The following is a 56516-nucleotide window of genomic DNA, read 5'->3' on the forward strand; positions in this document are numbered from 1 at the left end:
GGCACTCGACCTCGAGGCCGGCCTTGAACTGATAGCCACGCTGGTCGAGCGTCGCCAATGCCGACCGATAGAGATTGCGCGTGGCGAACGGCACCGGCGCGCCATTCGCGAAGTACAGATCACACAGCACCCAGCCCGTGCCGGGCGCCCAGGGCAGCACGTGAAAGGTGGTGGGATCGGCGACCATCAGTGCATCGCTGCCGCCCTGCATCTCGGCCATGCCGAAGCCGCCGCCGGCGGTGAACACCGGAAACACGGTGCGATGCGAGGTATCCTTGGCAAGCAAGGTCGTCGTGATCGAGCAGCCGTCCTCGAGCGAGGACAGCGCCGCATCGACGGTGAGCGTCTTGCCGCGCAGGATGCCATGCTGGTCCGGGAACGAGAAGCGGATGGTGGTGAGGCCGTGCTCCTCGGCGAGGCGGCGCATGCGCACTGCGGCCTCGGCCTGCTCCACGGTCCACAACTGATGCTTGTCGACGAAACTCAACGATGGCTCCTCGAATCGTAGGACGGGCAAAGGCGCGTTCGCGGCGCGGCCTCCGCCGTTGCGCCAGTGGACGCTGCGAACACGACGCGCCCACCGCCGCGACGGTGCACGTGAATGGTGGGCACGCCGTCGGACGGCACGCTGCGCCGTTCCGCCGGCCTTGGCCACCGTACGGCAACTCGGAGCAAAGTAGCTACTCCGCCGCGCTCAGATGCGGGGCCAGCCGAATGATATCCGCCGGCACCGGCGGGGCCCAGGGGGCGTTGCGGCGGCGGCGGACGTCGACTTCCATCCAGTAGGTCTCCCAGCCGCGCGTCGGCCCGATGCCGTCCATCGTCGCCGGGCCCTGCACGCTGCGGGCCTCCGCGGCATCGAGGAACAGCATCGGCAGCTCGCCGCGCGCGATCGTCTCGATCTGCTCGCGCAGCAGACGGCGGTATTGGATGATGGCCTTGTCGGATTGCCCGAGATGCTCGCGGGTGCGGTCCTGGATCCGGCCCATCGACTCCACCGCCCACTGGTCGTGCACGTTGATGTCGTTGCCCATCCCGGTGTAGGTCGCGGTCGCCTGCTCCTGAGGATCGAAGCCGTAGTCGTTGCTCTTGTTCTTGCGCGAGCGATAGTCCGGCAGCTCATAGAGCTCGAGCCGCTGCGCCCGCATCTTCGCCCGGTCGACCGGCGCGCCATAGCTGGTGAAGATCGCGTACCAGTAGCAGGTCTCGTCATCGACCGGCACGTGCCACTGCGTGATCGTCATCTCCGTGCTCATCGGAATCACGAAGGCATGCGGGAACAGCTGATTGGTGACCCGCACATGGGTGCGCTCGGCATCGATCTCGCGCAGCGCGATGATGCGCAGGCCGTATTCGGTGCGCTCGACATTGATGATCGGACGATCATATTCGCGCAGCACCTTGGTCATCGGCAGCTCGCTGTCGGCGGAGGCGCCGCGGAACTGCTTGCCATAGGCGGTCGACGTATCCTCGTCCTCGAAGAAGCGGTGCAGGAACGAGGCATGCGCGGGATCGATGCCGACCTCCAGCGCCTGCAGCCAGTTGCATTCGATCAGGCCCTTGAAGGCGAAGGTGTAGGCGTCGGGCGCGGTGAAGCAGTCGAGGTCCGGGAACGCCGGGGCTGCGCCATCGCCGAGCCAGGCCCAGAGGATGCCGCCCTTCTCGACCACGGGATAAGCGCGCTGCTTGACGTTCTTGCACAGCGGCGAGCCGGCCGGTTCGGCCGGCGTCTCCAGGCAATTGCCGTCGGCGTCGAACAGCCAGCCATGGAAGGCGCAACGCAACCCGCCGTTCTCCAGCCGTCCGAAGGCGAGATCTGCGCCGCGATGCGGGCAATCGCGATCAAGTAGTCCATAGCGGCCCTGCGCATCCTTGAAGAGCACGAAGTCCTGACCGAGCAGCTTCACCGCGCGCACCGGCCGCTCGCCCGCGAGCTCATCGACCAGCGCGGCCGGCTGCCAGTACATCCTCATTAGTTTACCGGCGGGCGCGCCGGGTCCGACGCGCGTGATCAGGTCGTTTTGCTCCTGGCTCATCATGATGGCCGTCTCTCCTGTTCCGTCGCAAGTCGGGCGTTGAGCGTCACGCGATCATCTAATAATGTTCGCTAGACGAACACATGTTCGCCCAGATTAGATTCGCTTTAAGTGGGGAGAAGCGCAAGTGAAAAAGCTACAACCGAAGCCGAGGGGCCAACGGACTGCAACTTCACTGCGGCCGAAAACAACAACAGCGGATCATGTCAGGCCGATGCCGAAACTGAAGCGCACTGATGAGGAGAAGAAGCAGGCTCGGGGCGACGGTCCCGAGTTCGTGGAAGCGCTCGATCGCGGCCTGCGGGTGATACAAGCCTTCAGCCGCGAGGGCCGCCCGATGACGCTGAGCAAGGCCGCGGAACTCACCGGCCTCGCCCGCGCCACGGTGCGACGGATTCTGCTGACCCTGAAGGCCTCCGGCTTCGTCCATGGCGACGACCGGCTGTTCTCGCTGACGCCGCGCGTGCTGCTGCTGGCCTCCAGCTATCTCGCCTCCAACCAGATCAACAGCGTGATGCAGCCGTTGATGGACAACACGGCCAGCGAGGCGCGCGAGGTCTGTTCGCTCGCCGTCCTCGACGGCGAGATGGTTGTCTTCATCGCGCGCGCGACGTCGGCGCGGATGTTCTCGACCGGGCTCGAAATCGGCTATCGGCTGCCGGCGTTCTGCACGTCGGTCGGCCGCGTGTTGCTGAGCCGGATGCCGGACGATCAGTTGCGCCAGGCCGTCGAGCGCATGACGCTGACCGAGATGACGCCGCAGACGATCACCGACAAGGAAGCATTGCTCGCGTCGATCATCGCCGTCCGCGACGACGGTTACTCGCTCGTCGACGGTGAGGCGGAGCTGGGTTTCCGCTCGATTTCAGTGCCGATTCGCCGTTATGACGGCGGCATCATCGCCGCCGTCAACATCGGCGGCCACGTCGATCGCATCGGCGTCGACGAGATGAAGGAGCGCTTCCTGCCGCTGCTGAAGAAGCTCGCAGCCACGGCGCAGCCACTGCTCGTCTGATCGTCGGGGAGAGGCCTCAGCCGCTGGCGCGCTGGCTCTCGCTCGCGCATCAGGTCACGCCACCGCAACCTTCGCATCGAACTCGCGGCCACGAGCGCCGCTGCTCCATCCGGCAGCGACATCGCCGAGAGGCATCGTCGCGCCGCTGATCGAGCACGTCGTCCCGCCCCTCGCTGCATCGCGGATCGGCGCACTCGCCGTTCTCGTGAGAGTCGGACTTCGCGCGACAATCGTTCCGATGTCATCACCGACAGCGCGGTGCTACCAACTCATCGCCGCAGCAGCACGAGAGAGCCGGCCATCGCCGGCCACGTGAAGTTACCGGCCGCGCGAACTAATCGTTGTGGTCGCAGGCCTTGCGACGCCGCGGCCCACGCCCATTACGTGATATTATCGTGACGCCCGACCCTGTTTGCCACGATTGACGATCCATCCAGGTATCATCGCGCTGCATGCGATGGTGGCATGATCCGGAACGGAAGTAGTTGGATCCCCGCCTCGCGCGCGAATTGCGGACGACGCCACCAGATTGCCGCGAATGGCGCCGCAATCACGAAAGCCAGAGGCGCCGCGGCCCAAGCGGCGTCGCGTGCGACCCGATCACTGCGGCCGTTCGCCGTCGCGAAGAGGCGCAGGATGAGCCAGGGCAAGGCTGAGGACGAGGTCGTCGCCCTGGGCGGCGGGCGCGAAGCGGAGCACATCGTTGGACATCGGCCGCCTCACGCGCGTAAATGGCATGCCGGGTGGAAAACACCCGGACCAGGTGAACGCCGTTTCCGGGGGAAGACCCATGACTGATGCGCTGCCGCTCGTGCTGGTGCCTGGACTGATCTCGTCGCCCCGCATCTATGCGCCTGTCATCCCGGCGCTGTGGCGGCTCGGGCCGGTGATGGTGGCCAACCACGTCCGCGATGACAGCATGGCCGCGATCGCGCGCCGCATCCTGGCCGAGGCGCCGCCGCGCTTCGCGCTCGCGGGACATTCGATGGGCGGCTACATCGCTTTCGAGATCATGCGCCAGGCGCCGGAGCGCGTGGGCCGGCTGGCGCTGATCAACACCCAGGCGAGGCCCGACACGCCGGAGGCGAGCGCCCGCCGCCGCACCATGATCACCCGCGCCAAGGAGGGCGACTATCACGGCGTGGTCGACGAGCTGTTCTCAGGCTTCGTGCATCCGTCGCGACAGGATGATCCGCGGCTGCGCCAGCTCGTGCACGACATGGCCGAGGAGGTCGGCGTCATCGGCTTCATCCGGCAGCTGACGGCCATCATGTCGCGTCCGGACTCGCGGCCGACATTGACCGCGATCCGCTGCCCGACCCTGGTGCTGACCGGCGACACCGACAACACCATTCCGAACAGCCTGTCGAAGGAGATGGCCGACGGCATCGACGGCAGCTGGCTGGTCGTGCTGGAGAATTGCGGTCACCTGCCGCAGCCCGAGCAGCCGGAGGAGACCGCGCAGGCGCTGATGGAGTGGTTGAGGGGGTGAGATCGCCAATGAGCCATATGAGACTCCGCACGCTGGCCGGTGGCAACTCACCGGAATGCAGCGTATATTGCGACAATGCTGGATAACGCCAAAATCGCCAAGATCGCCCGCGAGGTCGCCACTGCGAATCTGAGCAGCTCCGCCGCGGTAACAGACGTCACGACGGCATCCTATGCGGACTCCGAAGGCCGTGACGCGCTGCGGATCACCATCGTATTGAGCCCCATCCAAGGGACCAACATCGAGGGAGAAGCAGTACTGGATACGCTGGTCCAGATCCAAGAGCAGCTCCAGGCCGCAGGCGAGGACCGTTTTCCGCTGATCGAATACGAGGCGGAGAACGAGGCCGTTGGCGATACTTAATCCGGAGCATCTGTTTCAGCAGGCTGAGCAGTTGATCGTTCCGCCTGCGGCGGGGCCACCACGGCAGGTGAACATCCGTCGCGCAATTTCGGCTGCGTACTATGGATTGTTTCATGCAACGCTCATCGCCGCTGCAGATCAATTCGTTGGCAAGACGAAACAAGGGACACCTTCATACGCCCTCGTCTATAGAGCCGTGGATCATCGAGACCTCCGATTGCTATGCGAGGAGATCAAAAAGTCGAAGCTCTCCGCCAAATATCTCCCGTTTGCGCCCTCTGGAGGCTTTGGAGCAAACCTTCAAGCGTTCGCATTCGCTGTCCTGGAGCTGCAAGAGAAGCGCCATGAAGCCGACTATAATCCGATGATCCGCGTCAAAACCCTGGATGCGCAGCTCGCCATCAGAATGGCGAGAGCTGCATTGGCGAGCTTCGAAGCCGCTCGCGTCCAAAACCAGGAAACTTTCCTGACATTGTTGACGTTGTTGCTATTCCCGCCCCGCTGAGCCAGGACGGAAAGCCAACTACGCTTCGCTGACTCTTCCCTTCCCCACCCTCAACCCGTCCACGAACACATCGAGCAGCCGCAGCACGCTCTGCTGCCAGCCGGTCTGGTCGTGCATGTAGCACATGCCGATCAGCGCACGCAGGACGTCGTCGGCGCTGATGTCGCTGCGAATCTCGCCGGCCTCGACGGCCCGCGACAGCAGCGCGCCGATCGAGCGGGTGAGATGGCCGTGCGAATAGGCGGCGAGCTCGGAGTTCGCGTTCATGACGATCGCCAGTGCGGCCATCATGCCCTTCTTGGTGGCGACGAACTGCACCGTCGAGCGCAGCCAGCGCCGCAGCGCCTCGACCGGCGACGGCTCGCTCTTCAGCGCCTCGGCGAGCTCCGAGAGCTGCTCGACCTCGCGCCGGTACACCGCCTCGAACAGGTCCTCGCGGGTGGGGAAATGGCGATAGAGCGTGCCGATGCCGACGCCAGCCTGGCGCGCCACCGCTTCCAGGCTGGCTTCGGCGCCGCCGGCGCTGAACACCGCCTTGGCGGCCTCCAGCACGCGCTCGCGATTTCGCTGCGCATCGGCGCGCGGCTTGCGCGGCCGCTCTTGTGGTTTCGTCTCCATCTCACCAGCTCTTGATGTCGGACCGTTCATGTCCCCTTGCTAAACGGAGGAACCCTCCGTATAAATAGACCTGCCACCCGGGACAGCCAACCTTGCTGAGCTGTCGTCCCGCGGTCGCTGGATCTGGACGGACCACCGCCCGTAAGGCGGTGCCCGCTGCGATCCGATTAGGCCATCGCTTCGATCGGAACAACGCATGAATTGGACTGTCAGACTCACCGTCAACGGTGAGCCGCGAACGCTTGCGCTCGACGACCCCAGGGTCACCCTGCTCGACCTGCTGCGCGAGCGCCTCCACCTCACCGGCACCAAGAAGGGCTGCGACCGCGGCCAGTGCGGCGCCTGCACCGTCCTGGTCGACGGCCGCCGCATCAACTCCTGCCTGACGCTGGCCGTCAGCCTCGACGGCGCCGCGATCACCACCATCGAAGGACTTGCTCAAGGCGACCAGCTGCACCCGGTGCAGGCGGCGTTCATCGATCATGACGCCCTGCAATGCGGCTTCTGCACGCCGGGCCAGATCATGAGCGCGGTCGGGCTCATCAATGAAGGCCAGGCCGGCGACGACCCGGACCGCGTCCGGGAAGGCATGAGCGGCAATCTGTGCCGCTGCAGCGCCTATGTCGGCATCGTCGAGGCCGTGCTCGACGCGCAGGCGACGCTTGCTGACAAGACGGAGCGCGCGGCATGAACCGGTTCGACTACGTGAAGCCGTCGACGGTCGCGGAGGCGGTCGCAGCGGCCAGCGCGCCCGGCGCGGCCTATCTCGCTTCGGGCACCAACCTGCTCGATCTGATGAAGGGCAATGTCGTCCGGCCGGCGCGGCTGGTCGACATCTCGCAGATCAAGGAGCTGACGCGGATCGAGACGCTCGGCAATGGCGACGTCCGGATCGGCGCGCTGGTGCGCAATGCGGACCTCGCCCATGACGCAAGCTTCGCGCGCGATTTTCCGGCCGTCGCGGAAGCGCTGCTGTCCGGCGCCTCGGCACAGCTGCGCAACGCCGCCACCGTCGGCGGCAATCTGCTGCAGCGGACGCGGTGCGCCTATTTCTACGATCCGGCCTCGGCCTGCAACAAGCGCACGCCTGGCGCCGGCTGCGACGCCCGCGGCGGCGACAACCACCAGCACGCTGTGCTGGGCTGGAGCGAGGCCTGCATCGCCACCAATCCCTCGGACTTCTGCGTGCCGCTGGCGGCGTTCGATGCCGTGGTTGAGATCGAAGGCAAAGCGGGCCGGCGCGAGGTCGCGCTGGAGGCGCTGCATCTGTTGCCCGGCAGCACGCCGGAGAAGGAGACCGTGCTCGCGTCGGGCGACATGATCGTCGCGATCCGGCTGCCGGCGGCTGCACGCGCCTTCGCCAGGCATGCGCGTTATCTGAAGGTCCGCGAGCGCAATTCCTACGCGTTCGCGATCGTCTCGGCGGCAGCCGGTCTCGTGATCGAGAACGGCAGCATCAAGCAGGCGCGCCTGGCGCTCGGCGGCGTCGCTGCCAAGCCATGGCGGCCCCATGAAGCCGAAGCGCTGCTCGCAGGACAGCCCGCGGATGCACACCTGTTCGAACGCGCCGCCGAGGCGGCGCTGCACGACGCAAAGCCCTCCGGCGACAACGCCTACAAGATCCCGCTCGCGCGCAGCCTGATCGTGCGCGCGCTGCAAGCCGCGAGCCAAGGCACGCCGTCGCGCATGCCGGCGCTGCCGGCCTCTCCCTTCTCCTCCGTTCCAGGAGTGCTTCATGACGCCTGAGCTCAATCTCTCCCGCGATCCCGCCCATATCAGACACGGCTCCAACATCGGCCAGTCGCTGTCGCGCGTCGATGGCCGCGCCAAGGTCACCGGCACGGCACGCTACGCCGCCGACAACAATCCGCCCGGCCTGCTCTATGCCGTGCTCGCCGTCTCCAGCATCGCGCGCGGCCGCGTCGTCGCGCTCGACGTCGAAGCCGCCAAGGCGCATCCCGGCGTGGTCGAGGTGATGACCTCCGCCAACCGGCCGCCGCTGCACGCCGATCCCGACGGCAAGCCTAATCCGTTCGCGTTCCGCTTCGAGGCGCTGCAGAACGATCGCGTGCGCTACGCCAACCAGCCGATCGCGCTCGTCGTCGCCGAGAGCCTGGAAGCAGCGACCGAAGGCGCCGCTCTGCTGTCCCCGCGCTACGAAGTCGAGCAGGCCCGCATCGGGCTCGACGCCAGCGACGCCTACGTGCCGCCTGTGGTCGGCATGGGATTTCCTGCCGAGAGCTACCATGGCGATGTCGAGGCCGCGCTGGCGGGCAGCGACAGGCAGATCACCGCGACCTATGAGACCCCGGCGCACTATCACAACGCGATGGAGCCGCATGCGATCGTCGCCGAATGGCAGGGCGATCGCCTCGTCATCGACACGCCGACCCAGGGCCTCGTGATGATGCGCGGGCGCCTCGCCGAGCTGTTCGGCATCGCGCCGGAGAGCATCCTGATCCGCAGCCCCTATCTCGGCGGCGGCTTCGGCGGCAAGGGCCTCATCGCGGGACCGCAGATCCTCGGCATCCTCGCCGCGAAGCTGACCGGACGTCCGGTGAAGCTCGTGGTGCGCCGCGAGCAGCTCTACGGTCCGTTCGGCCATCGCTCGCCGACCCGGCAGACGTTGCAGCTCGGCGCAAGCGGCGCGGGACAATTGTCGGCGATCCATCATCACGCGCGGATTGCGACCTCGAGCTTCGAGGATTTCTACGAGGCGGCGGCGCATGTCACGCACACGCTGTATACCGCGCCGGCGATCGCGACCACCTATGACGCGGTGCGCATGGACACCGGCACGCCGCTGTTCGTGCGCGCGCCCGGCATCGCGCCGGGCTCGATCGCGCTGGAAAGCGCGGTCGACGAGATGGCCGAGGCCTGCGGCCTCGATCCGCTCGCCTTCCGGGTCAAGAACTACGCCGAGGTCGAGCCGGCCATCGGCAAGCCGTTCTCGTCCAAGGCGCTGCGCGAGTGCTACACGCAAGGTGCGGAGCGTTTCGGCTGGTGGGAGCGGCCGCTGAAGCCGCGCACGATGCGCGACAAGGACGGCTTCCTGGTCGGCTGGGGCATGGGCACGGCGACGTTCCATGCGCTGATGTTCGCAGGCCAGGCGCGCGCGGTGATCCGGCGCGATGGCAGCGGCGTGGTGGAGAGCGGCGCGCACGACATGGGCCAGGGCGCGTGGACCGCGTTCGCACAGATCGCCGCGGATTCTCTCGCGCTCGATCTCGACCAGGTCACGTTCAAGGCCGGAACGTCGGATCTGCCGGATGCCGGCATCGCCGGCGGCTCGGCCCACACGGCGACCGTGGGCACCGCGATCCACAATGCGGGAGCCGCGGTCATCGCGAAGCTTGCCGGGCTTGCGACGGCGGATGAGCGCTCGCCACTGTTCGGCGCCGGCAATGCCGGCGTGATCGCTCGCAACGGGCGGCTGCTGCGGCGCGACGATGACAGCCGCGGCGAGAGCTATGCCGACATCCTGGCCCGCGCCGGTCTCGCCGAGATCGAGGGCTCCGGCTCAGGCGTGCCCGATCCCGCCGCCAACGAGCAGTACGCGATGAGCTCGCATGGCGCCGTCTTCGCCGAGGTCAAGGTCGATCCCGATCTCGGCCAGGTCAGGGTGACGCGGATGGTCGGCGCGTTTGCGGCCGGGAGGATCATCAATCCGAAGCTGGTGAACAGCCAGCTCATCGGCGGCATGATCTGGGGCATCTCGCTGGCGCTGCACGAGGAGGCCGTCACCGACCGGCGCAGCGGCCGCATCATGAACGCCAATCTCGGCGAGTATCATGTGCCGGTGAATGCCGACGTCCCGGCGATCGAGGCGTTCACGGTCGAGGAGCACGATCCGTTCGTCAACCCGCTCGGCATCAAGGGCGTCGGCGAGATCGGCATCACCGGCTCCGCCGGGGCGGTGGCCAACGCAGTGGCGCATGCGACCGGCATTCGGATCAGGCGCTTCCCAGTGCGGATCAGCGATCTGGTCTCGCGCCAATGACGATGGCGCGTTGAGGACCGGCACGAAGCCTCCGTTCTCTTGGCCGAGAGCGGAGGCAAGCGACGGCGCTCCGTCTACGCCGCCTGCCGTGCGAAGGTCCGCCTGAACCACGCCAGAAACGCCTCGCGATTCTGGCCGGGGTCGAACTCGACATGCAGCGCGTCCTTGTCACGGGCGCGGACCCGATATTGCACGCGGCCGTCGAAGCCACTGAACTCCATGACGCCGCGATCGCCGATGCCCGGCTCGGGATCGAACCTGATCCAGGCGCCGCCTTCGGAAATATCCACCAGATCGGCCTTCACCACGCCCTTGCGATCGTCGACGACCTTGATCGCCAGGCTCGACTTCAACCGCGGCGACTGACGGCGATCGGCTTCGGCGGTCGCCGTCCTGACGGCCTTCACCAGCGTGGCACGGAGCGAGGTCAGGCCCGTTGCCACGGAGCCGATGGCGTTGCGCACCTCGGCGGCCCGATCGTTGACCATGCCGGCGTCCCTGCCGACATTGCCGATCTTGGACGACACATCGCGCGCCGCGCTCGCCGACGACCGGACCGAGCGGCTGATCTCCTGGGTCGCCGCGTGCTGCTCCTCCATCGCCGCGGCGATCGAGGCTGCGACCTCGTCGATCTCGGAAATCTGGCTGCCGATGCCTTCGACGACGTCGACGGTCGCCTGCGTGGTGGTCTGCACCTCGCCGATCAGGCGCGAAATCTCCTCGGTCGATTTGGCGGTCTGATCCGACAGCGATTTGACCTCGGCCGCAACCACGGCAAAGCCGCGGCCGGCGTCGCCGGCGCGCGCCGCCTCGATGGTGGCATTGAGCGCCAAAAGGTTGGTCTGCTCGGCGATGCCGCCGATCAGGTTGGAGACCTCGGCGATCTTGTCCACGGCCGCGGACAAGGAGAGCATCGTGTTCTTCGCCTTCTCGCGCTCCGTCACCGCCGATTTGGTGATCGTGCTGGCGCGCGCCACCTGGCTCGAGATCTCGCGGATCGCCGAGCTCAGTTGCTCGGCTGCCGACGAGACCGTCTGGGCATTGGAGAGCGACTGCTCCGAGGCTGCGGCCACCGATTGCGCATCGGTCGACAGCTCCTCGGCCAGTTCCGAGAGGCCTGCGGCGACGGCCTCGACCTGGCGCGATGCGCCGGCCGCAGCTTCGACGGACGTCTCGGTCTCGCGCTCGATCACGTCGGCCATGTCGAGCATGGCGCGCTTCTTATGCTCCTCGGCGGCCAAACGGTCGCGCTCCTGCTTGTCGCGCAGGCTCGCATTCTCCAGCGCGTTGGTCTTAAAGATGCTCAGCGCGCCCGCCATCGCGCCGATCTCGTCGCCGCGTTCCGAATAGGAAATGTCGGCCGATAGATCGCCCTCGGCGATCCGCCGCATCAGGCCGGTCATGCGCGACAGCGGACGGACGACGCCGATCACCAGCCCGGACATGCCGGCGACGACCAGAGCCAGAACGATGCCGGACACGGTCCACACGACGATGGAGATGCTGCGATCCTGGGTCGCCGCCGTGGCCTCCATGTCCGCATTCAGCTTGTTCGCCTTGTCGACGAGCGTATCGATCACCGCGCGGTGGGCGGCGTAGGCTTCGGCCAGCCGGGCATAGGCGGCATCGGCCTTCGCCATGTCGCCGGAGCGCAGCGCCGGGATCAACTCGGCTTCCAGGGCCTGCCAGAATTTCTGGACCTCACCGTCCGATCGTTCGACCAGCAGCGACTTCAGATCAGGCTGCAGCGCCGAGCCGATCCAGAACGTCTTGCGATCCTCATAGTCCTTCTTCAGTTGCGCCAGCTTCTTGACATGCGTGTCGAGATCCTTCGGCGTCCGGAGTGCGAGGGTCGCCTCGAGATAGGCCTCGAGGACATATTCAGGCGGCGGCAGGATGTCCGCCACCAGATCATTGCCGAGCTTGATCTTGTCGTAGAGGGGCCCGCCGACCTTGAGCTCGCGCAGCGCATAGGCGCTGGTCAGCACGACCGCACCGAAGCCGAGTGCGAGCACAAGGCCAAAAGCCGCAATGAACGTGGAAATGGAGAGACGCATCTTCATGTCGGCGGCACATTTCGCTGGAGGGTGGACTGCACCCGCCGTCGCCCCGCCGGAGCCCTCTCCGCTCGCTTGCATGGAGCTGGTCCGTCCGGAACGACCGGCATCGAGTCGTCAATTTGATCAGCGTGCACAACCTTTTCTCAGGGAAGGTAAATTTCCGCCCCCGTAGAAATGCGGTCCGGCCCGACTCGATCGGGGGACGCAGGCGCTCCGCCCACTATGACCTGGCGCAAGGCGGCGGGAGGCAGATCTGCGAACATGCGCGCATCGCCGCTCAGGAGCTACCATGTCGAAACCCATCCCGGACAAGGCCGAGATCGCGCTCGAATATCCCGACAAGTTCTATGCCGGCACGTTCGAGCATTCCTCGCGGTTCGAAGCCCATCTCGAATCATCTGGCCTGGCATTGACCCTGGAGCGCCCCGGCCCCGAGGACGTCCGCAAGTCGATCCATATGCATCTGAACTTTGGACTGCTCGCCGCGATCCTTCACGAGCTCGCCGCCGGCATCGCTTCGATGCCCAAGGACGACATCGTTCATCGCGAGCAGCTGCGCGACGCAGTCGCGGCCCTGCATCGAGCTCTTAACGCGCCTTAACCGGTTGTGCCGCGGCGGCACAAAGGGGCCCGGCGTTAACTCCCGGTTCAGCCTTCGTTAGTGCATTGCTAACTACGCCAGAACCTTTGCCCGCAGAAGGTCGGGTTGGAGGCCAGTGTGCTGCGCGAGTGACAGCATTTTATTCGAAAGCAATCTATCTCCGATCCATCGACGGCGCGCGCTGCGCGAGCCTTGTTAGTTGAGTATCGGAGACCCCGCCATGAAGAAGATCCTGTTCGCAACCGTTGCAGTCGCCGCGCTGGCCTCGGCCCAGTCCGCTGTCGCCGCCGATCTCGGCGCCCGGACCTATCCCTACGCCACCAAGGCGCCGCCGGCCTATGCCGCTCCGATCTACAACTGGACCGGCTTCTATCTCGGCGCCCATCTCGGCGGCGCGTTCTCCAGCGACAACAACTTCTCCGGCCTCGCCACCGGCAACAACTCCAACGGCCGCTTCCTGGGCGGCGTGCAGGTCGGCGCCGACTGGCAGTTCGCACCGACCTGGGTGATCGGCGCCGAGGGCCAGTACAGCTGGCTGAGCGGCAGCGTCGGCGCCGCCTTCCCCGGCGGCCTCGTCTACACCAACAGCCAGCGCGGCCTCGGCTCGATCACCGGCCGCTTCGGCTACACCTGGGGTCCGGGCCTGCTCTACGTGAAGGGCGGCTACGCCTATTCCGACAACAACGAGAAGGTGACGTTCGCCGGCACGCCAGTCGGCTTCGCAACCAACGGCGACCACCGCAACGGCTGGACCGTCGGCGCCGGCCTCGAATACATGTTCGCGCCCAACTGGTCGGCCAAGGCCGAGTATCAGTACTACAATTTCGGCAGCGCCACCTTCACGGCGCCCGCCGCGCTGGTCCCGACCGGCAGCTTCACCACCGACGACCACACCTTCAAGGCTGGCGTGAACTACCGCTTCAACTGGGGCGCTCCGCTCGCGGCCCGCTACTGATCCGCAGGCGTCAAATAACAACAAACGACGGGAAGGCCGGCAGCGATGCCGGCCTTTTCTGTCATAGGTTATCGAAAGCGCGGCCCAACAATCCTTTCCGTCCTGTTAAATGCCGCACGGTGAAATGCGAAAATGCGAGAAAACTCAGCACTGCCCGAGTAGTTTCCCGGATTTGTTAACCGCCCGCCGCGATACTGCCTGCAAGCAACAGCTCCAAGTAGTGCATATCGGGGGACACCAGAGATGGCGATTCGGTTCAGCTTCAGCAGGGTGCTCGGAGTCCTGCGACCTGGATGGGGCGTCCGCGGCAGCCTGTTCGCAGCCTTCGCAGTGATCGCCGGCATGGCGATCGCGATCAGCGTCGCTGCGGGACTGATGCTGCGACACGTCGGCGGCACCATGGTCGAGCTCTCGGACCGCGAGATTCCGCGCCTCACGTCGAGCCTGCAATTGCTGGCGCAGAGCTCCGGCCTGGCCAGCCTCGGCCCGGCGCTGCTGCAGTCCCAGAGCGAGGACGCGCTCAACGATCGCCTGAAGAAGATGCAGGAGATCCAGAAGACCACGCAGGAGCGCCTGAGCGAGATCAGCGCGCTCGGCGCCGCGAAAAGCGTGGTGGCGCCGCTCGCCGAAACCATCAAGAACATCAACGAGGCCAATCAGAGCCTGGTGTCGGCCGCACGCGAGCGTCTCGAAGTCGCGGCCCTGCACAACAAGCAGTATGACGCGCTGCGCAAGGCGCAGGCGGACTTCACTGCCGCCGCCAACGAGCCGATGCTGGATGCCCAGACGCAGCTCAACGCCGTGCTCGGCGCAGCCGAGGTGTCGGCAGACGACGCAACGGCGGCCGCACGGTTCGTCGAGCAGCTCGGCAACGTGATCGCGTCCGGCAACCTGCTGGTGGCGCAGATGGCTGCCGCGCTCTCGGCCAACGACAGCGACACGCTGGAGACGATCGAGCGGCAGTTCAAGGAGGCGCTGGCGCAGCTCAAATCCAATCTCGAATTGCTGCCGACCGGCCGCAGCACCAAGGCAATCCACGATGCCGCGCTGAAGCTCGCCGCACTCGGCGAGGGCAAGGCCCGCGTGTTCAAGACGCGCGAGAAGGAGCTCGACGCCAACGATTACGGGCAGACCGTGCTGGAGGAGACGCGAAAGCTCAATGTCGGTCTCGACATCAGCGTGCAGCAGCTCGTCGAAGGCGTGCGCAAGTCGACCGAAAGCGCCACCAGCACGGCGGGCCGTGACATCGAGCTCGCGACGCTCGGCATGGCCGGTGCCGGCGCAGCCACGCTGCTCGGCTCGGTGCTGTTCGTCTGGCTCTATGTCGGCGGCAACATCCTGCGCCGGATCAAGCGGCTGCAGCAGGCGATGCAGACGCTGTCGAGCGGCGATCTCGACACCGAGATTGCGGCCTCGAAGCAGCGCGACGAGATCGGCGCGATGGTCGACACCCTGCAGGTGTTCCGCGACAACATGGTCCGTGCCCGTACCCTGGCCGCCGAGCAGGACCGCGAGAATGCCGCCAAGGCCGAGCGCGCCGCGCGCATGGAGGCCCAGATCGCCACGTTCGAGGCGACGGTGCGCAGCGCCCTCGGCACGCTGCAGAACTCCGCCACGGCCATGCAGGCGACCGCGCAGAGCATGTCGCAGACCGCCGACCAGTCCAACTCGCTGGTCAATGCGGTCGCGGCGGCTGCCGAGGAGACCTCGGTCAACGTCCAGACCGTGTCGGCCGGCACCGAGCAGTTGTCGTCGTCGATCGCGGAGATCAGCCGCCAGGTCGTGACCTCGGCCCAGATCGCCAAGAAGGCGGTCGAGGAAGCCGGCGCCACCGACTCGACGATGCAGGGACTCGCCGACAATGCGAGCCGCGTCAGCGTCGTCGTCGACCTGATCCAGGCGATCGCCTCGCAGACCAACCTGCTCGCGCTCAACGCCACGATCGAGGCGGCGCGCGCGGGCGAGGCCGGCCGCGGCTTCGCGGTGGTCGCGCAGGAGGTGAAGAGCCTGGCGAGCCAGACCGCCAAGGCCACCGACGAGATCCGCACCCAGATCGCAGGCATGCAGCAGGTCGCCTCGTCGGCCGTGTCGGCGATCCGCAACATCGGCGAGACCATCGCCGAGATCGACAACGTCACCACCGCGATCGCCGCCGCCGTGGAGCAGCAGGGCACCGCGACGCACGAGATCGCCCGCAACATCCAGCAGGCGGCCTCCGGCACCACCGAGGTCTCCAACAACATCACCGGCGTCTCCAGCGCCTCGGCCCAGGCCGGCACCTCCGCCAACGAGGTGCTCAGCGCCTCGGAGGCGCTACGCCGCGAGGCCGACACCTTGCGCGCCGAGGTCGATTCGTTCCTGACCAACATCCGGGCGGCGTAGTTGCTACTCGCCGGTCATTCCGGGTTCGAGGCCTGCGGCCTCGCCCCGGAATGATGGGGGCGTGGCGAAGCAGAAGGCGTCGAGGCAGGTCATGCTGGCGCGACCCGAAGCACCTTCCGTACCCCGGAATGCCGTCCAGCCATGTGTTTTTCGGCTGGCGCTCGCCCGCAGCGGCCGTTAATCGATGAGGCATGACGAAGACAGACACCGTTCACTCCTCCGCCGAAGCCCTGCGCTATCCCTGGGAGCAGCATCCCGGTGAGGACCAGGTCGTCGAGGTCGCGCCCGGCGTGCTGTGGCTGCGCCTGAAGCTGCCGTTCCGCCTCAACCATGTGAACATCTATCTGCTCGCCGATGGCGACGGCTGGGTCGCGGTGGACTCAGGCTTCGGCAATGAGGAGTCGATCGCCGCCTGGACGCGGCTGCTCGATGGCCCGCTCAAACACGTCAAGATCAGCCGGCTGATCGTGACGCATTCGCATCCCGACCATGTCGGGCTCGCCGGCTGGATCGTCGAGCGCTTCAACTGCCCGCTGGTGATGTCGCAGGTCGAGTACCTGCAGTCGGTCTATCACCAGAACCGCGGCACCGAGGAGCGCCGCGATGCCCAGCGGCTGTTCTTCCGCCGCCACGGCATGGACGAGACCCTGACCGACAAGCTGCTCGGCCGCGGCCAGGAATATCTGCAGCGCGTCTCGGTGCTGCCGGCCTCCTACCGCCGCGTCTCCCATGGCGACGAGATCCAGATCGGCAGCCGGCGCTTCAAGGTCATCACCGGCGGCGGCCACGCGCTCGACCAGGTCATGCTGTATTGTGCCGCCGACAAGCTGTTCCTGTCCGCCGACCAGGTGCTGAGCAAGATCTCGCCCAATGTCAGCGTCTGGGCGGTCGAGCCGGACCAGAACTCGCTCGGCGAATATCTGGCGTCGCTGGCGAGCCTCACCACCACCCTGCCCTATGACGTGCTGGTGCTGCCGGGCCATGGCGTGCCGTTCTACGGGCTGAAGACCCGCATCAAGCAGCTCGCCGACCACCACGAGGAGCGCTGCCGGATGATCGCGGACGCCTGCCGCGACGAGCCGAAGACCTCGGCGCAGCTCGTGCCGGTCGTGTTCCACAAGCACGTGCTCGACCCGCACCAGATGGGCTTTGCCGCCGGCGAGCTGATCGCCCACGTCAACTACATGCTGGTCGAGGGCCGGCTGACCAGCCAGGACGTCGACGCCGTGCTGCATTATCGCACCACCTGAGGCTGCGAAGCCGTGCCGCCGCCGCGTCGCCGCAATCCGGGCGCCGTTCGGCCGAGATCACTCCTCCCTTGGACAAATCGCCCAATTCCCGCCGTGGGATTCCGGCTCGACAGCCGCTCTGGAAACGCTCTAAGAAGACCTCACGCCACGCATGCCGCGAGGTCTTCACTTCAGATGCTGCACTGCAGCGCGCCAGTTCGGGTTTCGTGATGGACTACAGCCAGTACTTCAGTGCCGCCCTCGGTCGCCTGCATGATGAGCGTCGCTACCGTGTCTTCGCCGATCTCGAACGCATCGCCGGCCGGTTCCCGCATGCGACCTGGCACTCGCCGAGCGGACCACGCAATGTCGTGATCTGGTGCTCCAACGACTATCTCGGCATGGGCCAGCACCCGAAGGTGGTCGGCGCGATGGTCGAGACCGCGACCCGCGTCGGGACCGGCGCCGGCGGCACCCGCAACATCGCCGGAACCCATCATCCCCTGGTGCAGCTCGAGGCCGAGCTCGCCGACCTCCACGGCAAGGAAGCGGCGCTGCTGTTCACCTCCGGTTATGTCTCCAACCAGACCGGCATCGCCACGCTCGCCAAGCTGATCCCCGACTGCCTGATCCTGTCGGACGCGCTGAACCACAATTCGATGATCGAGGGCGTGCGCCAGTCCGGCTGCGAGCGCCAGATCTGGCGCCACAACGACCTCGGCCATCTCGAAGAGCTCCTGATCGCGGCCGGCCCGAACCGGCCGAAGCTGATCGCCTGCGAGAGCCTGTATTCGATGGACGGCGACGTCGCGCCGCTGGCGGCGATCTGCGATCTCGCCGAGCGCTACAACGCGATGACCTATGTCGACGAGGTGCATGCGGTCGGCATGTACGGCCCGCGCGGCGGCGGCATCGCCGAGCGCGACGGCGTCATGCACCGCATCGACATCCTCGAAGGCACCCTCGCCAAGGCGTTCGGCTGCCTCGGCGGCTACATCGCCGCGAAGGGCGAGATCATCGACGCCGTGCGCTCCTACGCGCCGGGCTTCATCTTCACGACCGCGCTGCCGCCGCCGATCTGCTCGGCCGCCACGGCTGCGATCAAGCACCTGAAATCGTCGAGCTGGGAGCGCGAACGCCACCAGGACCGCGCCGCTCGGGTGACGGCGATCCTCAACGCCGCCGGCCTGCCGGTGATGACCAACGACACCCACATCGTGCCGCTGTTCGTCGGCGATCCCGAGAAGTGCAAGCAGGCCTCCGACCTGCTGCTGGAAGAGCACGGCATCTACATCCAGCCGATCAACTACCCGACCGTCGCCAAGGGCGCCGAGCGCCTGCGCATCACGCCCTCGCCCTATCACGACGACGGCCTGATCGACCGCCTCGCCGAGGCCCTGCTGCAGGTCTGGGAACGGCTGGGCCTTTCGCTGCACAAGAAGGCGATGGCGGCGGAGTAGCCCTTCGTAGCCCGGGTGAGCGCAGCGACACCCGGGTTCGCCTCGGCAGCTCATAGGACCCCGGATATCGCTCCGCTCATCCGGGCTACGCGCGCCCGCGGCTGAGCTGGCTACGCGATCACCTCACGCGCCACTGCGCTCCCCTCCCCCTTGCGGGGAGGGGTCGGGGGTGGGGGTCCACGAGTCCCGCTCTCCATGAGACAGCCTGAGCTCTCTAAAGGAGCGAAGAGTCCAGCTGCTGACGATAAGGCCGAGGCGCGCGTCTAATTCAATTCAGTGCCTGACCGACCGGGTTGATCCCTGACATTTTGGACCGGGCTGATCCCTGACACTATTCGATCACTGCTGTGTTGTCTCCGCCGTTTCCTGCGCGACGCGGAGCCGCGCACGCGGCGGAGCAAAGCGCAGGAAACGGCGGTCGCGGTCGATCAGCCCGAGGTCTCGGCCCCAGAAGCGGACGATGTGGCCGCCGGTATCGTGCTTGGCGAGGCCGATGAGTTCGCCGGCGAGCGCTTCGCCAACGAAGACGTGCTCGCCTTGCCATTTGATGTCCCCGGTGGGACGCACGCGGCGGACCTCGTGATCGGCGTCGTACCAGGGATCATCGAGACGGTCTGGCATGAAGCGCACCGGCCTGCGCCAGAGCTTGACGGGGGCCACCTGGTCGAGCGCCTCGTGCGGCCGCTCCTCGTTGAAGTGGCGGCGAAAGGCGTCGAAGCGTCGCTGCTGCTCGGCGGCCGTGTCTGCCGGTGGCTTCGACGTCTCGGCCTTCAGCGTGCGGTGCATGCGCTCGTGCCGGCCGTTGTCCTGCGGGCTCGCTGGTGGGATGTAGCGTGGCTCGATGCCGAGCTTGAGCCACCACACCGAGAGCGCCGAAAGGCCGCCAGCTCCCGTCGATCCGAACGGTACTCCATTGTCGGAGCGGATCGCGTCGGGAAGGCCGATATCCTTGAAAACGCGCTCCAGAGCGCCCTTCACGCCAGCCCAGGTCGGATCGACAATGCGCACCTCGATGAGATAGCGGCTCGCCGCATCGGTGATGGTGAGCGGATCGCAGCGCGTGCCATCGCCAGTGCGGAACCAGCCTTTGAAGTCGATCGCCCACTCGTCATTGGGGCCCTCCGCCGGCGTGATCAGCTCGCCTTGCGCGATCGCCCGACGTCGGCGTGGCCGCGCTTCGACCAGGCCTTCACGCTTCAGGAGGTCGCCGATCGTCGAGGCCGCCGGCCAGTCGACCTCCGTTCGCTCGCGCGCGAGCCAGGCCTTGATCTTCTTGGGGCCAAAATGCGGAAACCGTCGTCGTGTTGCGATGATGCGCCGTGCCAGCCGGTCCGCTGTGGCGTGCGGGCAGTTCTGCACGGCGTGGCTCTTCTCCTCGAACCACTGCGGATCCCCGCTCGCGCGGCGGCGCTCCCAAACGTAGAACGTCTCCCGGCTGATGCCGTGCCGCGCGCACAGCTCCGTCACCGAAAAAGCTCCCGTGTCGTACTCCCGAAACAACCCGATACGCTGCTCCACAGGACTGCTCTCCCTGAAAGGCATCGACCGATCCTCCTTCGAATCGGACGAAGCTTGCCTGTCAGGAATCAACCCGGTCTGAATTGTCAGGACTCAGCCCGGTTCATACCTGGCCCCCCCCACCCCCACCCCCTCCCCGCAAGGGGGAGGGGCGCTGACCGGCCACGAGACACGGGCTCAGATCGTCACGACTCCACCGATCCGTCTGGATATGGAACGGACCGCCGCCGTCGAAGCGATACATCGCGCCGCCCTTAACGACGCCTCCTCGTTCCCTACGTCCTCCGCCACATCCCTATCGCCCCGCCTCTCGCAAAGCGCTAAGTTCGCAGCCAATTCACGGGGCGCAGCGATCGAGGAGTTCGCGAAGGCCATGCTGCATGACTGGGGCGTGATCGCAGCCGCGTTCGGCTACATCGGCTTCCTGTTCCTGGTCGCCAGCCGCGGCAACCGGGCCGGAGAGCGGCGGCCGGCGGAAAGCCGTGGCCGGCTGGCTGGGCTGATCTACCCGCTGTCGCTGGCGATCTACTGCACCTCCTGGACCTTCTTCGGCTCGGTCGGCTTCGCCTCGCGCACCAGCGTCGACTTCCTCGCGATCTATCTCGGGCCGATCCTGATGGTCGGCGCCTGCACGCCGCTGCTGCGCCGGGTGATCCAGCTCGCCAAGTCGCAGAACATCACGTCCGTGGCCGACCTGATCGGCGCCCGCTACGGCAAGAGCCAGGCGGTCGCAGCAACGGTGGCGCTGATCGCGATCATCGGCTCGGTGCCCTATATCGCGCTGCAGCTCAAGGCCGTCGCCTCCTCGCTGCAGACCATCCTGATCGACGACCGCGCCTTCGCCCACATCCCGATCGTCGGCGACATGGCGCTGATGGTCACGCTCGCGATGGCCGTCTTCGCGGTGCTGTTCGGCACGCGACAGACCGACGCCACCGAGCATCAGCATGGCCTGATGCTGGCGGTCGCGACCGAGTCGATCATCAAGCTCGTCGCCTTCATCGCCGCCGGCGCCTTCGTCACCTTCTGGATGTTCTCGCCGGTCGAGCTGATCGAGCGCGCGATGAAATCGCCGGAGGCCGAGCGCGCGCTGGAATATGTGCCGGGCATCGGCAATTTCCTCACCATGACCCTGCTGTCGTTCTGCGCCGCGATGCTGCTGCCGCGCCAGTTCCATGTCAGCGTGGTCGAGAACGCCGACGACGCCGAGGTGTCGCGCGCGCGCTGGCTGTTCCCGCTCTATCTCGTCGCGATCAATCTGTTCGTGATTCCGATCGCGCTCGCCGGCCTCGTCACCTTCCCGTTCGGCGCCGTCGACAGCGACATGTATGTGCTGGCGTTGCCGATCGAGGCCAATTCGCAATGGCTGTCGATCCTCGTCTTCGTCGGCGGATTGTCGGCGGCGACCGCGATGGTGATCGTCGAATGCGTGGCGCTGTCGATCATGGTGTGCAACGACATCGTCGTGCCGCTGGTGCTGCAGCGTCAGGAGCAGCGCGAGATCGGCCGCGACTTCGCGGGCTTCCTGCTCGGCACCCGCCGCATCGCGATCTTCGCCATCATGGTGATGGCCTATTTCTACTACCGCGCGCTCGGCAACACCCAGCTCGCCGCGATCGGTCTGCTGTCGTTCGCCGCCATCGCCCAGCTCGCGCCGAGCTTCTTCGGCGGTCTGTTCTGGCGGCGCGCGACCGCGCGCGGCGCCATGGGCGGCATGCTGGTCGGCTTCGCCGTCTGGCTCTACACGCTCTTCATCCCGAGCTTCCTGGACACCTCGACCGCGGGCATCCTGTTTCTCCAGCACGGCCCGTTCGGGCTGGAGGCACTCAGGCCGCAGGCGCTGCTCGGCACCGATCTGCCGCCGCTGCTGCATGGCGTGCTGTGGAGCCTGTCGCTCAATCTCTTGACCTACATCGTGCTGTCGCTGGCGCGGCAGCCGTCGTCGATCGAGCTCTTGCAGGCCGACATCTTCGTACCGGCCGAGCTGACGCCGAGTGCGCCGAGCTTCCGGCGCTGGCGCTCGACCGTGACGGTGCAGGACATCCAGAGCACGGTCGGCCAATATCTCGGTCCCGACCGCGCCCGCGCCTCGTTCGAGGCGTTTGCCGCCCAGCGCAACCTCCCGCTCGATCCGGCCGCGCCGGCCGATTTCGAGCTGCTGCGCCATGCCGAGCACCTGATCGCCTCCTCGATTGGCGCGGCGTCGTCGCGCCTCGTGATGTCGCTGCTGTTGCGCAAGCGCACGGTGTCGGCCAAGGCCGCGCTCAAGCTACTCGACGATTCCCATGCCGCGCTGCATTTCAACCGCGAGATCCTGCAGACCGCGCTCAACCACGTGCGCCAGGGCATCGCGGTGTTCGACGCCGACCTGCAACTGATCTGCTCCAACGGCCAGTTCGTCGACCTGCTCGGGCTGCCGCCGGATCTGGTGCAGATCGGCAGCCCGTTGAAGGAAATCCTCGAATTCATGGGCACGATCGGCGCGCCGACCTATGAGGACAGCGAGGCGCTGCTGGCGCGCCGACTCGCAGCCTACACCACCGAGGGCGAGCCTTATCTGGAACGCCTCGCCGATCGCCACATGGTGATCGAGGTCCGCACCAACCGCATGCCGGATGGCGGCCTCGTCATCACCTTTACCGACGTGACGCCCTCCTTCGAGGCCGCCGAAGCGCTGGAGCGCGCCAATGCGACCTTGGAGAAGCGCGTGCGCGACCGCACCGAGGAGCTGACAAGGCTGAACTCGGAGCTCGCGCTGGCCAAGAGCGCCGCCGAGGACGCCAACATCTCCAAGACGCGCTTCCTCGCCGCCGCCAGCCACGACATTCTGCAGCCGCTGAACGCGGCGCGGCTCTACGTGACGAGCCTGGTCGAGCGGCAGACGGCGGGCGAGGATTCGCGCCTGGTCGAGAACATCGACGACTCGCTCGAGGCGATCGAGGAGATTCTCGGCGCGTTGCTGGACATCTCCCGGCTCGACGCCGGCGCGATGACGCCCTCGATCTCGAGCTTCAAGATGGCCGACCTGATGCGCTCGCTGGAGATCGAGTTCGCGCCGGCCGCGCGCGCCAAGGGTCTGGAGCTGGTGTTCGTGCCGTCGTCGCTGCCGGTCGAATCCGACCGCCTGCTGCTGCGCCGGCTGCTGCAGAACTTCATCTCCAACGCCATCAAGTACACGCCCAAGGGCCGCGTGCTGGTCGGCTGCCGCCGCCACGGGCAGTCGCTGCAGATCGGCGTCTACGACACCGGCGTCGGCATCCCCCCGGTCAAGCGTGGCGAGATCTTCAAGGAATTCCACCGCCTCGAGCAGGGCGCGCGGATCGCGCGCGGCCTCGGCTTGGGGCTGTCGATCGTCGAGCGCATCGCGCGTGTGCTCAATCACGGCATTGCGCTGGACTCGCGGCCCGGCCGCGGCTCGGTGTTCTCAGTGACGGTGCCGATCGCCAAGGCGATCAACCACACCGCCGCCGTCACCACCGCGACCCCGCTGGCAACGACGCCGATCGCGGGCGCCCTGATCGTCTGCATCGAGAACGATCCCGCGATCCTCGACGGCATGAAGACCCTGCTGACGGCGTGGGACGCCGAGGTGATCGCCGTCCCCGATCCGGAGTCCGCGGTGGAGGCGATCGCGGCACGCGACGGCGCCGTCACCGGCCTGCTCGTCGACTATCACCTCGACCGCGGCAACGGCATCGCCGCCATCCGCGACATCCGCCGCCGCTTCAATGATGCGCTGCCCGCGATCCTGATCACCGCCGACCGCAGCCCCCACGTCCGCGCCGCCGCCCGCGACGACAACATCGCCGTGCTCAACAAGCCGCTGAAGCCGGCGTCGCTGCGGGCGCTGCTCGGCCAGTGGCGGATCCAGCAGATGGTGGCGGCGGAGTAGCGTGCGGGACCATGGTCGCGCGTGGCAGCTGCTCGGAGTTTCTGCGCGACCAGCTGGCGGCGGACTTTTGGATCAACCTGCAGAAGATGTAAGAATTGCGGTTGGCGCAGCAGGAGGTTGGCGACCTCATCAGAGAGCTGCCGACTCGTGCAGGGCTTCGGACGCAGCCCGATTAGGTGAGATTTCGATCGGCGAACACCCCGAGGCTCGTCTCCTCGGCGGCGTCAGCGAGCCAGCCGACCAGAACCTTCGTGTTGCGATCTCCAATGAGTTCCGGGCTCCAACGTGCAATGTGAACCTTAGTCGAGAGCACGTCCGGAGCGGCTGCAAGTGCAGGAACGAGACGCCCGTCGCTGATCGCATCGGCGACGAGCAGGGAGCGTCCAATGGCAACGCCGGCTCCTTCCACGGCGGCCGTTAGACAAAGACCCATGTCTCCCAACACGAGACCGCGCGGCTCGGCGCGCTTGATCTCGAGCTTCTGGAACCAGTAGGACCAACTCCACTCACCCGGGGTATGCCGCTTCTGGATCAATGGAAGGTCGAGCAGCGCCGCGGGGTCCGACAGCGGCCTCGCCTGCGGCAGCAACGACGGCGCACAGACCGGAAAGACACGCTCGCGAAACAGTGGTGCTTGCACCGACGTGGCGCGGGACTCGGTGAGTGTGGTCCACAAGATCCGCACGTCCAGCGGCGGCTCGCCATCAGCCTCGGACTCGACGGGCACGAAATCGATCTCGATGTCCGGATGGAGCGCGCGAAAGGCTCTCAGCCGGCGAACCAGCCACCACGCGGCCAACGACGAGCCGGCCCCCAAGCGCAGCGTCTGCCGGCCAGGTCGACGACGCAGACTGGTCCCGAGGCCCGCGATCCCATCCAGCAGGCCTGCAAGCTCGCCCTGCAATCTCGCGCCGTCCTCGCTCAGTTCGATCCCGGGATTCAGTCGCCTTAAGAGTTGCACGCCGAAAAACTCTTCCAGACGGCGGACCTGATGACTGATCGCACTCTGTGTCACGCCCAGTTCGTCGGCGGCGCGCGTAAAGGAGCGATGGCGAGCGACCGCATCGAACGCAATCAGCGGGCGGAAGGGCGGCAGGCGTCGGGTCATCGGGCTCGTTCTCCAGGAGCATGATATCGATTCATGCCGCTTTGAGGAACGATCATTCGCGTTGGCAGGAGGTGGTGAGGCATGAAAGCCGCATGCCAAACGCACCTTCGACGAAGCGTACACCCGCATCTTATCATCCAAGTCACAGCACGACCGCAGCTTCGCAGCCCACTGGCAGCGCCCTGTCGACGCTGATCGCCGCATGCATGAGCGGCTTCTTGTTTCAATTCGATCTCACCGCGCTCTCGGCGGCGTTGCCGGACATTGCATCCAACCTGTCCGCTGACGTTGCGCAGCAAGCCTGGGTGATCGACGTCTACAGTCTGGCGTTGATCTTTGCGCTTCCGCTGGCAGGCCCGGTCGCCGATCGGTATGGGCGATGGCGCGTGTTCATGACCGGCGCCATTCTCTTCGCCCTCGCGTCGGCGCTATGCGCGACCGCGACCACCCTGTTCGGTCTCTTGGCCTGGCGCGTGTTTCAGGGGATTGCCGGCGCTGCGCTGACGGCATCTGCGTCGGCCCTCGTCGCCGCCGCCTACCCTGGCTCTCGCCGGGCTTGGGCCTTCGGCATATCGGGGACCGTCATCGGCGCGTCGATGGTGGCCGGGCCACCGCTCGGCGCGCTCATTGCGGCGACGCTGGGATGGCCGTGGGTGTTCTGGATCAACATCCCCATCTGCGTCGCGCTGGTGCTGCTGACGGGTCGAACCGCCAGCAACCATTGCCCTTCAAGGACATCTGCGCCACTAGACTGGGCCGGGCCCGCGGCACTTGCGCTGGGCGTCGGGTTGCTCGCGTTCCTGATGCTGGCTGATCATGGCCCTGAAGGATCGGGCCTCATTGCAACGCCTCCCGTGCTCGGCGGCTGTATCGCCGCCTTCGCGCTCTTCGTCCGCATCGAGCGGCGGCACGCTGCGCCCGCGTTCGATTTTGCGCTGTTCGGCTCGCCACGATTCGTGGCGATGTGCCTGGTCCCCATCGCTGGCTCGATCGGATTCTGGGCCCTTCTCGTCCACTTGCCGCAAATGGCGCGTGGGCCCATGGCACTCAGCCCGGCGGCCACCGGCGTTCTGCTGACAACCTTGACGGTGCCCATGGTGCTGCTTCCGTCCATTGGGGCCAAGCTGGCCGCGACGCTGCCGGCGCGCTGGTACTTCGCAGGTGGGCTCGCGATCGTGGGCGGAGCCGATCTCCTGCTCGCGCTCGCGACCTACGACCTCCGCGCGACGCTGACCATCTGGGCCGTCATCGGCGCGTTGCTGATCGGCGGCAGCGGTTGCGCGTTGTTCAACGCGCAGATCACGGCTGCGGCCGTTTCGGCCGTACCACCTGATCGTGCCGCGACGGCATCGGCCATCTGCGTGACGATGCGACAGATCGGCTTCGCGTTCGGGATCGCGCTGATCGGCGCCCTGCTGCAGCGCGACGACCCGCACGCCTACGCGACGGCCTTCGCCGCGGTGGCGGCGTGCATGCTTGGTCTCACCGCTGTGGCATTCGTTCTGCTCAATCGACCCTGAAAAATCTCCCTTGGTTGCCGATGCACGCATTGCCCGGAGGAGCATGTGCACCATCTGTCTCCGCCGAATGAGTGGAGTGTGACTGGACCGGCGACGACGTCTCCGGATTTGAGCATGCTGCACCGGCACTCGCACGTCCGATGCAACTTGCGACGGAGTTTGATTTCGTCTTGTCACGTCAACTGGATCAGAATCCCCTGCTCTCGCTGGCCCAAAATCTTGTTTCTTTTTTCCAGAAATCATGCTACGAGTCGCGCCATCCCGTGCCCGCCATGAGGGGCGCTTCGCGATCGTCACGAACGTGGGGCGCGGGATGCGGTGGGCGCGTCGGGTCGCAGCGTGCTTTGGCATGCCGACGAACGAACCGGCGCGCACGGTCAAGCCGTGTGGTCCTGGCATCCCGTTGCTGATGCCAAATCCGTGACGACGGTGTTGCGGATGACGGGGGCAAGAAAGCCGGTCCCCGAGGAGAGCGCGGAGCAGCCGTTAAAGCCATCGCGCAGGGAAGGCCGGGTGTTTCGGCCAGACCTGTGGTGACTGCCGCCTGCTTTTTTTCTGCAGGCGGGCCACGGGCGCGGCCAGCGCCCGGCCTTCCCTGCGCCCTCTATCTTCAAGAGGGCCGATGATTGGCAAAGCTCGGACGCGCTGTGCGCCGCGAGGCCGTGTAAGGTGTGTCGCGAGTGAAGCAGAAGGCGTGCGGAATGGACGCTGTCCACATACGCTGCAAGGCGGCATCAAGCGCCGGCCAATCGCGCCTCCGGCAGACAGCTGCGGGGTATCGTCATTCCGGGGCGGCTCGCAGAGCCGAGCCCGGAATCTCGAGATCCCGGGCCTGGTCCTTCGGACCATCCCGGAATGACGGCTCATCCAGATTTTTCCGTCGCCTACTTCCCCGTCGGCGTATCCTGCCGCCAGGCGCTGCCCGCGATCTTCGCGGCGGCGATCACGGCCTGGGTCCGGCTCTCGACACCGAGCTTCTGCAGAATGGCCGAGACATGCGCCTTGATGGTCGCCTCGGAGACGCCGAGCTCGTAGGCGATCTGCTTGTTGAGGAGGCCCTGCGACAGCATCATCAGCACACGCACCTGTTGCGGGGTCAAGGTGACCAGCCGGTCGCGCAGCTTCGTCATCTCCGGATCGGCCCCGGCGGCGAGGTCGGTGTCGGGCGGCACCCAGACGTCGCCGTCCATCACCTTCTTGATGGCATCACGCAGCGTATCGACGCCGAACCGTTTCGGGATGAAGCCGGACGCGCCGAAATCGAGCGAGCGGCGGATCGTCGCGCCGTCGTCGCTCGCCGACACGATGACCACCGGGATCGCCGGATATTGCGCGCGCAGATAGATCAGGCCCGAGAAGCCGGAGATGCCGGGCATGGTGAGGTCGAGAAGTACGAGATCGACCTCGGAATCCTTTTCCAGCAGTGCGGTGAGGTCCTCGAACGAACCGGCCTCGTCGACCACGGCCTCCGCGAGCACGCTCGCGACCGCCTGCCGCAAAGCGTTGCGGAACAGCGGGTGATCATCGGCAATGACGAGATGGGTGCTGGCAGCCGCCATGAATCCAGACTTGACCTTGCGAGACCGACGACATGCTGCAACTGCACGCGCCCGGTTTTCCGGAAATACTCGCCCGGCCACCGGTTGCATGCAAGCGTCCAATTCCACTTGCAGGGAAGGCGGTTAATCCGAACCTTGTGCAACGCAACATCGGTAACGCGACGGCCGCTCACCGAACTTGATCCGCCGCAATGTCCCCATCTTTCCCGCGCGCCGCAGAGGGCAGAGCCGAAAGTCGTATTGGGGCGGGTTTCACTGCAATGTTACTGAAGGCCAAGGTCTCCGCGACCTGCGCCGTCCAAGTCCGGCATGCGGAGGCGAAAGCCATCATCACAACAATCATGGGGAGCGAATGCCGATGTCGACAATGGTAGCCACACAAGCGAGATCGGGAGGCATGACGAAGGACGAACGCTTCGTCATTCTGGCTTCCTCTCTCGGCACCGTGTTCGAGTGGTACGACTTCTATCTCTACGGATCGCTGGCCTCGATCATCGGCGCGCAGTTCTTCAGCGCCTACCCGCCGGCCACCCGCGACATCTTCGCGCTGCTGGCCTTCGCCGCCGGCTTCCTGGTCCGCCCGTTCGGCGCCATCGTGTTCGGCCGCATCGGCGATATCGTCGGCCGCAAATACACCTTCCTGGTCACGATCCTGATCATGGGTCTGTCGACCTTCATCGTCGGCATCCTGCCGAACGCCGAGACCATCGGCTTCGCCGCACCGGTGATCCTGATCGGTCTGCGCCTGCTGCAGGGCCTCGCGCTCGGCGGTGAGTATGGCGGTGCGGCCACCTACGTCGCCGAGCATGCGCCGATGGGCAAGCGCGGCTACTACACCTCCTTCATCCAGACCACGGCGACGATGGGCCTGTTCCTGTCGCTGCTGGTGATCCTGTTCACCCGCACCATCATCGGCGAGGCCGACTTCGCCAAATGGGGCTGGCGCGTTCCGTTCCTGGTGTCCGTGCTGCTGCTCGGCGTCTCCGTCTGGATCCGTCTGCGCCTCAACGAGTCACCCGTGTTCCAGAAGATGAAGGACGAGGGCAAGAGCTCGAAGGCGCCGCTGACGGAAGCGTTCGCGAACTGGGGCAACGCCAAGATCGTGCTGCTGGCCCTGATCGGCGCCACCATGGGCCAGGGCGTGGTCTGGTATACCGGCCAGTTCTACGCGCTGTTCTTCCTGCAATCGATCCTGAAGGTCGACGGCTACACCGCCAACCTGCTGATCGCCTGGTCGCTGCTGCTCGGCACCGGCTTCTTCGTCGTGTTCGGCATGCTGTCCGACAAGATCGGCCGCAAGCCGATCATCATGGGCGGCTGCCTCATCGCGGCGCTGACCTTCTTCCCGATCTTCAAGATGATCACCACCAACGCCAACCCGGCGCTGGAGAAGGCGATCGAGGCGACGAAGGTGGAAGTGGTGGCCGATCCCGCCGGCTGCGGCGACCTGTTCAACCCGGTCGGCACCCGCGTCTTCACCGCGCCTTGCGACACCGCCCGCGCCTTCCTGGCCCAGTCCTCGGTCAAGTACTCGACCGTGTACGGTCCGGCCGGCTCCGGCGTGAAGGTTACCTTCAACGGCAAGGAAGTGCCCTACACCGACGCCAAGACCAGCAACCCGGCGCTGACGGCGGCGATCGGCGAGGCCGGCTATCCGAAGGCCGGCAACCCGACGATCGTGAAGATGGCGCATCCGTTCGACATCTTCCGTCCGCAGGTCGCGGCGATCATCGGCCTGCTGCTGATTCTGGTGATCTTCGTCACCATGGTCTACGGCCCGATCGCAGCGATGCTGGTCGAGCTGTTCCCGACCAAGATCCGCTACACCTCGATGTCGCTGCCCTACCACATCGGCAACGGCTGGTTCGGCGGCCTGCTGCCCGCCACCGCCTTCGCAATCGTGGCCTCGACCGGCGATATCTATGCCGGCCTGTGGTACCCGATCACGTTCGCCGTGATCACCGCGGTCGTCGGCTTCATCTTCCTGCCGGAGACCAAGGACGTCGACATCCAGGCCGATTGATCACGAGGCGAGCGGCACCCCGCTCACATCTGCTTCCAACGACGAACGGCCGCGGATCACTCCGCGGCCGTTCCGCTTTTTGCGCCAGGGATTTTCTCTTTTATGGCCTCAGGCCGCGCCGATGAACTGCAGCACCACCTCGCGCCGATGCGGACGCGCGCGATGCTCGATCAGATAGAGCGCCTGCCATGTGCCGAGCATCATGCGGCCGTCCTGCACCGGCACCTGCTGCGAGACAGCGCTCAACATGGTCTTGACGTGCGCCGGCATGTCGTCGGGCCCCTCGGTGTCGTGCACCCAACCGGCATTCTCCGGCGCCAGCCGCGCCAGCGCCGTGGCGAGATCGTGCAGCACGGTGGGATCGGCATTCTCCTGGATCGTCAGCGACGCCGAGGTGTGGCGAATGAACAGGGTCACCGCGCCTTCCCTGGCGGATACTTCACGCAGGAACGCCTCGACCTCGCGCGTGAGATCGGTGAAGCCGCGGCCCGAAGTCTGTACGGTCAGAGTCGAGGTTACGATCGTATTGATGACGCTCGCCGAGGGCGCGCTGCGCGACATCGATCTGGCTGGCATGCGTTCAGCCTCCTCGAAGCGGTCTTAGATCCTGCCCGAGACGTCCTTCTGCACCCGCGTCGCCATGTCGAGCAGCCGGCGCCAAGCCTGTTCGAGGAACCCCATCATGCGATCCATGTCCTGGTCGCTGGGCAGCGGGATCTCGAGCTTGCGCGTTGCATCGGAGGATTTCGATTCACCGGGCTTGTCCCCCGTCTTGGGTTCGGCTTTCTTCAACTGATCGGATTTGGGCAGCGCCTGATCTTTCGGCAGCGGCTCATCGATCTTGCCGGAGATGCTCTGGTCGCGCGACGCGAGCTGGCCCTTGAGCTTTTCATTCTCCGCCTGCAGACGGCCGATCTCGGCATCCAGCGCGGCGCGCTCATCGGGCACCGCGTAACAGGCGAAGCCCGACCCACCGCTGTTGTTGCACATCGAGACCGCACCGGTCCTCGTATCGAGCCGGATCACGCCATCCGATGTCGTCGACATCGTGTAGCGTCCCTTGTCGCCGTCAGGCGCGGTGTCCTCGACCGCAAACGCCTCTCCGCCGAGGCAGCTCAACGCCAACAGCGCGAGGAGGGGCGGCCGGTAGGGCTTCGTGAGACTCATGGCTGGCTCTCCCAGGCGCATTCGCAACCGCCGCCATGCACGCCGACATTGTGTCGCGGCCATGACGTTGCCCCAGGTGCGATCCCCTGCCACAGGCCGCACCTATGTTTCGGACGTATAGGCGGAGCGACCGGATTTCAACGCGTCCGCCAGCAGCTCGAGCCGGTCCTGCCCCCAGAAGATCTCGCCGTCCAGCACATAGGCCGGCGAGCCGAACACGTCGGCCGCGATCGCGTCCTGCCGGTTCTGCTCGTAGGCGGCCCCGACCATGTCCGTCGCCGCCTGCGTCACGAGATCGCGGCCCGGCAGTCCGGCTGCATCGGCCAAGCCGGCGATCACCTCGGCATCCGCAAGATTGAGCTGCTGCTCCCAGATCGCCGGGAAGGCGCGCTGCAGATAGGGCTCCGGATCGAGGCCGGCCTGCTGCGCCGCGACGACGACGCCGTCGGCGAGCCGGGCGTTGAAGGGCCAGTTGTTCGGCTGGACGTGGAAATCAAGACCGCGCTTGTCGCGCCACCGCTTCAGCTCGACGATGCGATAGCGCTGCCGCGCCGGATGGCGCCTGGCCAGCGGAAGCCCGCCGGTCTCGGCGAACAGATCCACCAGCATGACCGGCTTGAGGTTGACGGTCGCCCCGTGGCTCGCGGCGATGTCGCGGAACAGGCGGTGGCCGATATAGGCCCATGGCGACTGCAGCGAGAAATAGTAGTCGATCTGGCGCGCCATGCGGGTTCCCGTGTTGGTTGGAGCTCAGCGAGAGCTGATCAGAGGGTCCTGACGGGTGCAAGATCGCAGCCGCACACAACACTGTTGATGCGGCGCGGTGACACGCGCGACCGATCTGACGAAAAAGCCGAGAAAACGTGTAAATTCAGGCATCTAACAGTTCAACACGCAATCTTGACTTGGGGGGATGCGGTCAGTATGGTCCGCGCGGCTTTAAAGGGCGATGGGGCGCTAATTCCTGAAACTCGCGGCACCGGGTCGGGTCTCCACACGTGGCGGATGGCACATGGCGGATGACACGAACGAGAGCAGCGGACACAAGGATCGCGACAAGTCGCCCGATGAGGTTGCGCTTTCCGCAAGGCTCGGAAGTCTCGACCAACGGTTGTCCGAAATTCGCGACGGCCGAAAGATCGGGGCTGATCAACCTGGAAACGGCAGCGGTGACACTGCAGCCCGGGCTTCGGCCATGGCGCGTGGCCTGCGACTGTCGTCCGAGTTGATCGCCGGTGTCCTCGTCGGCGCGTTGCTTGGCTGGGGCTTCGACCGCTTGCTGTCGACATCGCCCTTCGGATTCATCGTGTTTTTTCTGCTCGGCTTTGCCGCCGGCGTGTTGAACGTGGTGAGATCCGCAGGCATAGCTCCCGACAGGCCCCGCCAGTGAGATCAGCGCGGAAGATCGTCGAGTGAATTGCAAAGCGCCGGCGTGGCCGGTGAACAACTGAGACGCCACGCGGATGATCGATCCGATCCACCAATTCCATCTCAACAAGATCTTCACGATCGGCCACATCGGCAATCAGGAGATCACCTTCACCAACTCGTCCGCGTACATGCTGCTCGCGGTCGTGCTGATCGCCGTCATGATGATGGCCGCCGGGCGCGCGCTCGTGCCGGGCCGGTTCCAGTCGGTGGTCGAGCTGTCCTACGAATTCGTCGCCAACACCATCAGAACCAGCGCCGGCTCGCACGGCATGACGTTCTTCCCGCTGGTGTTCTCGCTGTTCATGTTCATCTTCGTCTCGAACATCGTCGGCATCATCCCCTACACCTTCACCGTCTCCAGCCACATCATCGTCACCTTCTCGCTGGCGCTCTTGGTGTTCCTGACGGTCATCATCTACGGCTTCTACAAGAACGGCCTGAAGTTCTTTAAGCTGTTCGTGCCGTCCGGCATCCCCGCGGTGATCCTGCCGCTGGTGGTCGTGATCGAAATCATCTCCTTCTTCTCCCGCCCGATCTCGCACAGCGTCCGTCTGTTCGCCAACATGCTGGCCGGCCACGTCACGCTGAAGGTGTTCGCGAGCTTCGTGACCATGCTCGGCGCGCTCGGCTTTGTCGGCAAGGTCGGCGCGCTGTTGCCGCTCGGCCTGACGGTCGCGCTGACCGGCCTCGAGCTGATGGTCGCGTTCCTCCAGGCCTACGTCTTCACGATCCTCACCTGCATCTATCTCAACGATGCTATCCATCCGGGCCACTGATCCGGCCCACTCTACCAACCCTCTCAAAGGAGTTCGTTTCATGGATCCGGTTGCAGCGAAGTACATTGGCGCGGGCATTGCCTGCATCGGCATGGGTGGCGCGGGTGCCGGCATCGGCATCATCTTCGGCAACTATCTGTCGGCCGCTCTGCGCAATCCGTCGGCTGCCCAGGGCCAGTTCGGCAACCTGATTTTCGGCTTCGCGGTCACCGAAGCGCTCGGCATCTTCTCGCTGCTGATCGCGCTGCTCCTGCTGTACGCCGTCTAAGACGGCCTGAGCCGGACAGGAGAAGCCCGTGGCTGAAAGTCATGGCGAGGCCAAGGGCGGCGAGGCCAAGGGCACCGCAAGCGCCCATACGGAGGCCGATGGCGGGCATGGTTTCCCTCCCTTCCAGAAGGAAACCTTTCCCTCCCAGATCGTCTCCCTGGTGATCGCCTTCGTGGCGCTGTACGTGATCGTCTCGCGTGTGGCGCTGCCGAAGGTCGGGGCCGTCATCGACGCCCGCCAGAAGTCGATCGACGGCGATCTGGCTGAAGCGCAGCGGCTGAAGGATGAATCCGAAGCCGCGATGAAGGCGTATGAAAGCGAGCTGGCGACGGCTCGTGCCCGTGCCCAGGCGATCGGAGCCGAGACCCGCGAGAAGCTCGCGGCTTCTTCGGACGCCGAGCGCAAGGCGCTGGAAGACAGCCTCGCATCCAAGCTCGCGGCGGCTGAGAAGTCCATCGCCACCACCCGCACGACCGCAATGAGCAATGTCCGCGGCATCGCCGCAGACGCAGCCAGCGCGATCGTGAAGCAGCTCACCGGCAAGGCCCCTGCGGCCAAGACGGTCGAGGCTGCGGTCGATGCATCGTTGAAGGGAACAGCCTGATGCATTTGCTTGCTGATCCGGAAACCTGGGTTGCGATTGCCTTCGTGATCCTGATGGGCCTGTTCGCCTATCTCGGTGTCCACCGCACGGTCCTGAAGGCGCTCGACAATCGCTCCGAGCGCATCAGGAACGAGCTGGCGGAGGCCAAGCGGCTCAAGGAAGAGGCGGCCAAGGTGCTCGCCGATTACAAGACCCGCCGCGCCAGTGCCGAACGCGAGGCCGAGGAGATCATCACCAGCGCCAAAGCGGAAGCCGAGCGCATCGCGGCGGAGGCCAAGGTCAAGATGGAAGACTTCGTCGCCCGTCGCACCAAGGCCGCCGAGAGCAAGATCGCCCTCGCCGAGGCCCAGGCTCTCGCCGACGTCAGGTCCGCTGCGGCGGATGCCGCCGTCCAGGCCGCCGCGACCGTGCTGTCGCAGTCGGTCAAGGGCGCTCTTGGCGAAGACCTCGTGGCCAAAGGCATCGCGGAAGTCGGCCGCAAGCTGAACTGAGCGGCAGTCCATCTGATCCAGAATCTTCAAAAGGCCGGGGCGATTTCATCGCGCCGGCCTTTTGCGTTGAAGGCCATCGGCCCCGGACCTGCCGAGCGCGGCCTCGCCGTCGTTCACTCGCCTCACCTCCGCTTCTTGCCGTGCGGCCGCTCCGGGGTCAGGGCCTGCGGGTCGAAGCCGATGTAGAAGACGTAATTGTCGGCATTGGCGCCGGGCGGCGGGACCGGATAGACCATGTCCTCGGCGACGATCGTGAACGGCACGCTGCCGTCCTCGGTCATCTGCACCGTGGTGCGATACGACTTGGTCGCGATCACCTTCTCGCCGATGCCGCCCTGGACCACGGCGATGCGCATGGGAATGTCGACGCTCGCTGGCGCGCCCGCCGGTCCGGCAACGATGCGCCCCTGGATGCCGATCTTGGCGATGATTTCGGCCCCGTTGAGATTGCATTCGCGCGCGGTCTTCGTGATCGACGCCTGGAACCGGACGTCATTGCCGACCGCCTGCTTGCCGGGCGCGGCCACGGCGTAGGTCGAGGCGCCGGCGCGAATGCTGACCGGCGGACAGGTCAGGCCCTCGGTCGGATCGGCCGGCGGTCCGCCGCCGGCGGGCAAGTTCTCCTGTCCCTTGTTGTCGGAGCCGCCGCCGAACAGGCTCTTGAAGCGGTCGGTCAGCGATTGGGCGGCCGCCGGCGGCGCCGCGCCCGCGGCTCCCAAGGCCAGCAGCACGGCTGCCAACGTCCCAACCCTGATCACGCTCGTCTCTCGCATCGTCTGATATCCCCGGCAACTCGGTCGCCCAGCCCAGGCGTCTATACCCAATTCAGAGGCCGGAACCAGCCCCGATCGGCCTCTCCCGCGGCCATCCCGATCACGATTGCTACCCTCGGAAATCCTCGTGCAACAGGCCATAGAGGTAATGGTCCTGCCAGACCCCGTTGATGCACAGGTAGCGACGCGCCAGGCCCTCGCGGGTGAAGCCGCATTTCTCCAGCACGCGAATCGACGGCGTATTGGTCGGGATGCAGGCCGCCTCGACCCGGTGCAGATTGAGCTCGCCGAACAAGGTCGGCAGCAGTAGCCGCAGCGCCGCCGTCATGTAGCCATGATGCGCGAACGGCTGCCCCATCCAGTAGCCGATGGTGCCGGCCTGAACGATGCCGCGGCGGACATTGGCGAGCGTGATGCCGCCGAGCATGGCGCCATCCTGCTCGCGGAAGAGGATGAACGGATAGGAGCGGTCGGCCGAGATGTCCTCGGCATAGCGGCGCAGCCGGCGGCGGAAGCCGGAGCGCGTCAGGTCGTCGGACGGCCAGATCGGCTCCCAGGGCGTGAGATAGTCGCGGCTGATCTCGCGCAGCCGCGCCCATTGCGCGTAATCGGCCATCTGCGGCGCGCGCAGCAGCAGGCCCTGGCCGCGCGGAGCCAGCGCAGCCGGTCCGTTGGATGGCAAGCGAAACAGGGCCATCTGTGATGCTCCCCCTGCTCTTTCCGGGTCGAAGCCTGCTCCGACCCACCCCAGATCTCCGGCGCCGAGTCCTGGCGGAATTCAATGCGAAGACCGCACCGAGCCGCACCACGTTCAGTGCAGTTGGGCCTTCGATCTCGAACCGGTCAGACCTTCGGCGAAAGTCACCGCTGTGTCCAGACCCCTGCCGGTGCCGAGCGCGACGACGGCCGGCTTGCTGCGTGCGAGCAGCGCCCGCGCCGCATCGCGCGTGCTCTCGACGCTGACCGCCTCGATCTTGGCGACCATCTCCTGCAAGGTCTGCGGCCGTCCATAGGCCAGGATATGCCGCGCCAATTGCTCGGCTCGGGCACTGCAGCTCTCCAGCGCCATCAGCAGACCGGCCTTCATCTGCGCCTTGGCGCGGGCGACCTCGGCCTCGCTCAAGGTCTCCACCGCATTACCGATGATGTCGACCACGACCTCCATCATCTCGGGCGCGTCAGCCGGATCTGTCCCGGTGTAGAGGCCGAAGAAGCCGGTGTCGCTATAGGGCGCGTGGAACGTATAGACGGAGTAGCAGAGCCCCCGGTTCTCGCGCACCTCCTGGAACAGCCGGGACGACATGCCGCCGCCCAGGATGTTGGTGAACACCTGCAGCGAGAACAGCGACGGATCGGCCTGCGGCACGCCCTCGAGCGCGAGCGTCAGATGCGCCTGCTCGAGATCGCGGTGCACGACGCGTGAGCCGCCCTTGCCGAATGTCGCCGGCAGCGGCTTTGGCGCCGGGCCGCCATTGAAGCTGGCAAATCGCTTCGTCACATCCTCGACCACCCGCTGATGATCGACGGCGCCGGCCGCGGCGACCACCATGTCGGGTCCGCGATAATGCGTCGACAGATAGCCGTGCAGCTTGTCGCGATCGAACGCCTCCAGCGTCTTGGCGGTGCCGAGCAGCGAGCGGCCCATCGGCTGGTCCGGAAAGCACAGCTCGTTGAGATGCTCGAACACGACGTCATCGGGCGTGTCCTGTGCCGCGCCGATCTCCTGCACGATCACGTTCTTCTCGCGCTCCAGCTCCTCCGGCACGAACGACGGATTGGCCAGAATGTCCGAGAGCACATCGAGCGCCATCGGCACGTCCGCCTTCAGCACGCGGGCGTAATAGGCCGTGGTCTCGGTCGAGGTGCCGGCATTGAGATCGCCGCCGACCGCCTCGACCGTCTCGACGATCTCGCGGGCGCTGCGCGTCGTCGTGCCCTTGAACGCCATGTGCTCGAGGAGGTGCGAGATGCCGTGCTCGTCCGGCTTCTCGTCGCGACCGCCGACGCCGGCCCAGACCCCGAGCGCCGCCGTCTCCAGATGCGGCATCGTGTCGGTGACGACCGTCAACCCCGTCGGCAGCTTGGTGACTTCCACACCCATCATGCAATTCCCTGCTTGGCGGCCCGGCTGACCGAGCGGATGAACTTCTCCACCTCGGCCTGGTCGTTCCGCATGATCCTGATGTCCTCGCGCTTGCTCATCAGCCCTTCGAGCCACACCGGCAGGTGCGGCCGCATCCCGCAGGCGGCCTCGACCGCATCGGGGAATTTGGCGGGATGGGCGGTCGACAGAACGATATTCGGCACCGACAGATCCGTGCCGTCGCGATCGGCTACGGCCAGCGCCACGGCGGTGTGCGGATCGACGAGATCGCCGGCCTCGCGGAAGGCGGCACGGATCGCCGCCGCGGTCTCGGTTTCGTCGGCGCGGCCGGCATCGAAATCGGCGCGGATCGCCGCCAGCATGGCATCGGGCAGCACGAAGCGGCCGGACTGCTTGAGGCTGTCCATCAGCCGCCGCACGGTGCCGGCATCGCGGCCGCCGGCTTCGAACAGCAGCCGCTCGAAATTCGATGACACCTGGATGTCCATCGAGGGCGAAGCCGTCGCATGCACCTCGCGCACCTCGTAGATGCCGGTCGTCAGCGTCCGGGCGAGGATGTCGTTGACGTTGGTCGCGACGCGCAACGTGCGCACCGGCAGGCCCATGCGCTTGGCGACATAGCCGGCGAAGACGTCGCCGAAATTGCCGGTGGGCACGGTGAAGTCGACGGCGCGGTGGGGCGCGCCGATCGCGACCGCCGAGGTGAAGTAGTAGACCACCTGGGCGACGACGCGCGCCCAGTTGATCGAGTTGACGCCCGACAGCCTGACCGAATCGCGGAAGCCGTGATGGTTGAACAGGCCCTTCACGATCGCCTGGCAGTCGTCGAAATGACCTTCGATCGCCAGCGCATGCACGTTGGCCGCACCCGACGTCGTCATCATCCGCCGCTGCACCTCGGAGATGCGGCCATGCGGGAACAGCACGATCAGATCGGCATAGTCGCGGCCGGCGAAAGCCTCGACCGCCGCGCCACCGGTATCGCCTGATGTCGCCACGACAATGGTCGTGCGCTCGCCACGCTTGGCCAGCACGTGGTCCATCAGCCGCGAGATCAGCTGCATCGCCACGTCCTTGAACGCCAGCGTCGGGCCGTGGAACAGCTCCAGCACGAACTGGTGCGCTGCGCTCTGGTCGAGCGGCACCACGGCGGGGTGGCGGAAGGTCGCATAGGCCTCGTTGGCCATGCGGCCGAGTTCTTCGTCGGAAATCTCGCCGGCGACGAACGGCTTGATGACCTCGACCGCGACCTCCCAATAGGGCCGGCCGAAGAACGAAGCGATCGTCTCGGGCGTCAGCTGCGGCCAGGTCTCGGGCACGTACAGGCCGCCGTCGCGGGCGAGCCCGGTCAGCATCACATCGCAGAAGGTGAGCGCGGGGGCTTCCCCGCGGGTCGAAACATAGCGCGTCAAACCGCTCTCCTGACCTGCGTCACCAGGCCATAACCCGTTGATTGAATTCGAAATCGGAACCGCCTGGCGGCAACATGGTCCGGCACCATAATGGTTTTGGCCCGTGCGCGAAACCGGTTGTTGGCACAGCAATGGTCGCGGCTCCGGGTTACGGCGGCGTTACGGACGCCGGCGCGGGAGCGCAGCGCATGGTGGCGCTCTGAACCAGCCTCCCGCTCCGCCGTCATCGCGCGGTTCAATGCGTTCGGTAGAAATGTTGACGATCGTCGTCTGCCGGCTATCTGCGCGAGCTCGCCTGGGCGGCCGAGGGGCCGATCGTGATCCGCCAGGGCGAGGACATGGGCGTGCCCTGCTGCCTGCAGGTCGATCTCGACGGATCGGCCGCCGCGCCGGTGAAGGTCTCGGGGAGCGTGCGGTCGATCGAGGCCAAGCCGTAGCCCGCAACCGTAGCCCGCATGAGCGCAAGCGACATGCGGGATCAGCACCGGCCCCGCATGTCGCTTTGCTCATGCGGGCTACGAGTGACCCGGCGGCCGCTCAGAGCTGTGCGGCCTCCGCGCCCTTCGCATCGGCCTCGGCGAACACCGCCTTGGCCGCGAACAGGCCGTTGAGCGCGGCGGGAAAGCCGGCATAGACCGCCATCTGCATGATCACCTCGGTGATCTCGTCGCGGCTGAGGCCGACATTGAGGCCCGCATGGATATGAACTTTCAGCTGCGGGCTGGCATTGCCGAGCGCGGTCAGGGCCGCGATGGTGGCGATCTCGCGGCTGCGCAGATCGAGGCCGGGCCGCGAATAGATGTCGCCGAACGGAAACTCGATCACGTAGGTCGCGAAATCCGGCGCGATGTCGGCGAGCGCCGCGATCACATTGTGGCCGGCCTCGCCGTCAATGCTATCGAGCGCGCGCCGGCCGCGCGCCAGCCGATCCTGATCGTTGTTGGCGCCCGATTGCGTGCCGCCCGGCATCGGGCTCGTCGTCGTGGATTGGCTGGGCGTTGATTGCGTCATCATCGTTCGTCCTCTCGTTCGCGCCGGCATAGCCGGCGATCTTGGCGTCGAGAACGAGAAGACAATCCTGCAAGCTGGCGACGCGCGCCCGGACTGCGTCGCGATGGCGCTCCAGGAGCCGGCGTCGGCCCGGCTCCGTGGCAGCGCCGCCCGCGCGCAGCTCGGCATAGCGCAGCATGTCCCGGATCGGCATTCCCGTGGCCTTGAGACGGCCGAGGAATTCGATCCAGGTCAGGATCGATGCGTCGTAGTCCCGCTGGCGGGCATGATCGCGATCGGCCCTGGGCAGCAGCCCGATCCGCTCATAGTAGCGGATGGTATGGGGCGTGAGCCCCGACTGCCTCGCCAGCTCGCCGATCTTCATGCGCGCTCATCTCCATTCACGACGCCCGGCAGGCTACGGGTTCGAGCGCGCTCTAAGTCAAGCGCCGTTTCGCGGGCTACGGGCTCATCGGTTCGCTGCGCGCCGGCCGCGCGCCCACACCGCGAACGAGACGATCAACGCGGCGGCCAGAGAGAACCAGGTGATCGCGTATTGCATGTGCTCGTCGCGCAGATGCGGCGACAGCGGGCCGGGCTTGGGAATGCCATTGTCGGGCACTGGCGATTCCAGATCGATGTAGAACGGCGCGACCTCACCCCAGCCGAGGGCGTTGGCCATGGCCTGATGATCCCTGGTGAACCACAGGCGCTTGTCGTGATTTTCCGCCGCGGTGAGCAGGCCGGCGGCTTCCGGGAAACGCAGATAGCCGGTCAGGGTCACGGGGACGCCGGTGACGAGCTTGCCCACCTGGCGATCCTGGACGCTGCGTTCCTGCATCGTGTTGGCGACGAAGCCGGCGTCGATCACGACGGTCTCGCCAGACGGCAGGCGCGCGGGGAGGAACGCCCAGGTGCCCGGCCCGGAGACGTCCTCGCGCACGGCCGAGCCGGCGCTGTAGACCATCGCGTCCGGCAGTCTGGTGTAGGTGGCGGTGAAGCTGACGCGGCGAAATTCGTCGCGCTCCGGCGTCAGCGTGCGCCATTCCGTCTGTGGCGGCAGCGGCTCGGGCGCAGCGGCGACGCGATCGGTGAGCGCGGCGATCAGCGCATGCTTCGCTGCCCGGCGCTGCAACTGCCAGACGCCGAGGCCGATGAACAGTGCGACCATGACGAGGGTGAAGGCGGCAAAGGCGCGAGATGAGGTGTTGGGGCGGGTCGAGGTCATCGTTGCAGGGCCGCCAACGACAGGCTGCGCGCTCTGCCGACGCAGACGGTGCGCTCCCCTCCCCCTTGCGGGGAGGGGTTGGGGGTGAGGGTAGCCCCACAAAGACTGCCGCCGGAGCTACCCCCCTCCCCACCCCACAAGGGGGGAGGGAGCGCACCGCGCCGGCGGCGATCCGTTAAGTCCCTCATCGCGGCGTTTTGTCCACCAAACGGCCGGGCGCGGCCTTGTGGTGGAATTGCAGGGCGATCAGCAGCGACTTCATCGCGCGCAGCGGCAGCAGCGTCGTCACCAGGATCAGCGGTCCCCATAGCGCGGCATGGACCCAGAACGGCGGCTGATACTTCACCTCGACGATCAGGGCGGCGCCGACCACGATGGCGCCAGCGAGCATCATGATGAAGATCGCCGGACCGTCGCCGGTGTCGATGAAGGCGTAGTCGAGATCGCAGGCTTCGCAACGCTTGCGCAGGTTGAGGAAGCCGTCGAACAGCTTGCCCCGGCCGCAGCGCGGGCAGCGGCAGGCGAGCCCGCGCAGGACGGTCTGGGCTAAAGTGACGGGCGGGTGGGTGGTCATGGTGTCTTGCCCCCTGGGCGGCCGGGCGACGCCTCATGGTGATACAACCGGAGGCGACGAGAGCGGATCACATTTCGATCAACCGCCGGGCGCCGCCGCAACGAGAAAGGGCGGCCCGACGGCCGCCCCTTCTTAGCACGTTCGGCGGAACCGGTACGCGCCAGCTTCAGTGCGCGCCGTGGGCCATCGCCTCGGCGCCGTGGCCCCAGACGTAGATGCAGATGAACAGGAACAGCCAGACCACGTCGACGAAGTGCCAGTACCAGGCGGCGAACTCGAAGCCGAGATGCTGCTTGGGCGTGAAGTGGCCGGCATAGGCGCGCGCCAGGCAGACGATCAGGAAGATCGTGCCGACCAGGACGTGGAAGCCGTGGAAGCCGGTCGCCATGAAGAAGGTCGAGCCGTAGATGTGGCCGGCGAACGAGAACGTCGCGTGGCTGTACTCATAGGCCTGCACGCAGGTGAAGGTGGCGCCCAGGAGGATGGTGAGGATCAGGCCGTATTTCAGGCCCTTGCGGTCGCCCTCGAGCAGCGCGTGGTGTGCCCAGGTCACCGTGGTGCCCGAGGTCAGCAGGATCAGCGTATTGAGCAGCGGCAGATGCCAGGGATCGAAGGTCTCGATGCCCTTTGGCGGCCAGACGCCGCCGAACAGGGCGTCGCGGGTGGCCTGCACCTCGAAGTTCGGATACAGCGCGGCATTGAAATAGGCCCAGAACCAGGCGACGAAGAACATCACCTCGGAGGCGATGAACAGGATCATGCCGTAGCGGTGATGGAGCTGCACCACGCGGGTGTGATCGCCCTTGTACTGCGCTTCCTTGATGACGTCGCCCCACCAGCTCGCCATGGTGTAGAGCACGCCGATGGTGCCGATGCCGAACACGACCGGCGCGGCGCCGAACATCTTGTGCATCCAGCCGATCGCGCCGAACGCCATGATGAAGGCCGAGACCGAGCCGACGAACGGCCAGGGGCTCGGGTCGACGAGATGGTAGTCGTGATGCTTGGCGTGCGCCTCAGCCATGTCAGGTCTCTCCCCAGATCGATGCCGGTCGCGCCGGCACGGTGTCGTTCAACAGCAATGGTCCCCGGATATCGGACGTCCGCGCGGTCACAGGTTGCCCCGCGGTTTGTCCGGCTCGCCCGCGGCGATCGGCTTGGGCTCGGCGTCGCGAACGGGATAGAAGGTGTAGGACAGCGTGATCGTCTTCAGCCCGTCATTCTCGTGATCGGCCGTGATCGCCGGATCGACGTAGAACACGACAGGCATCTCACGGGTCTCGCCCGGGGCCATGGTCTGTTCGGTGAAGCAGAAGCAGTTGATCTTCTGGAAATAGGCGCCCGACGTCAGCGGCGTCACGTTGTAGGCCGCTTGCGCCATGGTGGTGCGCGCCGCCTGGTTGGTGACCTTGTAGTAGACCGTGACCACCTCGCCGATCGCGACCTCGATCTCGGTCTTCTCCGGCTCGAACTTCCACGGCAGCCCGCCGGCGACATTGGCATCGAAACGGATGCCGATCCGGCGCGCCAGCGGCGCCGACGACGGCGCCGCGGTCGCGACCTGCGTGGTGCCGTTGAAGCCGGTGGCGCGGCAGAACCAGTTGTAGAACGGCACGGCGGCATAGGACGCGCCGACCATCAGCACCACGACGGCGCCACAGATGCCGCCGACCAGCGCATCGCGGCCGAGGCCGCGGCGCGGCGCGGCCGGCGCTGTCGCCGGAACGATCTGGTCGGTTGTCTCCATTGCGGTCTGCTTCGCCCTGTCCTGCATCGCGTCTCTACATCGGCCGATTCAGCACCGCGGGACCCTTCACCATGGTCACCGCGAAGAACAGCACCACCAGCACGCCGAGCGCGAGCGCAATCGCGATCGAGCGGCGACGGCGGCTGCGCAGCTGCGCCTCGGTGAGGACGATGCCCTCTTGCTCGTTCGGATCTGCCATCGTGATCGCCATGTTTTCCAGTCTCGCGCCTCTTACCAGATCAGCGGCGCGATCATGCGCGCGACCGCTTCGAGCCCGAGCGTCGCGAACAGCGCGAACAGGTAAAGGATCGAGAAGGCGAACAACTTGCGGTTGGCGCGCAGCGAGGTGCTGCGCTCGCGCTTGCGGAACACCTCGATCGCGAGCCATAGCATGCCGGCGCCGAGCGCCAGCGAGACGACGCCGTAGACGGCATCGAAATAGCCGAGCGGCCAGGGCGCCAGCGCGACCGCCACCAGCACGATCGTGTAGAGCAGGATCTGCAGCCGGGTCGCATCGGGGCCGGCGACCACCGGCAGCATCGGCACGCCGGCGCGGGCGTAATCGTCGCTGCGGAACAGTGCCAGCGCCCAGAAATGCGGCGGGGTCCAGAAGAAGATGATCAGGAACAGCCAGAGCGGCTCCGGCGCGATCGATCCGGTGGCGGAAACCCAGGCGACCACCGGCGGCAGGGCGCCGGCGGCGCCGCCAATGACGATGTTCTGCGCGGTCCAGCGCTTCAGCCACAGCGTGTAGATCACGACGTAGAAGAAGATGGTGAAGGCGAGCAGCGCGCCGGCGAACCAGTTGACGAGGATGCCCAGCGTCAGCACCGAGAAGAACGACAGCGTGATGCCGAAGGCGAGGGCCTCCTGGCGGGTGACGCGGCCGCGCGGGATCGGGCGGTTGGCGGTGCGCGACATCAGCGAGTCGATGTCGCCTTCCAGCGCCATGTTCAGCGCCCCGGCGGCCCCGGCCCCGACCGCGATGCACAGCAGCGAGGCGATGGCGAGCACCGGGTGGAAATGGCCCGGGGCGATCAGCAGGCCGATCAACGCCGTGAAGATCACGAGCGACATCACCCGCGGCTTCAGGAGCGCGAGATAATCGCCGACATCGGCCTCGGAAATCCGCGGGCCGACGGCAATGGCGTTCTGATCGATGACCGACACGACGAATCCAGACTTCAATTCACAGGCTTCAATTCAAACGGCTCTGACGCAGGGCGCGCCAGAACCTCGATTCAAGACTCCATCCGGCAAACCATCGGGCGCACCACCGGCGGATATCGACGCGGCGCCGGATGGGCGCCGCGTCGGAAAGATCGGGCTCACTGCACCTTCGGCAGCACCTCGAACTGGTGGAACGGCGGCGGCGAGGACAGGGTCCATTCCAAGGTCGTCGCGCCCGGTCCCCACGGATTGTTCGCCGCCTGCTGCTTGCGCATGAAGGCGTCGACGACCCCGTAGATGAAGATCAGCACGCCGAAGGCCGAGATGTAGGAGCCGATCGACGACACCAGATTCCAGCCGGCATAGGCGTCGGGATAGTCGATGTAGCGGCGCGGCATGCCCGACAGGCCGAGGAAGTGCTGCGGGAAGAACACCAGGTTCACGCCGACGAAGGTGACCCAGAAGTGCGCCTTGGCGATGGTCTCGTTGTACATGTAGCCGAACATCTTCGGGAACCAGTAGTACCAGCCCGCGAAGATGGCGAACACGGCGCCGAGCGACAGCACGTAGTGGAAGTGCGCGACGACGTAATAGGTGTCCTGCAGCACGCGGTCGACGCCGGCATTCGCCAGCACGACGCCGGTGACGCCGCCGACCGTGAACAGGAAGATGAAGCCCACCGCCCACAGCATCGGCGCGCGGAATTCGATCGAGCCGCCCCACATCGTGGCGATCCAGGAGAAGATCTTCACGCCGGTGGGCACCGCGATCACCATGGTCGCGGCGACGAAATAGGCCTGCGTCGCCGAGGACATGCCGACCGTGTACATGTGGTGCGCCCACACCACGAAGCCGATGCCGCCGATCGCGACCATGGCGTAGGCCATGCCGAGATAGCCGAACACGGGCTTGCGCGAGAAGGTCGACACGATCTGGCTGATCATGCCGAAGCCGGGCAGGATCAGGATGTACACTTCCGGATGGCCGAAGAACCAGAACAGATGCTGGAACAGCAGCGGGTCGCCGCCGCCGGCCGGATCGAAGAAGGTGGTGCCGAAATTGCGGTCGGTCAGCATCATGGTGATGGCGCCGGCGAGCACCGGCAGCGACAGCAGCAACAGGAACACCGTCACCAGGATCGACCACACGAACAGCGGCATCTTGTGCAGGGTCATGCCCGGCGCACGCATGTTGAAGATCGTGGTGATGAAGTTGATCGAGCCGAGGATCGACGACGCACCGGCGAGATGCAGCGACAGGATCGCGAAATCCACCGCCGGTCCCGGATGACCCGAGGTCGACAGCGGCACATACATCGTCCAGCCGGCGCCGACGCCGTTGGCGCCGGGCTCGCCCTCGACGAATGTCGAGGTCAACAGCAGCGCGAACGAGGCCGGCAGCAGCCAGAACGAGATGTTGTTCATGCGCGGGAACGCCATGTCCGGCGCGCCGATCATCAGCGGCACCATCCAGTTGCCGAAGCCGCCGATCATCGCCGGCATGACCATGAAGAAGATCATGATCAGGCCGTGCGAGGTCACGAACACGTTGTAGGTGTGGTTCTCGTGAAAGAACTGCACGCCCGGATACATCAGCTCGATGCGGATCGCGACCGACATGACGAGGCCGATGATGCCGGCGCACACCGCGAAGATCAGATACATCGTGCCGATGTCTTTGTGGTTGGTCGAATAGATCCAGCGGCGCCATCCGGTCGGATGGTCGTGCGCGTGATCGTCATGGCCGGTCAGGGTCGTCGCGTTCGTCGCCATTGTCCAATCCTCAGTGTCCCCGTAGGCCGCGCGAGGCGGCCCTCAATCCTAAGCGCTCGTCCCCGTGCGTTACTGCGATATGCCCGCAGCCGACGCGTAGGTGCTCGCGGGCGCGCTCGCGTACTTCTTCTTGGCGTCCTCGACCCAGGCGGTGAATTCCTGGTCGCTCACGACGCGCACCGCGATCGGCATGTAGGCGTGATCCTTGCCGCACAGCTCGGAGCACTGGCCGTAATACATGCCGACCTTGGTCGCCTTGAACCAGGTCTCGTTGAGGCGGCCGGGAATGGCGTCGATCTTGATGCCGAAGGACGGCACGGCGAAGGAGTGGATGACGTCGGCGCCGGTGGTCTGGACGCGAATCACCTTGTTGACCGGCACGACCATCTCATTGTCGACCGCCAGCAGTCGCGGCTTCTTGTCCTGCGCCATCAGCGAGTCGAACTCGAACTTGCCGTTGTCGGGATAGGCGTAGCTCCAGTACCACTGCTTGCCGGTCGCCTTGATCGTGAGGTCGGCCTTCGGCACGTCGAGCTCGAGGAACAGCAGGCGGAACGACGGCACCGCAATGGTGACGAGGATCAGCACCGGGATCAGCGTCCACGCCACTTCGAGCAGCGTGTTGTGCGTGGTCCGCGACGGCACCGGATTGGCGCGCGCGTTGAACTTGACCACCACGGCGATCAGCAGCGCCAGCACGAACAGCGTGATGATGGTGATGATCGTCAGCAGCAGACCGTGGAACCAGGTGATGTTCTCCATCACCGGCGTCGCAGCCTCCTGCAGCTTGACTTCCCATGGCGCCGGCTGCCCCGTTTCAGCAAACGCCGCTCCACCCGACACGAGCGTCATGCCCGTTACAGCCAACCCCAGCAAGGCGCTCAATTGGCCTTTCGACATCTTCATGCCGTCGCGCTCCCTTCAGAACTTTCCCCCTCAGCGCACCGCCCGCTTCACGCGGCGGCGCGCCGTTCGATCCGCTCTCCTGACAAATGGCCTTCGGGCGGATGCATAGAAAAGCACCTGGGCCAGTTCACTGGAATGACGAAATCTTTCTTCTCAAACCATAATTCTTGATCTATCGCAATGCAGTCTTGCGCCGGATATCGCGCGCCGCGCTGTTCGTCGCGACAGGCGTATTTTCCGGGAGATTGCCGCATGCCGTGATTTCGCGGGCAACGGGCGCTTGACAGGCGTGCGGCGCGATGTAGGCAAACGGGACACGGCCGTTTGCGAGGCTGATTCGGCGAGGCGCTGCGGCAGCGCCCACTGGGGTGCGGCCATATTTGGTATCGTTTCGTGCCGTACGCCGGTGACGCTGTCCTCAAGACGCCATCATTGCCGTATCATGGCGTCGGACGCGCAGATCACCCACAGGAAATTGTCATGGCACCGACCCGGATCAGGGTTTCAACGGACAGGACAGCTGACATGTCGACCCCAGCTGCGAATGACTCGCGCCGTTTGTACCGATTCAGCGCGGTGCGCGCGCGACTCACGGGTGTCGCCGCAATGGCCTCCGCCGCAGCAACGGCGATCGCGCTGATGGCCGCGACGGTGATCGGCGCGCCGCACGCGGCGTTGGCGCAGGGCGCGGTGCGCTCGGTGCATGGCGACTGGCAGATCCGCTGCGACACGCCGCCGGGCGCGCAGAGCGAGCAGTGCGCGCTGATCCAGAGCGTCGTGGCCGAGGACCGCTCCAATGCCGGCCTCACCGTGATCATGCTGAAGACCGCCGACCAGAAGAGCCGGCTGATGCGCGTGGTGGCGCCGCTGGGCGTGCTGCTGCCCTCCGGCCTCGGCCTGAAGCTCGACAACCAGGACGTCGGCCGCGCCGGCTTCGTGCGCTGCCTGCCCAATGGCTGCGTCGCCGAGGTGGTGCTGGAGGACAAGCTGCTCGGCCAGCTCAAGACGGCGAAGACCGCGACCTTCATCATCTTCGAGACGCCGGAGGAAGGGATCGGCTTCCCGCTGAGCCTCAACGGACTGGCCGAAGGCTTCGACAAGCTGCCCTGACGTTGGCCACGATTGACAGGCCCCTCCCGCGCACGATGCCGTGATCGAGCCGTGAGTTCGCGCGTCTGAATGCGCGCGCCGCGGCCTCAGCGCGGGCCGTCGAGCGCCAGCGCCATCACCAGCAGGGTCTTGTCGAACCCGTCATCGCCGGGCTCCCGCGGCTGCACCGCCTTGAGCAGGAATCCGGCCTTCTGGTACAGCCGGATAGCGTTGGTGTTGCTGCGGTAAACCGTGAGCTCGACACGCGAGAAGCCGGCCGCCCGCGCGGCCTCGAGCGCCGCCGCCATCAGTCGCCTGCCGAGGCCCTGGTGCCGGAACTGCGGCATTAAGCCCATGCCGAGCACCCCGATCCGGGCATCGATTGGCCCCGATTTGGGCGTCACATCGCACCAGCCGACCACCTCCCCGGCCGAGAGAGCGACGAATTGCGGATATCCCTCGTGGATGTTGTTCAGAATGAAGGCGCGCGTGGACTCCAGCGGCGGCGCCTGCACGAACGACAAATAGCGCCGCTCGCGCGCGACATGATCGAGCGTGCGGTGGAAGCTCTCGATGTGAGCGGACGTGATGGGAACGATCTCAACCATGTCAGTTCGGTAATCATCCAGCCCCTCGCGCCCCGGCGTCAAAACAACTATCTTGGAATGAACGCTCCGACAACGGATTGAAATATGACTGCTCCCACCACTTCCCTGCTCGAGCGCGCCAATCTGGATCGCGATGCGGTCCGGAGCGAGGTCGCGCGCGGCCTGGCCGGCGCCGATGACGGCGAATTGTTCTTCGAATACAGCCAGACTGAGGCGCTGACCTTCGACAATGGCCGGCTGAAGCAGGCGACCTACGACACCAGCCAGGGCTTCGGCCTGCGCGCGGTGAAGGACGACGCGGTCGGCTATGCCCATTCCTCCGACGTGTCGCTGCCGGCCCTGATGCGCGCGGCCGATGCGGTGAGCGCGGTCAGGGGCGGCTATTCCGGCACGTTCGCGAGCGCACCGCCGCACACTAACGTCCGGCTCTATGGCGACGACAATCCGCTGGACGCCCCGGGCTTCGAAACCAAGGTCAAGCTGCTCGGCGAGATCGACGCGTATCTGCGCGACAAGGATCCGCGCGTGCGCCAGGTGACGGTGAGCCTGGGCGCGACCTGGCAGGTCGTGGAGATCCTGCGGCCCGACGGCGAGAGCTATCGCGACATCCGCCCGCTGGTGCGCGTGAACATCTCCGTCGTCGCCGGCCAGGGTGATCGCCAGGAGAGCGGCGGCAAGGGCTATGGCGGCCGCGAGGCCTATGCGCGCTTCATCGAGACCAAAGCCTGGCGCGAGGCCGCCGACGGCGCGCTGCGCGAGGCGCTGGTCAACCTGGAGTCTGTCCCCGCCCCCGCCGGCGAGATGGACGTCGTGTTAGGGGCCGGCTGGCCCGGCGTGATGCTGCACGAGGCCGTCGGCCACGGCCTCGAGGGCGACTTCAACCGCAAGAAGACCTCGGCCTTTGCCGGACTGCTGGGCAAGCCGGTCGCCGCCAAGGGCGTCACCGTGGTCGATGACGGGACCATGGCCTCGCGCCGCGGCTCGCTGTCGATCGACGACGAGGGCACGCCGACCAGCCGTACCTTGCTGATCGAGGACGGCATCCTCGTCGGCTACATGCAGGACCGCCAGAACGCGCGGCTGATGAACATGGCGCCGACCGGCAACGGCCGCCGCCAGGGCTACGCGCATGTGCCGATGCCGCGCATGACCAACACCTACATGCTGGCCGGCGAGCACGATCCAGCCGAGATCATCGCATCCGTCAAGAACGGCATCTATGCCGTCAATTTCGGCGGCGGCCAGGTCGACATCACCTCGGGCAAATACGTCTTCCAGTGCACCGAGGCCTACAGGATCGAGAACGGCAAGGTCGGTGCGCCGGTGAAGGGCGCGATGCTGATCGGCAACGGCCCGACGGATTTGAACCGCATCAGCATGATCGGCAACGATCTGTCGCTCGATACCGGCATCGGCACCTGCGGCAAGAACGGCCAGGGCGTGCCGGTCGGCGTCGGTCAGCCGACGCTTCGCATGGATCGCATCACCGTTGGAGGCACGGGCCGATGAGCCTCGACAAGATGTCCACGAGCAAGATCGGAACCAAGGCCGTGCGCAAGGAAACCACTTGGGGCGGTCAGCTTGCACAACTCGCCGCCGTGGTGATGGTGGTGTTCGTCGCCAAGGGCGCGATCGCCGAGCCGTTCTACGTGCCGTCCGGCTCGATGGAGCCGACCCTGATGATCGGCGACGCCCTGCTGGCGTCGAAATTCCCCTATGGCTACGGCACCTCGTCGCTGCCGATGCAGATCACGCTGCCCGAGACCGGCCGCCTGTTCGGCGAAACGCCGAAGCGGGGCGACGTCGTCGTGTTCCGCTGGCCCGGCGACACCTCACAGGCCTGGGTCAAGCGCGTCGTCGGCCTGCCCGGCGACCGCATCCAGATGCGCCAGGGCCAGCTCTACATCAACGGCCAGGCAGCCGCGCTGAAGCCGGACGGCATCGGCGATGCCGAGGACGACACCGGCCGTAACGAGCCGGCCTATCGTTACGTCGAGACGCTGCCGAACGGCGTGTCGCATTTGATCTTCAAGATGCGCGACAACGGCCGGCTCGACAACACCCCGGAGGTGACCGTTCCGCCCGGCAAGCTGTTCGTGCTCGGCGATAACAGAGACAACTCCGCCGACAGCCGCGTTGCCTTGCGCGACGGCGGCGTTGGCTTGCTGCCGATCGACAACCTCGTGGGCCGCGCCGATGCCGTGGTCGGCTCCTGGGACCTCGGCTTCAAGAACCAGCCGGTCTGGGCCTGGCTGTCGGGCTTCCGGCTGGATCGCTTCTTCACCGCGGTGCGCTGAGCGGACCGCGGCAGTGACCTTCGACGATGTCAGGGCGCTTGCGCTGACATGGCCGGAGGTCGAGGACGGCACGTCCTACGGGACGCCCGCGCTGAAGGTGCGCAAGAAGATGCTGGCGCGGCTGAAGGAGGACGGGGACAGCCTCGTCCTTCCGGGCGTGCCGCCGGACGAACGCGCGATGCTGGTCGAGACGCGTCCAAAGCTGTTCTATTTCACCGATCACTACCGCGACTATCCGATCGTGTTGCTGCGCCTGTCAAAGGCGAAGCGCGCCGACGCAGAGCCGCTGTTGCGCCGGCAGTGGCGGGCGCTGGCGTCAAGGAGAGCCGTCGCCGCCTTCGATCACGGCTGAAACGGGCTGCACGCCGCTCTCCATCTCGTGTATTGAACGTGTCGACGGCACCCATGTTCTGATGCCTTCGACCATCATGACCAAAGACGAATTCATCGCAGCCGCGCTGCGCAACCCCGTCAACACCGCGATCATGCGCGTGCTGCGTGAAACGGCCGTGCCCGATGCCTGGGTCGTCGCCGGCTGCCTGACTCAGAGCGTCTGGAACGTGCGGACCGGCCGTCCGATCGATCACGGCATCAACGACTACGACATCTTCTATTTCGATCCGGATACGTCGTGGGATGCTGAGGACGCCGTCATCCGGCGCATCACATCCTGCCTCCATGACATCGAAGCCAAGGTGGAGGTGCGCAACCAGGCCCGCGTCCATCTCTGGTATCCCGCCAAGCACGGTCGTCCCTACTCCGCCGTGTCGCGATCAACCGATGGAATCGACCGGTTTCTCACCGTCAACACGCAGGTCGGGCTCCGCCCCGCCGCCGATGGATATGAGCTCTATGCGCCCAAGGGCCTCGGTGACATCGCGCAGATGATCGTGCGGCCGAACCACACGGCCAATTTCTCGGCGACGAACTACATCGCCAAGGCGGAACGTTGGAAGGCACTGTGGCCTGAGATCACCGTGATCGTCGCGGAAGACTAACATTGTTGGACCAACACGTGAAACGACAGGGACGCAGGCATCTTCGTTTGCCGTCCCATAGCCGGCCCGCAAAATAGCGGCCCTCGTCGCCCCGCGCTATCGCACCACGCCTGACGTGAACCCCGCGCGGCGCCGCGGCGGCTTGATCTCCTTCTTCAGGAAGCAATGCGCCTCCTTGCCGGCATAGCCGGGCCGCGAGAAGGTCCAGGCCCGGCATTTGTTGTCGCCGGTGCAGGCGGCCTTGCAGATCTCCTCGGCGTCGGCGGCCTTCTCTTCCTTCTTGTCCGCCGCCTTGTCACCGCTGCTCTTGTCGCCCTTGTCGGCGGCCTTCTCGGCCTTGTCGCCGCCCTTCAGATCGGTGGTCTTGATGTCGAAGCTGCGGTAGTCGCCGCCGGGACGGTCGATCGACGTCTCGACCGCATCGTTGCGGATCTCGACGACGCCCGCGCCACGCACACCGGAAACGCAGCAATTGTCCGGCACGCGCGCCGGCACGCTGTTCTTGAGCCAGCACACCGCACCCGCTTCCATCACGGTCGGATAGTTGAAGCTCCAGGCGCGGCACCGCCGGTCGTGCTCGCACAGCAGCGCGCAATCGGCCGGGTCGCCGGAGGTGATCGGCGCGCTCATATAGTCGCCGCCGGGGCGATCGGAATAGGTCTGGGCTGAAGCCGGCGTCAGGCACACAGCCGCGAACAGGCACGCCAGTGCCCTCAGCCATGCCCCGATGAAGCGCCCCACGCGCCGCCGCTGAACCATCCGACCCATTGTTAATGTTCGAGTTTTCTTGCGAGTTTTTAGGCAGTCATTTGATCGCCACGAACCTGTATGGCGGATGAACGGCTCGGACCGGTGGGAGCAGCGGAAGGCAACGCAGCGGCGCCCAGGCGCTGAATCGAACCTGGGACACAAATCGCAACAAAAAACAGCGGACCCAAGCCGCCAACCGCCTCAACGTGGAGCAGGCGGCGCAGCGAACCTGCGGCGGTCGCAGGCTCAGCCGTTCCGATCAGAACGCATATTCGTCGTAGGCCGGCTCGACCGAGCCGCCCCACGGGCCGTCGAACTTCTCCAGCATCTCCTCGGCCGGCGAGCGGCCGGAATCGATGATCTGGTCGAGCGGCTCGAGATAGCGGCTCTCGTCGCGGCCGAGATGGTCGATGCGGCCGCGCCGGCGCAGGCCGAGATGCGCCAGGGTGAGGCATTCCTTGGCGATCTCGAACACGTAGCGATTGCGAATACGCGCCTTGAAGCCGAGGCGCGGCACGTCGTCGCGCAGGTTCTGGCGCTCGAACGCGGTCCAGGTCTTGACTAGGTCCCAGGCCGCGTCGAGGCTGACGTCGTCGTAGAGCAGGCCGACCCAGAACGCCGGCAGCGCCGGCAGCCGGCCCCACGGCACACCGTCGGCACCGCGCATTTCCAGATAGCGCTTCAGGCGCACCTCCGGGAAGATCGTCGAGAGGTGATTGGCCCAATCCGACAGCGTCGGACGCTCGCCTGGCATCGCCGGGTTCTTGCCTTCGAAGAAGTCGCGGAACGAGGTGCCGGAGACGTCGATATAGGTCTCCTCGCGTTTCACGAAATACATGGGAACATCGAGCGCGTAGTCGACCCAGCGCTCGAAGCCCATGCCGTCCTCGAACGCCCACGGGATCATGCCCGAGCGCTGATTGTCAGTGTCGCGCCAGATCTCGGAGCGGAACGACAGGAAGCCGTTCGGCTTGCCTTCGGTGAATGGCGAATTGGCGAACAGTGCGGTCGCGATCGGCTGCAGCGCCACCGAGACCCTGAGCTTCTTGACCATGTCGGCTTCGGAGGAGAAGTCGAGATTGGTCTGAACGGTGCAGGTCCGGTACATCATGTCGAGGCCGTAACGGCCGACCTTCGGCATGTAGCTGGTCATGATCTTGTAGCGGCCCTTGGGCATCACCGGAATTTCGGCGCGCGACCAGGACGGCGTCATGCCCAAGCCGAGAAAGCCGATGCCGAGCGGAGCTGCGATCTCGCGTACCTGCGCCAGATGCGCCATCAGTTCCGCATGCGTCTGGTGCACGGTCTCGACCGGCGCGCCCGACAGCTCGAACTGGCCGCCGGGCTCCAGCGAGATGGCGCCGCCGCCGGTGACATCATAGAGCCCGATGATGTTGCCGCGCTCCATGATCGGCTCCCAGCCGAGCAGGAGCTTCATGCCTTCGAGCAGCGCGCCGATGCCGCGCGCACCCTCGTAAGGGACCGGGCGGAGACCGTCGAGCGTGAACGGCGTCTTCTCGTGCTCGGTCCCGATGCGGAAGGCGGACGGCGGCTTCACGCCGGCCGCGAGCCACGCCACCAGTTCGTCGCGCGACTGCAGCGGGGTCATATCGATCTGGTCACGCGCCATGGGAGTCTCGGTTCAGAAGCGCTTCGAGGGTCGCGCGTGGTGACAGGAAAGGCCGCGGACCCCAGGGGGCCGCGGATGTGAATGGGAACGGATGCTTCATCGGGTCGCCGCGCCCTCTCCAGCCGCCAACGGAGCGGCCTGACCACAGGAGCAGCCAAGCCGATCCAGCAGCATGCAAAGCTTGGCGGCGTCGGTATCCGACAGCTTGGAGCCGACATGCTTCTCGATCGCGGCGGAATAGGCCGACCACATCCGCTTCTGCAGCTCGCGTCCGGCCTCGGTGATCTCGACGAACTGGCCGCGCTTGTCCATCTTGCATTCGCGCCGGACGACCAGACCTTCTTCGACCAGCCGGTCGATCAGCCGGGAAGTGGAATATTGCGGGATCAGCATCTGCCGCTCGAGCTCGACCGGGCGCAGCTCGCCCGCGGGGGCCCGGGACAGCTCCAGCAGCGCATCATACCAGGCGAGCGGCGGAAAACCGGCCTTCTTCAGCTCCTGCTCGACGCAGTCCAGCACCCGGCTCTGGACCCGCATCAGGCGGATCCAGGCGGCGGTCGCCTCGGTCGATGGTTTGCGTTTCATGGGCCGGCTCGTATCCTTCAGGTCCTCGTTCTAGCGCATTCGATGCACCTGCATCAATCTTGACTATTCCATGCAAGTGCATGTAAGGGCGGGTGTGACGCCGCGATCGGTTCCAACCACGACGATGGTCTCACGGAGGGAATACCCAATGAAGCTTTATTATTCACCCGGCGCCTGCTCGCTCTCGCCCCACATCGCCCTGCTCGAGGCCGGCCTGCCCTACGATCTCGTCAAGGTCGATCTGCGCGCCAAGACCCTGGAAAATGGCGACGATTACCTCAAGGTCAATCCGAAGGGCCAGGTGCCAGCGCTCGGGTTGCCGAGCGGCGAGATCGTGACCGAAGGCCCGGTCATCGTCCAGATGATCGCCGACCGGGCGGCGACCAAGAACCTCGCCCCGGCGCGCGACAGCGGCGAGCGCTACAAGCTCTTGGAGTGGCTGAACTTCATCACCTCGGAGCTGCACAAGAATTTCGGCCCGATGTTCTCGCCGGCGCTGGCCGACGACGCCAAGGCGTTCTTCAAGGACCGCGTGATGAGCAAGTTCAAATATATCGACGGCCAGCTCGCCGGGCGCGATTACCTGATGGGCCAGCAGTTCACGGTGGCCGACGGCTATTTGTTCACCATCCTGACCTGGGCGGACCGGATGAAGTTCGACCTGTCGGCGATGCCGAATCTGGTGGCCTACAAGAACCGCGTCGCCGCGCGGCCGAAGGTGCAGGAGGCGCTGACGAAGGAAGGGCTGATGAAGGCGGGGTGAGCGATTGCTTCTTACCGAAGCGATTGCGACGCCACGAAGCCGGTGAG

54 protein-coding genes (1 of these 54 only partly in view) are annotated in these 56516 nt (G+C 66.1%); 26 read left to right on the forward strand and 28 right to left on the reverse strand.

The features are described 5' to 3' along the window. Nucleotides 1–487: the 5' end (the start) of a glutamine synthetase family protein gene (locus tag QX124_RS16805; protein WP_315797744.1), read on the reverse strand. 953 nt of this gene lie to the left of the window's left edge; only the first 487 of its 1440 coding nucleotides appear in the window; the start codon lies at nucleotides 485–487; its stop codon lies beyond the left edge, outside the window. Between the two features lie 193 nt (nucleotides 488–680). Continuing rightward, nucleotides 681–2039, reverse strand: a complete 1359-nt coding sequence (locus QX124_RS16810) for an aromatic ring-hydroxylating dioxygenase subunit alpha (protein ID WP_315797745.1) — start codon at nucleotides 2037–2039, stop codon at nucleotides 681–683. 211 nt (nucleotides 2040–2250) lie between these two features. Between QX124_RS16810 and QX124_RS16815 the strand changes: the two genes are divergently transcribed. From QX124_RS16815 to QX124_RS16830, 4 genes are all read left to right on the forward strand, one after another. After that, entirely contained in the window at nucleotides 2251–3051 is an 801-nt protein-coding gene (locus QX124_RS16815; RefSeq protein WP_315797746.1) for an IclR family transcriptional regulator C-terminal domain-containing protein, read from the forward strand. Nucleotides 3052–3841: 790 nt separating this feature from the next. Beyond that, a complete protein-coding gene (locus tag QX124_RS16820; RefSeq protein WP_315757568.1) occupies nucleotides 3842–4543 on the forward strand; it encodes an alpha/beta hydrolase in 702 nt (233 codons plus the stop codon). 75 nt (nucleotides 4544–4618) lie between these two features. Then, on the forward strand, nucleotides 4619–4906 hold the full coding sequence (locus QX124_RS16825) for a hypothetical protein (RefSeq protein ID WP_315735958.1): 288 nt from the start codon (nucleotides 4619–4621) through the stop codon (nucleotides 4904–4906). Continuing rightward, nucleotides 4893–5411 carry a hypothetical protein gene (locus QX124_RS16830; protein ID WP_315735957.1) on the forward strand — a complete coding sequence of 173 codons (519 nt, stop codon included), beginning with the start codon at nucleotides 4893–4895 and terminating at the stop codon, nucleotides 5409–5411. Before QX124_RS16825 ends, QX124_RS16830 begins: the two co-directional genes overlap by 14 nt. 18 nt (nucleotides 5412–5429) lie before the next feature. On the opposite strand, the gene QX124_RS16835 is transcribed toward QX124_RS16830, so the two are convergent. Beyond that, nucleotides 5430–6029: a TetR/AcrR family transcriptional regulator gene (locus QX124_RS16835; RefSeq protein WP_315773772.1), complete on the reverse strand. Its 600-nt coding sequence runs from the start codon at nucleotides 6027–6029 to the stop codon at nucleotides 5430–5432. Nucleotides 6030–6225: 196 nt separating this feature from the next. On the opposite strand from QX124_RS16835, the gene QX124_RS16840 reads away from it, so the two are divergent. The 3 genes from QX124_RS16840 to QX124_RS16850 are packed head-to-tail and all read left to right on the forward strand — an operon-like array spanning nucleotide 6226 to nucleotide 10029. Beyond that, on the forward strand, nucleotides 6226–6720 hold the full coding sequence (locus tag QX124_RS16840; RefSeq protein WP_315797747.1) for a (2Fe-2S)-binding protein: 495 nt from the start codon (nucleotides 6226–6228) through the stop codon (nucleotides 6718–6720). After that, nucleotides 6717–7775, forward strand: a complete 1059-nt coding sequence (locus tag QX124_RS16845) for a xanthine dehydrogenase family protein subunit M (RefSeq protein WP_315797748.1) — start codon at nucleotides 6717–6719, stop codon at nucleotides 7773–7775. Before QX124_RS16840 ends, QX124_RS16845 begins: the two co-directional genes overlap by 4 nt. Then, the gene (locus QX124_RS16850; protein WP_315797749.1) at nucleotides 7765–10029 is read left to right on the forward strand and encodes a xanthine dehydrogenase family protein molybdopterin-binding subunit; all 2265 of its coding nucleotides are present in this window, start codon (nucleotides 7765–7767) and stop codon (nucleotides 10027–10029) included. The genes QX124_RS16845 and QX124_RS16850 overlap by 11 nt, the downstream gene beginning before the upstream one ends. Nucleotides 10030–10103: 74 nt before the next feature. Here the strand turns inward: QX124_RS16850 and QX124_RS16855 are convergent, their stop codons facing one another. After that, nucleotides 10104–12092: a methyl-accepting chemotaxis protein gene (locus QX124_RS16855; RefSeq protein WP_315797750.1), complete on the reverse strand. Its 1989-nt coding sequence runs from the start codon at nucleotides 12090–12092 to the stop codon at nucleotides 10104–10106. Nucleotides 12093–12378: 286 nt separating this feature from the next. On the opposite strand from QX124_RS16855, the gene QX124_RS16860 reads away from it, so the two are divergent. From QX124_RS16860 to hemA, 5 genes are all read left to right on the forward strand, one after another. Next, nucleotides 12379–12690, forward strand: a complete 312-nt coding sequence (locus QX124_RS16860) for a hypothetical protein (protein WP_315717894.1) — start codon at nucleotides 12379–12381, stop codon at nucleotides 12688–12690. Nucleotides 12691–12910: 220 nt separating this feature from the next. Next, nucleotides 12911–13645, forward strand: coding sequence for a porin family protein (locus QX124_RS16865; RefSeq protein ID WP_315784731.1), 735 nt, complete (start codon nucleotides 12911–12913; stop codon nucleotides 13643–13645). Between the two features lie 243 nt (nucleotides 13646–13888). After that, nucleotides 13889–16027 (forward strand): HAMP domain-containing methyl-accepting chemotaxis protein, encoded by a 2139-nt coding sequence (locus tag QX124_RS16870; RefSeq protein WP_315778418.1) that lies wholly within the window; start codon nucleotides 13889–13891, stop codon nucleotides 16025–16027. A gap of 191 nt (nucleotides 16028–16218) precedes the next feature. Then, nucleotides 16219–17277, forward strand: coding sequence for an MBL fold metallo-hydrolase (locus QX124_RS16875; RefSeq protein ID WP_315797751.1), 1059 nt, complete (start codon nucleotides 16219–16221; stop codon nucleotides 17275–17277). A gap of 209 nt (nucleotides 17278–17486) precedes the next feature. Continuing rightward, complete coding sequence (gene hemA / locus QX124_RS16880; protein ID WP_315797752.1) at nucleotides 17487–18716, forward strand: 5-aminolevulinate synthase; 1230 nt, start codon at nucleotides 17487–17489, stop codon at nucleotides 18714–18716. A 339-nt stretch (nucleotides 18717–19055) separates the two neighbouring features. Here hemA and QX124_RS16885 read toward each other — a convergent pair whose 3' ends face one another. Next, nucleotides 19056–20258: an integrase core domain-containing protein gene (locus tag QX124_RS16885; protein ID WP_315796132.1), complete on the reverse strand. Its 1203-nt coding sequence runs from the start codon at nucleotides 20256–20258 to the stop codon at nucleotides 19056–19058. Between the two features lie 349 nt (nucleotides 20259–20607). Between QX124_RS16885 and QX124_RS16890 the strand changes: the two genes are divergently transcribed. Next, nucleotides 20608–24126: a PAS domain-containing hybrid sensor histidine kinase/response regulator gene (locus QX124_RS16890; protein WP_315797753.1), complete on the forward strand. Its 3519-nt coding sequence runs from the start codon at nucleotides 20608–20610 to the stop codon at nucleotides 24124–24126. A 172-nt stretch (nucleotides 24127–24298) separates the two neighbouring features. Here the strand turns inward: QX124_RS16890 and QX124_RS16895 are convergent, their stop codons facing one another. Then, nucleotides 24299–25234, reverse strand: a complete 936-nt coding sequence (locus tag QX124_RS16895; RefSeq protein WP_315784741.1) for a LysR substrate-binding domain-containing protein — start codon at nucleotides 25232–25234, stop codon at nucleotides 24299–24301. A gap of 206 nt (nucleotides 25235–25440) precedes the next feature. Between QX124_RS16895 and QX124_RS16900 the strand changes: the two genes are divergently transcribed. Then, nucleotides 25441–26754, forward strand: a complete 1314-nt coding sequence (locus QX124_RS16900) for an MFS transporter (protein WP_315797754.1) — start codon at nucleotides 25441–25443, stop codon at nucleotides 26752–26754. Between the two features lie 884 nt (nucleotides 26755–27638). Here the strand turns inward: QX124_RS16900 and QX124_RS16905 are convergent. Continuing rightward, nucleotides 27639–28313 (reverse strand): response regulator, encoded by a 675-nt coding sequence (locus QX124_RS16905; protein WP_008961908.1) that lies wholly within the window; start codon nucleotides 28311–28313, stop codon nucleotides 27639–27641. A gap of 352 nt (nucleotides 28314–28665) precedes the next feature. Between QX124_RS16905 and QX124_RS16910 the strand changes: the two genes are divergently transcribed. Then, nucleotides 28666–30336, forward strand: coding sequence for an MFS transporter (locus tag QX124_RS16910; protein ID WP_315735921.1), 1671 nt, complete (start codon nucleotides 28666–28668; stop codon nucleotides 30334–30336). A gap of 108 nt (nucleotides 30337–30444) precedes the next feature. Here QX124_RS16910 and QX124_RS16915 read toward each other — a convergent pair whose 3' ends face one another. The 3 genes from QX124_RS16915 to QX124_RS16925 all read right to left on the reverse strand — a co-directional run bounded on the left by QX124_RS16915 (nucleotide 30445) and on the right by QX124_RS16925 (nucleotide 32229). Continuing rightward, a complete protein-coding gene (locus QX124_RS16915) occupies nucleotides 30445–30912 on the reverse strand; it encodes a secondary thiamine-phosphate synthase enzyme YjbQ (protein ID WP_315797755.1) in 468 nt (155 codons plus the stop codon). Between the two features lie 24 nt (nucleotides 30913–30936). After that, on the reverse strand, nucleotides 30937–31503 hold the full coding sequence (locus QX124_RS16920; RefSeq protein WP_315735916.1) for a hypothetical protein: 567 nt from the start codon (nucleotides 31501–31503) through the stop codon (nucleotides 30937–30939). Between the two features lie 102 nt (nucleotides 31504–31605). Further along, nucleotides 31606–32229: a 2-hydroxychromene-2-carboxylate isomerase gene (locus QX124_RS16925; protein WP_315797756.1), complete on the reverse strand. Its 624-nt coding sequence runs from the start codon at nucleotides 32227–32229 to the stop codon at nucleotides 31606–31608. Between the two features lie 286 nt (nucleotides 32230–32515). Between QX124_RS16925 and QX124_RS16930 the strand changes: the two genes are divergently transcribed. The 5 genes from QX124_RS16930 (at nucleotide 32516) to QX124_RS16950 (ending at nucleotide 35073) form a co-directional block, all read left to right on the forward strand. Further along, nucleotides 32516–32893 (forward strand): AtpZ/AtpI family protein, encoded by a 378-nt coding sequence (locus tag QX124_RS16930; RefSeq protein ID WP_315735912.1) that lies wholly within the window; start codon nucleotides 32516–32518, stop codon nucleotides 32891–32893. Between the two features lie 73 nt (nucleotides 32894–32966). Further along, nucleotides 32967–33710, forward strand: a complete 744-nt coding sequence (locus QX124_RS16935) for a F0F1 ATP synthase subunit A (protein WP_315735910.1) — start codon at nucleotides 32967–32969, stop codon at nucleotides 33708–33710. A 40-nt stretch (nucleotides 33711–33750) separates the two neighbouring features. Continuing rightward, on the forward strand, nucleotides 33751–33978 hold the full coding sequence (locus tag QX124_RS16940) for a F0F1 ATP synthase subunit C (RefSeq protein ID WP_006615622.1): 228 nt from the start codon (nucleotides 33751–33753) through the stop codon (nucleotides 33976–33978). Between the two features lie 28 nt (nucleotides 33979–34006). Next, nucleotides 34007–34582: a F0F1 ATP synthase subunit B' gene (locus QX124_RS16945; RefSeq protein WP_315735908.1), complete on the forward strand. Its 576-nt coding sequence runs from the start codon at nucleotides 34007–34009 to the stop codon at nucleotides 34580–34582. After that, nucleotides 34582–35073 (forward strand): ATP F0F1 synthase subunit B, encoded by a 492-nt coding sequence (locus QX124_RS16950; protein WP_315797757.1) that lies wholly within the window; start codon nucleotides 34582–34584, stop codon nucleotides 35071–35073. The genes QX124_RS16945 and QX124_RS16950 overlap by 1 nt, the downstream gene beginning before the upstream one ends. 122 nt (nucleotides 35074–35195) lie before the next feature. Here QX124_RS16950 and QX124_RS16955 read toward each other — a convergent pair whose 3' ends face one another. The 14 genes from QX124_RS16955 to coxB form a co-directional block, all read right to left on the reverse strand. Continuing rightward, complete coding sequence (locus QX124_RS16955) at nucleotides 35196–35813, reverse strand: hypothetical protein (RefSeq protein WP_315778388.1); 618 nt, start codon at nucleotides 35811–35813, stop codon at nucleotides 35196–35198. Nucleotides 35814–35955: 142 nt separating this feature from the next. Further along, nucleotides 35956–36543 (reverse strand): GNAT family protein, encoded by a 588-nt coding sequence (locus tag QX124_RS16960; protein WP_315735904.1) that lies wholly within the window; start codon nucleotides 36541–36543, stop codon nucleotides 35956–35958. A 114-nt stretch (nucleotides 36544–36657) separates the two neighbouring features. After that, complete coding sequence (locus QX124_RS16965) at nucleotides 36658–37947, reverse strand: pitrilysin family protein (protein WP_315735902.1); 1290 nt, start codon at nucleotides 37945–37947, stop codon at nucleotides 36658–36660. After that, complete coding sequence (gene thrC, locus QX124_RS16970; RefSeq protein WP_315797758.1) at nucleotides 37947–39362, reverse strand: threonine synthase; 1416 nt, start codon at nucleotides 39360–39362, stop codon at nucleotides 37947–37949. Before thrC ends, QX124_RS16965 begins: the two co-directional genes overlap by 1 nt. 537 nt (nucleotides 39363–39899) lie before the next feature. Further along, complete coding sequence (locus QX124_RS16975; RefSeq protein ID WP_315797759.1) at nucleotides 39900–40331, reverse strand: carboxymuconolactone decarboxylase family protein; 432 nt, start codon at nucleotides 40329–40331, stop codon at nucleotides 39900–39902. Then, nucleotides 40258–40737: a MerR family transcriptional regulator gene (locus QX124_RS16980; protein WP_315797760.1), complete on the reverse strand. Its 480-nt coding sequence runs from the start codon at nucleotides 40735–40737 to the stop codon at nucleotides 40258–40260. The genes QX124_RS16975 and QX124_RS16980 overlap by 74 nt, the downstream gene beginning before the upstream one ends. Before the next feature lie 84 nt (nucleotides 40738–40821). Beyond that, nucleotides 40822–41580 (reverse strand): SURF1 family protein, encoded by a 759-nt coding sequence (locus QX124_RS16985; RefSeq protein WP_315797761.1) that lies wholly within the window; start codon nucleotides 41578–41580, stop codon nucleotides 40822–40824. A gap of 184 nt (nucleotides 41581–41764) precedes the next feature. Then, a complete protein-coding gene (locus QX124_RS16990; protein ID WP_315735883.1) occupies nucleotides 41765–42154 on the reverse strand; it encodes a DUF983 domain-containing protein in 390 nt (129 codons plus the stop codon). 166 nt (nucleotides 42155–42320) lie between these two features. After that, entirely contained in the window at nucleotides 42321–43178 is an 858-nt protein-coding gene (locus tag QX124_RS16995) for a cytochrome c oxidase subunit 3 (protein WP_315757594.1), read from the reverse strand. Between the two features lie 87 nt (nucleotides 43179–43265). Further along, entirely contained in the window at nucleotides 43266–43901 is a 636-nt protein-coding gene (locus QX124_RS17000) for a cytochrome c oxidase assembly protein (RefSeq protein ID WP_315735879.1), read from the reverse strand. 34 nt (nucleotides 43902–43935) lie between these two features. Beyond that, a complete protein-coding gene (locus QX124_RS17005) occupies nucleotides 43936–44112 on the reverse strand; it encodes a CoxF protein (protein ID WP_315735877.1) in 177 nt (58 codons plus the stop codon). Between the two features lie 20 nt (nucleotides 44113–44132). Further along, the gene (locus tag QX124_RS17010; RefSeq protein WP_315797762.1) at nucleotides 44133–45071 is read right to left on the reverse strand and encodes a heme o synthase; all 939 of its coding nucleotides are present in this window, start codon (nucleotides 45069–45071) and stop codon (nucleotides 44133–44135) included. 158 nt (nucleotides 45072–45229) lie between these two features. Beyond that, nucleotides 45230–46843 (reverse strand): cytochrome c oxidase subunit I, encoded by a 1614-nt coding sequence (gene ctaD, locus QX124_RS17015; RefSeq protein WP_315735873.1) that lies wholly within the window; start codon nucleotides 46841–46843, stop codon nucleotides 45230–45232. A gap of 69 nt (nucleotides 46844–46912) precedes the next feature. Continuing rightward, nucleotides 46913–47749 (reverse strand): cytochrome c oxidase subunit II, encoded by an 837-nt coding sequence (gene coxB / locus QX124_RS17020; protein WP_315784764.1) that lies wholly within the window; start codon nucleotides 47747–47749, stop codon nucleotides 46913–46915. A gap of 480 nt (nucleotides 47750–48229) precedes the next feature. Here coxB and QX124_RS17025 point away from each other — a divergent pair, with 480 nt between their 5' ends. Continuing rightward, the gene (locus QX124_RS17025; RefSeq protein ID WP_315797763.1) at nucleotides 48230–48859 is read left to right on the forward strand and encodes an invasion associated locus B family protein; all 630 of its coding nucleotides are present in this window, start codon (nucleotides 48230–48232) and stop codon (nucleotides 48857–48859) included. Nucleotides 48860–48945: 86 nt separating this feature from the next. Here the strand turns inward: QX124_RS17025 and QX124_RS17030 are convergent, their stop codons facing one another. Next, the gene (locus QX124_RS17030; protein WP_315735867.1) at nucleotides 48946–49446 is read right to left on the reverse strand and encodes a GNAT family N-acetyltransferase; all 501 of its coding nucleotides are present in this window, start codon (nucleotides 49444–49446) and stop codon (nucleotides 48946–48948) included. A gap of 84 nt (nucleotides 49447–49530) precedes the next feature. Between QX124_RS17030 and tldD the strand changes: the two genes are divergently transcribed. The 4 genes from tldD (at nucleotide 49531) to QX124_RS17050 (ending at nucleotide 52741) form a co-directional block, all read left to right on the forward strand. Then, nucleotides 49531–50955, forward strand: coding sequence for a metalloprotease TldD (tldD, locus tag QX124_RS17035; RefSeq protein WP_315735865.1), 1425 nt, complete (start codon nucleotides 49531–49533; stop codon nucleotides 50953–50955). Further along, the gene (gene lepB, locus QX124_RS17040) at nucleotides 50952–51743 is read left to right on the forward strand and encodes a signal peptidase I (protein WP_315757600.1); all 792 of its coding nucleotides are present in this window, start codon (nucleotides 50952–50954) and stop codon (nucleotides 51741–51743) included. Before tldD ends, lepB begins: the two co-directional genes overlap by 4 nt. A 13-nt stretch (nucleotides 51744–51756) precedes the next feature. After that, complete coding sequence (locus QX124_RS17045; protein ID WP_315797764.1) at nucleotides 51757–52095, forward strand: MmcQ/YjbR family DNA-binding protein; 339 nt, start codon at nucleotides 51757–51759, stop codon at nucleotides 52093–52095. A 76-nt stretch (nucleotides 52096–52171) separates the two neighbouring features. Continuing rightward, on the forward strand, nucleotides 52172–52741 hold the full coding sequence (locus QX124_RS17050) for a nucleotidyltransferase family protein (RefSeq protein ID WP_315797765.1): 570 nt from the start codon (nucleotides 52172–52174) through the stop codon (nucleotides 52739–52741). Between the two features lie 96 nt (nucleotides 52742–52837). Here QX124_RS17050 and QX124_RS17055 read toward each other — a convergent pair whose 3' ends face one another. From QX124_RS17055 to QX124_RS17065, 3 genes are all read right to left on the reverse strand, one after another. Then, nucleotides 52838–53500: a PAN domain-containing protein gene (locus QX124_RS17055; protein WP_315784842.1), complete on the reverse strand. Its 663-nt coding sequence runs from the start codon at nucleotides 53498–53500 to the stop codon at nucleotides 52838–52840. A gap of 250 nt (nucleotides 53501–53750) precedes the next feature. Further along, entirely contained in the window at nucleotides 53751–55121 is a 1371-nt protein-coding gene (locus tag QX124_RS17060) for a glutamate--cysteine ligase (RefSeq protein ID WP_315797766.1), read from the reverse strand. Between the two features lie 96 nt (nucleotides 55122–55217). Next, entirely contained in the window at nucleotides 55218–55706 is a 489-nt protein-coding gene (locus QX124_RS17065; protein ID WP_315735855.1) for a helix-turn-helix domain-containing protein, read from the reverse strand. Between the two features lie 148 nt (nucleotides 55707–55854). Between QX124_RS17065 and gstA the strand changes: the two genes are divergently transcribed. Continuing rightward, a complete protein-coding gene (gstA, locus tag QX124_RS17070) occupies nucleotides 55855–56469 on the forward strand; it encodes a glutathione transferase GstA (RefSeq protein ID WP_315797767.1) in 615 nt (204 codons plus the stop codon). The last annotated feature ends 47 nt before the right edge of the window (nucleotides 56470–56516 follow it).

The organism is Bradyrhizobium sp. SZCCHNRI3043, from assembly GCF_032377735.1.
Taxonomy (GTDB): domain Bacteria; phylum Pseudomonadota; class Alphaproteobacteria; order Rhizobiales; family Xanthobacteraceae; genus Bradyrhizobium.

Bases quoted from the DNA above. Each gene is read 5' to 3' on its own strand.
- QX124_RS16810 (WP_315797745.1), bottom strand. From the start codon at position 2,039: ATGATGAGCCAGGAGCAAAACGACCTGATCACGCGCGTCGGACCCGGC.
- QX124_RS16815 (WP_315797746.1), top strand. From the start codon at position 2,251: ATGCCGAAACTGAAGCGCACTGATGAGGAGAAGAAGCAGGCTCGGGGC.
- QX124_RS16820 (WP_315757568.1), top strand. From the start codon at position 3,842: ATGACTGATGCGCTGCCGCTCGTGCTGGTGCCTGGACTGATCTCGTCG.
- QX124_RS16825 (WP_315735958.1), top strand. From the start codon at position 4,619: ATGCTGGATAACGCCAAAATCGCCAAGATCGCCCGCGAGGTCGCCACT.
- QX124_RS16835 (WP_315773772.1), bottom strand. From the start codon at position 6,029: ATGGAGACGAAACCACAAGAGCGGCCGCGCAAGCCGCGCGCCGATGCG.
- QX124_RS16840 (WP_315797747.1), top strand. From the start codon at position 6,226: ATGAATTGGACTGTCAGACTCACCGTCAACGGTGAGCCGCGAACGCTT.
- QX124_RS16845 (WP_315797748.1), top strand. From the start codon at position 6,717: ATGAACCGGTTCGACTACGTGAAGCCGTCGACGGTCGCGGAGGCGGTC.
- QX124_RS16850 (WP_315797749.1), top strand. From the start codon at position 7,765: ATGACGCCTGAGCTCAATCTCTCCCGCGATCCCGCCCATATCAGACAC.
- QX124_RS16855 (WP_315797750.1), bottom strand. From the start codon at position 12,092: ATGAAGATGCGTCTCTCCATTTCCACGTTCATTGCGGCTTTTGGCCTT.
- QX124_RS16860 (WP_315717894.1), top strand. From the start codon at position 12,379: ATGTCGAAACCCATCCCGGACAAGGCCGAGATCGCGCTCGAATATCCC.
- QX124_RS16865 (WP_315784731.1), top strand. From the start codon at position 12,911: ATGAAGAAGATCCTGTTCGCAACCGTTGCAGTCGCCGCGCTGGCCTCG.
- QX124_RS16870 (WP_315778418.1), top strand. From the start codon at position 13,889: ATGGCGATTCGGTTCAGCTTCAGCAGGGTGCTCGGAGTCCTGCGACCT.
- QX124_RS16875 (WP_315797751.1), top strand. From the start codon at position 16,219: ATGACGAAGACAGACACCGTTCACTCCTCCGCCGAAGCCCTGCGCTAT.
- hemA (WP_315797752.1), top strand. From the start codon at position 17,487: ATGGACTACAGCCAGTACTTCAGTGCCGCCCTCGGTCGCCTGCATGAT.
- QX124_RS16885 (WP_315796132.1), bottom strand. From the start codon at position 20,258: ATGCCTTTCAGGGAGAGCAGTCCTGTGGAGCAGCGTATCGGGTTGTTT.
- QX124_RS16890 (WP_315797753.1), top strand. From the start codon at position 20,608: ATGCTGCATGACTGGGGCGTGATCGCAGCCGCGTTCGGCTACATCGGC.
- QX124_RS16895 (WP_315784741.1), bottom strand. From the start codon at position 25,234: ATGACCCGACGCCTGCCGCCCTTCCGCCCGCTGATTGCGTTCGATGCG.
- QX124_RS16900 (WP_315797754.1), top strand. From the start codon at position 25,441: ATGAGCGGCTTCTTGTTTCAATTCGATCTCACCGCGCTCTCGGCGGCG.
- QX124_RS16905 (WP_008961908.1), bottom strand. From the start codon at position 28,313: ATGGCGGCTGCCAGCACCCATCTCGTCATTGCCGATGATCACCCGCTG.
- QX124_RS16910 (WP_315735921.1), top strand. From the start codon at position 28,666: ATGCCGATGTCGACAATGGTAGCCACACAAGCGAGATCGGGAGGCATG.
- QX124_RS16915 (WP_315797755.1), bottom strand. From the start codon at position 30,912: ATGCCAGCCAGATCGATGTCGCGCAGCGCGCCCTCGGCGAGCGTCATC.
- QX124_RS16920 (WP_315735916.1), bottom strand. From the start codon at position 31,503: ATGAGTCTCACGAAGCCCTACCGGCCGCCCCTCCTCGCGCTGTTGGCG.
- QX124_RS16925 (WP_315797756.1), bottom strand. From the start codon at position 32,229: ATGGCGCGCCAGATCGACTACTATTTCTCGCTGCAGTCGCCATGGGCC.
- QX124_RS16930 (WP_315735912.1), top strand. From the start codon at position 32,516: ATGGCGGATGACACGAACGAGAGCAGCGGACACAAGGATCGCGACAAG.
- QX124_RS16935 (WP_315735910.1), top strand. From the start codon at position 32,967: ATGATCGATCCGATCCACCAATTCCATCTCAACAAGATCTTCACGATC.
- QX124_RS16940 (WP_006615622.1), top strand. From the start codon at position 33,751: ATGGATCCGGTTGCAGCGAAGTACATTGGCGCGGGCATTGCCTGCATC.
- QX124_RS16950 (WP_315797757.1), top strand. From the start codon at position 34,582: ATGCATTTGCTTGCTGATCCGGAAACCTGGGTTGCGATTGCCTTCGTG.
- QX124_RS16960 (WP_315735904.1), bottom strand. From the start codon at position 36,543: ATGGCCCTGTTTCGCTTGCCATCCAACGGACCGGCTGCGCTGGCTCCG.
- QX124_RS16965 (WP_315735902.1), bottom strand. From the start codon at position 37,947: ATGGGTGTGGAAGTCACCAAGCTGCCGACGGGGTTGACGGTCGTCACC.
- QX124_RS16975 (WP_315797759.1), bottom strand. From the start codon at position 40,331: ATGCCGGGCGGCACGCAATCGGGCGCCAACAACGATCAGGATCGGCTG.
- QX124_RS16980 (WP_315797760.1), bottom strand. From the start codon at position 40,737: ATGAAGATCGGCGAGCTGGCGAGGCAGTCGGGGCTCACGCCCCATACC.
- QX124_RS16985 (WP_315797761.1), bottom strand. From the start codon at position 41,580: ATGACCTCGACCCGCCCCAACACCTCATCTCGCGCCTTTGCCGCCTTC.
- QX124_RS16990 (WP_315735883.1), bottom strand. From the start codon at position 42,154: ATGACCACCCACCCGCCCGTCACTTTAGCCCAGACCGTCCTGCGCGGG.
- QX124_RS16995 (WP_315757594.1), bottom strand. From the start codon at position 43,178: ATGGCTGAGGCGCACGCCAAGCATCACGACTACCATCTCGTCGACCCG.
- QX124_RS17000 (WP_315735879.1), bottom strand. From the start codon at position 43,901: ATGGAGACAACCGACCAGATCGTTCCGGCGACAGCGCCGGCCGCGCCG.
- QX124_RS17005 (WP_315735877.1), bottom strand. From the start codon at position 44,112: ATGGCGATCACGATGGCAGATCCGAACGAGCAAGAGGGCATCGTCCTC.
- ctaD (WP_315735873.1), bottom strand. From the start codon at position 46,843: ATGGCGACGAACGCGACGACCCTGACCGGCCATGACGATCACGCGCAC.
- coxB (WP_315784764.1), bottom strand. From the start codon at position 47,749: ATGAAGATGTCGAAAGGCCAATTGAGCGCCTTGCTGGGGTTGGCTGTA.
- QX124_RS17025 (WP_315797763.1), top strand. From the start codon at position 48,230: ATGGCACCGACCCGGATCAGGGTTTCAACGGACAGGACAGCTGACATG.
- QX124_RS17030 (WP_315735867.1), bottom strand. From the start codon at position 49,446: ATGGTTGAGATCGTTCCCATCACGTCCGCTCACATCGAGAGCTTCCAC.
- tldD (WP_315735865.1), top strand. From the start codon at position 49,531: ATGACTGCTCCCACCACTTCCCTGCTCGAGCGCGCCAATCTGGATCGC.
- lepB (WP_315757600.1), top strand. From the start codon at position 50,952: ATGAGCCTCGACAAGATGTCCACGAGCAAGATCGGAACCAAGGCCGTG.
- QX124_RS17050 (WP_315797765.1), top strand. From the start codon at position 52,172: ATGACCAAAGACGAATTCATCGCAGCCGCGCTGCGCAACCCCGTCAAC.
- QX124_RS17055 (WP_315784842.1), bottom strand. From the start codon at position 53,500: ATGGTTCAGCGGCGGCGCGTGGGGCGCTTCATCGGGGCATGGCTGAGG.
- QX124_RS17060 (WP_315797766.1), bottom strand. From the start codon at position 55,121: ATGGCGCGTGACCAGATCGATATGACCCCGCTGCAGTCGCGCGACGAA.
- QX124_RS17065 (WP_315735855.1), bottom strand. From the start codon at position 55,706: ATGAAACGCAAACCATCGACCGAGGCGACCGCCGCCTGGATCCGCCTG.
- gstA (WP_315797767.1), top strand. From the start codon at position 55,855: ATGAAGCTTTATTATTCACCCGGCGCCTGCTCGCTCTCGCCCCACATC.